Annotated in this window: 56 protein-coding genes and 1 tRNA gene; 28 read left to right on the forward strand and 29 right to left on the reverse strand. The window is 60.4% G+C overall.

Annotated features, from left to right (window positions below; translation table 11 throughout):
• Positions 1–86: 86 nt before the first annotated feature.
• The 3 genes from QDY28_RS08220 to dapD form a co-directional block, all read right to left on the reverse strand.
• A complete protein-coding gene (locus QDY28_RS08220; protein ID WP_331381196.1) occupies positions 87–686 on the reverse strand; it encodes a hypothetical protein in 600 nt (199 codons plus the stop codon).
• Positions 673–1866: a succinyl-diaminopimelate desuccinylase gene (dapE, locus tag QDY28_RS08225; RefSeq protein ID WP_331381197.1), complete on the reverse strand. Its 1194-nt coding sequence runs from the start codon at positions 1864–1866 to the stop codon at positions 673–675. The genes QDY28_RS08220 and dapE overlap by 14 nt, the downstream gene beginning before the upstream one ends.
• 159 nt (positions 1867–2025) lie before the next feature.
• On the reverse strand, positions 2026–2883 hold the full coding sequence (gene dapD / locus QDY28_RS08230) for a 2,3,4,5-tetrahydropyridine-2,6-dicarboxylate N-succinyltransferase (RefSeq protein WP_331381198.1): 858 nt from the start codon (positions 2881–2883) through the stop codon (positions 2026–2028).
• 210 nt (positions 2884–3093) lie between these two features.
• Between dapD and QDY28_RS08235 the strand changes: the two genes are divergently transcribed.
• Positions 3094–3966: an LOG family protein gene (locus QDY28_RS08235; protein WP_331381199.1), complete on the forward strand. Its 873-nt coding sequence runs from the start codon at positions 3094–3096 to the stop codon at positions 3964–3966.
• 118 nt (positions 3967–4084) lie between these two features.
• On the opposite strand, the gene QDY28_RS08240 is transcribed toward QDY28_RS08235, so the two are convergent.
• Positions 4085–4723, reverse strand: a complete 639-nt coding sequence (locus tag QDY28_RS08240; protein WP_331381200.1) for an EF-hand domain-containing protein — start codon at positions 4721–4723, stop codon at positions 4085–4087.
• 113 nt (positions 4724–4836) lie between these two features.
• Complete coding sequence (locus QDY28_RS08245; protein ID WP_331381201.1) at positions 4837–5541, reverse strand: pyrimidine 5'-nucleotidase; 705 nt, start codon at positions 5539–5541, stop codon at positions 4837–4839.
• Between the two features lie 215 nt (positions 5542–5756).
• Here QDY28_RS08245 and QDY28_RS08250 point away from each other — a divergent pair, with 215 nt between their 5' ends.
• Positions 5757–6527: an isocitrate lyase/PEP mutase family protein gene (locus QDY28_RS08250; protein ID WP_331381202.1), complete on the forward strand. Its 771-nt coding sequence runs from the start codon at positions 5757–5759 to the stop codon at positions 6525–6527.
• Here QDY28_RS08250 and QDY28_RS08255 read toward each other — a convergent pair whose 3' ends face one another.
• On the reverse strand, positions 6528–7424 hold the full coding sequence (locus tag QDY28_RS08255; RefSeq protein WP_331381203.1) for a LysR family transcriptional regulator: 897 nt from the start codon (positions 7422–7424) through the stop codon (positions 6528–6530).
• Positions 7425–7574: 150 nt separating this feature from the next.
• Here QDY28_RS08255 and QDY28_RS08260 point away from each other — a divergent pair, with 150 nt between their 5' ends.
• Positions 7575–8417, forward strand: coding sequence for an oxidoreductase (locus QDY28_RS08260; protein ID WP_331381204.1), 843 nt, complete (start codon positions 7575–7577; stop codon positions 8415–8417).
• Between the two features lie 62 nt (positions 8418–8479).
• Here QDY28_RS08260 and argB read toward each other — a convergent pair whose 3' ends face one another.
• The gene (gene argB / locus QDY28_RS08265; protein ID WP_028751062.1) at positions 8480–9367 is read right to left on the reverse strand and encodes an acetylglutamate kinase; all 888 of its coding nucleotides are present in this window, start codon (positions 9365–9367) and stop codon (positions 8480–8482) included.
• Between the two features lie 184 nt (positions 9368–9551).
• Between argB and QDY28_RS08270 the strand changes: the two genes are divergently transcribed.
• The 3 genes from QDY28_RS08270 (at position 9552) to QDY28_RS08280 (ending at position 11464) form a co-directional block, all read left to right on the forward strand.
• Complete coding sequence (locus QDY28_RS08270) at positions 9552–10091, forward strand: sigma-70 family RNA polymerase sigma factor (protein WP_331381205.1); 540 nt, start codon at positions 9552–9554, stop codon at positions 10089–10091.
• Positions 10088–10798 (forward strand): anti-sigma factor, encoded by a 711-nt coding sequence (locus QDY28_RS08275; protein WP_331381206.1) that lies wholly within the window; start codon positions 10088–10090, stop codon positions 10796–10798. Before QDY28_RS08270 ends, QDY28_RS08275 begins: the two co-directional genes overlap by 4 nt.
• A 108-nt stretch (positions 10799–10906) precedes the next feature.
• The gene (locus tag QDY28_RS08280) at positions 10907–11464 is read left to right on the forward strand and encodes a fasciclin domain-containing protein (RefSeq protein ID WP_331381207.1); all 558 of its coding nucleotides are present in this window, start codon (positions 10907–10909) and stop codon (positions 11462–11464) included.
• A gap of 57 nt (positions 11465–11521) precedes the next feature.
• Here QDY28_RS08280 and yihA read toward each other — a convergent pair whose 3' ends face one another.
• Both yihA and QDY28_RS08290 read right to left on the reverse strand, forming a co-directional pair.
• Complete coding sequence (gene yihA / locus QDY28_RS08285) at positions 11522–12181, reverse strand: ribosome biogenesis GTP-binding protein YihA/YsxC (protein WP_331381208.1); 660 nt, start codon at positions 12179–12181, stop codon at positions 11522–11524.
• Positions 12182–12291: 110 nt separating this feature from the next.
• A complete protein-coding gene (locus QDY28_RS08290) occupies positions 12292–13194 on the reverse strand; it encodes a LysR family transcriptional regulator ArgP (RefSeq protein ID WP_331381209.1) in 903 nt (300 codons plus the stop codon).
• Positions 13195–13292: 98 nt separating this feature from the next.
• Between QDY28_RS08290 and QDY28_RS08295 the strand changes: the two genes are divergently transcribed.
• Positions 13293–13901, forward strand: a complete 609-nt coding sequence (locus QDY28_RS08295) for a LysE/ArgO family amino acid transporter (RefSeq protein ID WP_331381210.1) — start codon at positions 13293–13295, stop codon at positions 13899–13901.
• Positions 13902–13981: 80 nt separating this feature from the next.
• The gene (locus QDY28_RS08300; RefSeq protein ID WP_331381211.1) at positions 13982–14884 is read left to right on the forward strand and encodes a dihydrodipicolinate synthase family protein; all 903 of its coding nucleotides are present in this window, start codon (positions 13982–13984) and stop codon (positions 14882–14884) included.
• Between the two features lie 91 nt (positions 14885–14975).
• Here QDY28_RS08300 and yidC read toward each other — a convergent pair whose 3' ends face one another.
• The 3 genes from yidC to rpmH are packed head-to-tail and all read right to left on the reverse strand — an operon-like array spanning position 14976 to position 17346.
• Positions 14976–16790, reverse strand: a complete 1815-nt coding sequence (yidC, locus tag QDY28_RS08305) for a membrane protein insertase YidC (protein WP_331381212.1) — start codon at positions 16788–16790, stop codon at positions 14976–14978.
• Positions 16790–17191, reverse strand: coding sequence for a ribonuclease P protein component (gene rnpA / locus QDY28_RS08310; protein WP_331381283.1), 402 nt, complete (start codon positions 17189–17191; stop codon positions 16790–16792). The genes yidC and rnpA overlap by 1 nt, the downstream gene beginning before the upstream one ends.
• Positions 17192–17211: 20 nt before the next feature.
• On the reverse strand, positions 17212–17346 hold the full coding sequence (gene rpmH / locus QDY28_RS08315) for a 50S ribosomal protein L34 (RefSeq protein ID WP_283056961.1): 135 nt from the start codon (positions 17344–17346) through the stop codon (positions 17212–17214).
• 432 nt (positions 17347–17778) lie between these two features.
• Here rpmH and QDY28_RS08320 point away from each other — a divergent pair, with 432 nt between their 5' ends.
• From QDY28_RS08320 to QDY28_RS08330, 3 genes are all read left to right on the forward strand, one after another.
• Positions 17779–19782 (forward strand): HAMP domain-containing methyl-accepting chemotaxis protein, encoded by a 2004-nt coding sequence (locus QDY28_RS08320; RefSeq protein WP_331381213.1) that lies wholly within the window; start codon positions 17779–17781, stop codon positions 19780–19782.
• Positions 19783–19950: 168 nt separating this feature from the next.
• Positions 19951–21471 (forward strand): HAMP domain-containing sensor histidine kinase, encoded by a 1521-nt coding sequence (locus QDY28_RS08325; RefSeq protein ID WP_331381214.1) that lies wholly within the window; start codon positions 19951–19953, stop codon positions 21469–21471.
• Between the two features lie 125 nt (positions 21472–21596).
• Positions 21597–21673 (forward strand) — tRNA-Arg (locus QDY28_RS08330).
• Between the two features lie 187 nt (positions 21674–21860).
• Here the strand turns inward: QDY28_RS08330 and QDY28_RS08335 are convergent.
• From QDY28_RS08335 to QDY28_RS08355, 5 genes are all read right to left on the reverse strand, one after another.
• A complete protein-coding gene (locus QDY28_RS08335; protein ID WP_331381215.1) occupies positions 21861–22814 on the reverse strand; it encodes a GNAT family N-acetyltransferase in 954 nt (317 codons plus the stop codon).
• A 310-nt stretch (positions 22815–23124) separates the two neighbouring features.
• Positions 23125–24081 carry a hypothetical protein gene (locus QDY28_RS08340; protein ID WP_331381216.1) on the reverse strand — a complete coding sequence of 319 codons (957 nt, stop codon included), beginning with the start codon at positions 24079–24081 and terminating at the stop codon, positions 23125–23127.
• 229 nt (positions 24082–24310) lie between these two features.
• Entirely contained in the window at positions 24311–25063 is a 753-nt protein-coding gene (locus QDY28_RS08345) for a hypothetical protein (protein WP_331381217.1), read from the reverse strand.
• A gap of 55 nt (positions 25064–25118) precedes the next feature.
• Complete coding sequence (locus QDY28_RS08350) at positions 25119–26672, reverse strand: MDR family MFS transporter (RefSeq protein WP_331381218.1); 1554 nt, start codon at positions 26670–26672, stop codon at positions 25119–25121.
• Positions 26669–27118: a MarR family winged helix-turn-helix transcriptional regulator gene (locus QDY28_RS08355; RefSeq protein WP_331381219.1), complete on the reverse strand. Its 450-nt coding sequence runs from the start codon at positions 27116–27118 to the stop codon at positions 26669–26671. Before QDY28_RS08355 ends, QDY28_RS08350 begins: the two co-directional genes overlap by 4 nt.
• A gap of 268 nt (positions 27119–27386) precedes the next feature.
• Between QDY28_RS08355 and QDY28_RS08360 the strand changes: the two genes are divergently transcribed.
• On the forward strand, positions 27387–28085 hold the full coding sequence (locus QDY28_RS08360; protein ID WP_331381220.1) for a class I SAM-dependent methyltransferase: 699 nt from the start codon (positions 27387–27389) through the stop codon (positions 28083–28085).
• Positions 28086–28097: 12 nt separating this feature from the next.
• Complete coding sequence (locus QDY28_RS08365; RefSeq protein ID WP_331381221.1) at positions 28098–28751, forward strand: TetR family transcriptional regulator; 654 nt, start codon at positions 28098–28100, stop codon at positions 28749–28751.
• 7 nt (positions 28752–28758) lie between these two features.
• On the opposite strand, the gene QDY28_RS08370 is transcribed toward QDY28_RS08365, so the two are convergent.
• The gene (locus QDY28_RS08370; RefSeq protein WP_331381222.1) at positions 28759–28905 is read right to left on the reverse strand and encodes a hypothetical protein; all 147 of its coding nucleotides are present in this window, start codon (positions 28903–28905) and stop codon (positions 28759–28761) included.
• 20 nt (positions 28906–28925) lie between these two features.
• On the opposite strand from QDY28_RS08370, the gene QDY28_RS08375 reads away from it, so the two are divergent.
• From QDY28_RS08375 to QDY28_RS08395, 5 genes are all read left to right on the forward strand, one after another.
• Positions 28926–29132 carry a hypothetical protein gene (locus tag QDY28_RS08375; RefSeq protein WP_331381223.1) on the forward strand — a complete coding sequence of 69 codons (207 nt, stop codon included), beginning with the start codon at positions 28926–28928 and terminating at the stop codon, positions 29130–29132.
• 35 nt (positions 29133–29167) lie between these two features.
• On the forward strand, positions 29168–30049 hold the full coding sequence (locus QDY28_RS08380) for an aldo/keto reductase (RefSeq protein ID WP_331381224.1): 882 nt from the start codon (positions 29168–29170) through the stop codon (positions 30047–30049).
• A 634-nt stretch (positions 30050–30683) separates the two neighbouring features.
• Positions 30684–31988 carry an alpha/beta hydrolase gene (locus QDY28_RS08385; protein ID WP_442967493.1) on the forward strand — a complete coding sequence of 435 codons (1305 nt, stop codon included), beginning with the start codon at positions 30684–30686 and terminating at the stop codon, positions 31986–31988.
• A gap of 136 nt (positions 31989–32124) precedes the next feature.
• Positions 32125–33372 carry an NAD(P)/FAD-dependent oxidoreductase gene (locus QDY28_RS08390; RefSeq protein ID WP_331381225.1) on the forward strand — a complete coding sequence of 416 codons (1248 nt, stop codon included), beginning with the start codon at positions 32125–32127 and terminating at the stop codon, positions 33370–33372.
• Between the two features lie 34 nt (positions 33373–33406).
• On the forward strand, positions 33407–34444 hold the full coding sequence (locus tag QDY28_RS08395; protein ID WP_331381226.1) for a 4-hydroxyproline epimerase: 1038 nt from the start codon (positions 33407–33409) through the stop codon (positions 34442–34444).
• Positions 34445–34598: 154 nt separating this feature from the next.
• On the opposite strand, the gene QDY28_RS08400 is transcribed toward QDY28_RS08395, so the two are convergent.
• Together QDY28_RS08400 and QDY28_RS08405 are read right to left on the reverse strand one after the other, a co-directional pair.
• On the reverse strand, positions 34599–35030 hold the full coding sequence (locus tag QDY28_RS08400) for an RbsD/FucU family protein (protein WP_331381227.1): 432 nt from the start codon (positions 35028–35030) through the stop codon (positions 34599–34601).
• Entirely contained in the window at positions 35014–36261 is a 1248-nt protein-coding gene (locus QDY28_RS08405; RefSeq protein ID WP_331381228.1) for an ROK family transcriptional regulator, read from the reverse strand. The genes QDY28_RS08400 and QDY28_RS08405 overlap by 17 nt, the downstream gene beginning before the upstream one ends.
• A gap of 254 nt (positions 36262–36515) precedes the next feature.
• Between QDY28_RS08405 and QDY28_RS08410 the strand changes: the two genes are divergently transcribed.
• The 6 genes from QDY28_RS08410 (at position 36516) to QDY28_RS08435 (ending at position 42697) form a co-directional block, all read left to right on the forward strand.
• Entirely contained in the window at positions 36516–37541 is a 1026-nt protein-coding gene (locus tag QDY28_RS08410) for a sugar ABC transporter substrate-binding protein (protein WP_331381229.1), read from the forward strand.
• 166 nt (positions 37542–37707) lie between these two features.
• Positions 37708–38772: an ABC transporter permease gene (locus tag QDY28_RS08415; protein WP_331381230.1), complete on the forward strand. Its 1065-nt coding sequence runs from the start codon at positions 37708–37710 to the stop codon at positions 38770–38772.
• Positions 38748–39557 (forward strand): ATP-binding cassette domain-containing protein, encoded by an 810-nt coding sequence (locus tag QDY28_RS08420; protein WP_331381231.1) that lies wholly within the window; start codon positions 38748–38750, stop codon positions 39555–39557. The genes QDY28_RS08415 and QDY28_RS08420 overlap by 25 nt, the downstream gene beginning before the upstream one ends.
• Complete coding sequence (locus QDY28_RS08425; protein WP_331381232.1) at positions 39554–40186, forward strand: nucleoside triphosphate hydrolase; 633 nt, start codon at positions 39554–39556, stop codon at positions 40184–40186. The genes QDY28_RS08420 and QDY28_RS08425 overlap by 4 nt, the downstream gene beginning before the upstream one ends.
• A 92-nt stretch (positions 40187–40278) precedes the next feature.
• On the forward strand, positions 40279–41319 hold the full coding sequence (pyrC, locus tag QDY28_RS08430) for a dihydroorotase (RefSeq protein WP_331381233.1): 1041 nt from the start codon (positions 40279–40281) through the stop codon (positions 41317–41319).
• A 184-nt stretch (positions 41320–41503) separates the two neighbouring features.
• Positions 41504–42697, forward strand: coding sequence for a GGDEF domain-containing protein (locus QDY28_RS08435; RefSeq protein WP_331381234.1), 1194 nt, complete (start codon positions 41504–41506; stop codon positions 42695–42697).
• Between the two features lie 4 nt (positions 42698–42701).
• Here the strand turns inward: QDY28_RS08435 and QDY28_RS08440 are convergent, their stop codons facing one another.
• Positions 42702–43181, reverse strand: a complete 480-nt coding sequence (locus QDY28_RS08440) for an anthrone oxygenase family protein (RefSeq protein ID WP_331381235.1) — start codon at positions 43179–43181, stop codon at positions 42702–42704.
• Positions 43178–44008 carry an NmrA family NAD(P)-binding protein gene (locus QDY28_RS08445; RefSeq protein ID WP_331381236.1) on the reverse strand — a complete coding sequence of 277 codons (831 nt, stop codon included), beginning with the start codon at positions 44006–44008 and terminating at the stop codon, positions 43178–43180. Before QDY28_RS08445 ends, QDY28_RS08440 begins: the two co-directional genes overlap by 4 nt.
• A gap of 99 nt (positions 44009–44107) precedes the next feature.
• On the opposite strand from QDY28_RS08445, the gene QDY28_RS08450 reads away from it, so the two are divergent.
• The 3 genes from QDY28_RS08450 (at position 44108) to QDY28_RS08460 (ending at position 46583) form a co-directional block, all read left to right on the forward strand.
• The gene (locus tag QDY28_RS08450; RefSeq protein WP_331381237.1) at positions 44108–44782 is read left to right on the forward strand and encodes a TetR family transcriptional regulator; all 675 of its coding nucleotides are present in this window, start codon (positions 44108–44110) and stop codon (positions 44780–44782) included.
• A gap of 97 nt (positions 44783–44879) precedes the next feature.
• A complete protein-coding gene (locus QDY28_RS08455) occupies positions 44880–45581 on the forward strand; it encodes an orotate phosphoribosyltransferase (RefSeq protein WP_331381238.1) in 702 nt (233 codons plus the stop codon).
• A 75-nt stretch (positions 45582–45656) separates the two neighbouring features.
• Positions 45657–46583: a carbohydrate kinase family protein gene (locus QDY28_RS08460; RefSeq protein WP_331381239.1), complete on the forward strand. Its 927-nt coding sequence runs from the start codon at positions 45657–45659 to the stop codon at positions 46581–46583.
• A 280-nt stretch (positions 46584–46863) separates the two neighbouring features.
• Here QDY28_RS08460 and pgi read toward each other — a convergent pair whose 3' ends face one another.
• Positions 46864–48489, reverse strand: a complete 1626-nt coding sequence (gene pgi / locus QDY28_RS08465) for a glucose-6-phosphate isomerase (protein ID WP_331381240.1) — start codon at positions 48487–48489, stop codon at positions 46864–46866.
• Between the two features lie 186 nt (positions 48490–48675).
• On the reverse strand, positions 48676–50373 hold the full coding sequence (locus QDY28_RS08470; RefSeq protein ID WP_331381241.1) for a long-chain fatty acid--CoA ligase: 1698 nt from the start codon (positions 50371–50373) through the stop codon (positions 48676–48678).
• Between the two features lie 358 nt (positions 50374–50731).
• On the opposite strand from QDY28_RS08470, the gene QDY28_RS08475 reads away from it, so the two are divergent.
• Positions 50732–51127, forward strand: coding sequence for a PRC-barrel domain-containing protein (locus QDY28_RS08475; RefSeq protein WP_331381242.1), 396 nt, complete (start codon positions 50732–50734; stop codon positions 51125–51127).
• 60 nt (positions 51128–51187) lie between these two features.
• Here the strand turns inward: QDY28_RS08475 and QDY28_RS08480 are convergent, their stop codons facing one another.
• From QDY28_RS08480 to osmF, 5 genes are all read right to left on the reverse strand, one after another.
• Positions 51188–51583 carry a VOC family protein gene (locus QDY28_RS08480; RefSeq protein ID WP_331381243.1) on the reverse strand — a complete coding sequence of 132 codons (396 nt, stop codon included), beginning with the start codon at positions 51581–51583 and terminating at the stop codon, positions 51188–51190.
• Positions 51584–51638: 55 nt separating this feature from the next.
• On the reverse strand, positions 51639–52388 hold the full coding sequence (locus tag QDY28_RS08485) for an ABC transporter permease (protein WP_331381244.1): 750 nt from the start codon (positions 52386–52388) through the stop codon (positions 51639–51641).
• Positions 52385–53332, reverse strand: a complete 948-nt coding sequence (locus QDY28_RS08490; protein ID WP_331381245.1) for an ABC transporter ATP-binding protein — start codon at positions 53330–53332, stop codon at positions 52385–52387. The genes QDY28_RS08485 and QDY28_RS08490 overlap by 4 nt, the downstream gene beginning before the upstream one ends.
• A complete protein-coding gene (locus tag QDY28_RS08495; RefSeq protein WP_331381246.1) occupies positions 53329–54495 on the reverse strand; it encodes an ABC transporter permease in 1167 nt (388 codons plus the stop codon). Before QDY28_RS08495 ends, QDY28_RS08490 begins: the two co-directional genes overlap by 4 nt.
• Before the next feature lie 128 nt (positions 54496–54623).
• The gene (gene osmF, locus QDY28_RS08500; RefSeq protein ID WP_331381247.1) at positions 54624–55532 is read right to left on the reverse strand and encodes a glycine betaine ABC transporter substrate-binding protein OsmF; all 909 of its coding nucleotides are present in this window, start codon (positions 55530–55532) and stop codon (positions 54624–54626) included.
• Positions 55533–55570: the final 38 nt, after the last annotated feature.

Raw genomic sequence — 55570 nt, forward strand, 5'->3', positions numbered from 1 at the left:
TAAATGGCGTTCTTCGCCCAGCAGCGACGGCACGCGATGGCACATTACGGCTTTGGCCTATCGCTTTGTCAGAGGTGCCTAATCGTTCAACCCGGCGGATAGATGCCAAGGAAGCGCTGCAGGAAATCCGTCAGCAGCATGGTGGGGATCAGCAGTATGAGCGTCAGCGCGCCGACGAACAGCGGATGCGTGCCGCAGATCATCCTTAGGATGCGTGCCAGCGAGAAGATGATCGCCATCATTAACGCCAGCCAGAGAATGGCCGCCAACCCGCTGGAACCGGGCACGAAGGCGAGGAGCGCAATCAGCAGGGAATTCAGATAGGAGGTCGGCAAGCCGAACCAGTTGACCACCACGACGATGGGGGCGAATTTTTCGCCGAAGCGAAAGATCAACAGCAGCACGCCGGCGAGTATCAACGGCACCAGCCAGCTTGCTGCCTCGACCAGTGCCAGGCGAAAGAAGAAGGCGGCGCCGGTCGAGGTTTCCGGCGGCATGGCGGTGAGATAGGCCTGTTGCCACCAGAGCCATGAAATGCCGATGGACGGCAGGCTCCAGAGGATCGCCCAGAACGACCGCAGCATGCCGCGGTCTGATATATCGAGATATTGGAAGCCGCGCGCATCCATGCGGATCAACAGCCAGAGGCCCGCCAGATAGTATTGGACTTCCCTAAAGGTCGGCATTCGCAAACCAGCGTTGAAGGAAGGTCTCGTAGATCTCGGTCAGCGTTTCGAGATCCGATAGCGCGACGCGCTCATCGACCATGTGCATGGTCTGGCCAACGAGGCCGAACTCCACGACAGGACAATAATCCTTGATGTAGCGTGCATCCGAGGTGCCGCCGGTGGTGGAAAGCTTTGGCGTGCGGCCGGTAACGTTTTCGATCGCCGAAGACAGAGAGGCGATCAGCGCATTGTTGCGCGTCAGGAAAACCTGGCTCGGTCGCTCGGTCCAGGCGATATCGTACTTAGTCGGCTCACGACCTGGCCGCAACGTTTGGTCGGCCGCGGCGGCATTGAGGCGGCCAAGGATTTCGGCCTTCAGCGTTTCGACGGTCCAAGTGTCGTTGAAACGAATGTTGAAGGCAGCCGTCGCCTTGGCGGCAATAACATTGCTGGCTGTGTTGCCGACATCAATCGTCGTCACTTCGAGGTTCGATGGCTGGAAGTTGTCGGTGCCGGTGTCAAAGGGCGGATCGAGCAACGCCTCGGTCAGCTTGACGATGCTGCGCACCGGATTGTCGGCGAGATGCGGATAGGCTGCATGGCCCTGCACGCCATGAACGGTGATCGAGGCGGACAGCGAGCCGCGCCGGCCAATCTTGATCATATCGCCAAGACTGTCCGGATTGGTCGGCTCGCCGACGAGCGATGCATCCCATGCCTCGCCACGCTCTGCCGCCCATTGCAGCAGCTTGACCGTGCCGTTGATCGCCGGGCCTTCTTCGTCGCCGGTGATCAGGAAGGAGATCGAGCCGGCAGGAGCGCCATGTTTCTCGATATGGCGGGCAACGGCGGCCGCAAAACAGGCGATGCCGCCCTTCATGTCGACGGCACCGCGGCCAAAGAGTTCGCCATCGGCGATTTCCGCGGCAAAGGGCGGATGGCTCCAGGAAGCGGCGTCGCCAACCGGAACGACATCCGTATGGCCGGCAAACATTAGATGCGGCCCCTCAGTGCCGAGCCGTGCATAAAGGTTTTCGATGTCGGGCGTACCCGGCGCGCTTGCCGTCATGCGCTCCACCTTGAAGCCGAGCGGCAGCAGCATATCGGTGAGCGCGGTAAGCGCGCCACCTTCGTTGGGCGTCACGGACGCACAGCGGATCAGGGTTTGCAAATTGGCGACAGGATCGGTGACGGTCATCGGAGGCTACTTATCCGGCGGGAAATGGCAAAGCGATGGCAAAGGATCGGCGATGAGTCGAAAATCTTTGCGGCGATTCCAGCAATCGCACAGGCATGCTCACCGGGCAAGCATGAGGGAAGCGCGATATGACAACCGCGCTTCCAAAAATTTACGAAATCAGTCGCGCAGCAGCTCGTTGATGCCGGTCTTCGAGCGGGTCTTTTCATCGACGCGCTTCACGATCACAGCGCAGTAGAGGCTGGGCGCCGGCTGGCCATTCGCCATGGTGTTGCCGCTCGGCAGCGAACCGGCGACAACAACGGAGTAGGGCGGGACTTCGCCATAGGTGATCTCGCCGGTGGCGCGATCGACGATCTTGGTCGACTTGCCGATGAAGACGCCCATGCCGAGCACCGAACCTTCGCGAACGATGCAGCCCTCGACCACTTCCGAGCGGGCGCCGATGAAGCAATTGTCCTCGATGATCGTCGGCCCGGCCTGCATCGGCTCCAGCACGCCGCCGATGCCGACGCCGCCCGAGAGATGCACATGCTTGCCGATCTGTGCGCAGGAACCGACGGTCGCCCAGGTATCGACCATGGTACCCTCGCCGACATAAGCACCGAGATTGACGAAGGAAGGCATCAGGATGGCGTTCGGCGCGATATAGGCAGAGCGGCGGACGACGGCATTCGGCACGGCGCGGAAGCCCGCTTCCCGGAAGCGGTTCTCGCCCCAGCCTTCGAACTTCGAAGGCACCTTGTCCCACCAGGTTGAACCGCCCGGACCGCCGTCGACGATCTGCATGTCATTGAGGCGGAAGGAGAGTAGCACGGCCTTCTTAAGCCACTGATTGACCGTCCAATTTCCGTCCGAGCCACGCTCGGCAACGCGGACCTTGCCGCTGTCGAGAAGAGTTAGCGCCGCTTCGACCGCGTCGCGAACTTCGCCGCGCGTCGCCGTGTTCACATTGTCGCGATTGTCGAAGGCAGTCTCGATGGACTTCTCGAGGGAGGCGAGATCGTTAGCGCTCATGGGAATTCCTTAAAACGTCAGTGCCTATCGTGATTTCCGGAAATGGTCCGGAAGCGGTCGATTGGTCCTATAGCATCGATCTCGAAAATGGAATGTCTTTTCCGCGCCGATTGAGCTTGGATTCAAGGCATTGTAGGGCATATGCAGGAGTTTGGTCATTCCTGTCCGCGGGCGGGAACGGATCGTCATTGATTTGAGAGGCATGAGTAGATGAGCAAGGCGAAGAACGGCAGACTGAGGCGCAAGGATGGGGTTTGGGACCCGCTGAAGTCGAGCTCGGCCGACAAGAAACGCGCTGAATCCGTGCCGAAGACGCCGCAATCCATGTCGCCGTCCTATCGGCTCGCCTATGACGACGAGGATTTCCTCTGCCGCGAGGAACTGCGGCCGATCCGGCTGCAGCTCGAGCTCTTGAAAACCGAAATGTATCTCACCGAGCGCGGCATCAATTCGACGGTGGTCATGTTCGGCGGCGCGCGCATTCCCGCGCCCGGCACCAGCGCCTGGGCGGCACGCAACGACGTGCAGCGCGCCAATCTTGAAGCGGCATCGGTTTACTACGAGGAAGCCCGTAAATTCGCCAGGCTTTGCGCCCGCTACTCCGCCGGCTTCGATTTCCATGAATATGTGGTGGTCACCGGCGGCGGCCCGGGCGTCATGGAGGCCGGCAATCGCGGCGCCTCGGAAGAGGGTGCGCCCTCCATCGGCCTCAACATCGTGCTGCCGCATGAGCAGGCGCCGAATGTCTACGTCACGCCGGAACTCAGCTTCAATTTCCATTATTTCGCGATCCGCAAAATGCATTTCATGGTGCGCGCCAAGGCGATCGCGGTGTTTCCCGGTGGCTTCGGCACGCTGGACGAGCTGTTCGAGTGCTTGACCCTCATTCAGACCGGCCGCATGGAGCGCCTGCCGCTGATTTTGTTCGGTGAAAAGTTCTGGCGCGATATCATCAACTTCGATGCGCTTGCCGAATTCGGCACCATTGCGCCCGACGACGTCAAGCTGATCAGCTTCGTCGACACGGCCGAGGAGGCCTGGAAGATCGTCGCGGATTTCTACGAGCACGATAACGGACACTGAAACGAAAGGCCCGCCGTCGCATCTGCGAGGCGGGCCTTTGTGTCCCGAGAAGATCGTGCGGAGCATAACCCGAAAGCGATAAAGCGGTTATCGGATTAGCTCACGCCCAATCGAATATTTAGAGCAGCGGACGGTTCGGCATGTCGTCCAGCGAGATCACGCCATCATGGTTGCGGTCCATGCGGTCGAAAAGCTTGTTGGCGGCGTCTTCGGCTTCCTGCTTGCTGATCTGACCGTTTTCGTCCGTATCGATGCGTTGGAACAACAGGGTGGTGCGCATCATAGCAGCTTCGTGCATAAAGCGGCCGCGCGGATGATGACCGCGATGCTTGCCGCCGTCCTGTTTGTCGCCGTTCTGGGCTTGATCACCTTGGGTCTGATCGCCCTTACCCTGATCGCTTTGAGCTTGCTCATCGGCGGCCTTGGCATGTTCGGCCTTCCATTGCTTGACCCGCTCCTTGCGATAGGCGCGCAGTTCGCCGGGGGTGATCTGGCCGTCCTTGTTCGTGTCGATCTCATCGAAGATCTTGTCGACGCCGGTCTTCACCTCGTCCTTGGAAATCTTCATGTCGCCGTTCGTGTCGAATTGCTTGAGCATGCGCACATAGGCGACTTCCGGCGAAAAGCCCGGGCGATGCCAGCGGCCGCCAGGACCACCCGTGCCGTCATTGCCCTGCGGAGCGGCAAAACTTGCCTGGGCGGCGCCGACCAGAAGAGTTGCGGAAAGTCCTGCCAGAAGAAGTTTTTTCCCGTTCATCGTTTTTCCTTTCGAACCGAGGAATGGTCAAACGATACGGTGGAGGGCAAAAAACGGCCAATTAAACATCTGTAAGGCGAATGAAACTTTGGTAACCCGATCCTAAAAAACCGTTAAACGAGCGTCTTGAGGAAAGCGGTGAGATCGTCGGTCACATAGTCGATATGATCGTCCTCACCGCTCGTCTTTTCCCACCATTCCACGACGGTTCCCTCGAGATTCTGCGGTACTAGCAGCACGGTCTTCATGCCGAGCGCTTTCGGCACGGTAAGATTGCGGGGCAGGTCCTCGAACATCGCGGCTCGCTTCGTATCCACCCGGTTGAGGCTCATGAATTTGTCGTAGGTGCTGCCGGCCGGCTTGGGCACGTAATCGGCGGCGACGATATCGAAAATATCATCGAAGTTGTCGAGAATGCCGAGTGCGCCGGCGGTCGCCTGCGCATGCTTGACGCTGCCGTTGGTGAAGATGAATTTGCGCCCCGGCAGCGCCTTGATGGCGGCGGCAAGCTCCGGCTGCGGCGTCAGTGCCGAGTAATCGATCGCATGCGCCTTTTCCAGAAAATCATTGGGGTCGATGCGATGATGGATCATCAGCCCCTGCAATGTCGTGCCGTGATCGCGATAATATTCCTTCTGCAGCTTCCGCGCCTCGTCCCGCTCCATCTGCAGAAGCGCCGAAACATAGGCGGTCATGTTCTTATCGATCTGCGCGAAGAGATCGACATGATGCGGATAGAGCGTGTTGTCGAGATCGAATACCCAATCACGGATATCCGAGAAATCGGCGGGTTGCGGCAGGGTTTTCGTTTGGGTCATGCCGGCCTTATGACACGCGCTATTGCCTGAGGAAAAGGAAAATATGCGGCGTATATGAGAAACATTGCAGACATTGCCGGCTATTCCAATGCAGGCTATGGTTTTACCGATTGATTTCTGAGGGGTTGCGCTATTTGCCGGAGTGGAGAGGAGCCTGTGCCTCTTCGGTTACGAAGGACACGATGCGCCCGGTGGGGCTTTGAGGAGGGGACAATATGAGTCAGGTAGAAAAGGCAGCGGAATTCGCCCGGCTGCATCGGAAGGGTGATCCGCTGATCCTCTTCAATATCTGGGATGCCGGCTCGGCCAAGGTGGTCACCGAGGCGGGAGCCAAGGCACTGGCCACGGGGAGCTGGTCGGTCGCCGCCGCCAATGGCTTCAGCGACGGCGAGGCGATACCGCTGTCGTTGCTAGCGGTCATCACCCGGCTGATTTCCGTCACGAGTCCCCTGCCGGTCTCCGTCGATCTCGAAGGCGGCTATGCCATAGAGCCGGATGCCGTCGCCGCCAACGTCGAAAAGATCATGGATCATGGCGCAGTCGGCATCAATTTCGAGGACCAGGTGGTCGGCGGCCGCGGCGTTCACCCGATAGAGATGCAGGCGGCGCGCATCCGCGCCATCCGCGAGATGGCCGATCGGCGGGAAATGCCGCTGTTCATCAACGCCCGCACCGATCTTTTCCTGCAGGAAAGCGACACGGCCCATCATCAGATCCTGTTGGACGAGGCCTACCGGCGCGCCGAAGCTTTCGCGGAGGCCGGCGCCAGCGGCTTTTTCACGCCGGGACTTGTCGACCCGGAGCTGATCGAAGCCGTCTGTGACCGCTCTCCCCTGCCGATCAACATCATGGTGCGCCCGACAACGCCCGATAACATCGCCATGGGAAGGCTCGGTGTCAGCCGCATCAGCTACGGTCCTGCGCCCTATCGAACGGTGATGGGGATGCTGAAGAGCGAGGCCGAGGCGCTCTATCAGCAGACCTGATCACCCTCTATTGTTTCTGTCCGCAAGCACACGCGCGACGAAGTTCTGCACGACGGCCGAACGCTCGCCGCGGCGGGTTGCGAGTGCCAGCCGCGCCACCGGACCGTCGCCGCTGATCGGTACATAGGTGACGCCCGGCACCCGGATTTGCGCGACCGCCGATGGCACGACCGAAACGCCAAGTTCGACAGCGATGAGATTGGCGAGCGAGGTGATCTGTGGTGCGATCTGTCCAAGGATCGGTTCGAAACCCGCATGCCGGCAGGCGGCGATGATTCCATCGAACAGGCTGGGACCGGCCTCGCGCGGAAACAGCACGAAAGGTTCGGCCGAAAGGGCGGACATGGGTAAGGCGGCAGCATCGGCAAGAGGATGGCTCGATGGGAGTGCGATGACCATGGCTTCTTCACCGAGCGAATGCGTCCGGAAACCGGGCGGGTCAGCCCGGCCGGGCCGGATGAAGACCGCATCCAGTTCCCCGGCATCGAGCCGCTCCAGCAGCAGGGTCGTATAAGCTTCGTGCAACGTCAGATCGATTTCCGGGTAGGCGCGGCGGAAGCTGCGCACCGCCGACGGCACGATCGGGCTGAAAGCGGACGAACCGGTAAAGCCCAACCGTAACCGCCCGAGCTCTCCGCGCGCCGCTCGCAATGCCAAGGCTTTCGCATGCTCGGCCTTGGCCATGATCGCGCGCGCTTCCGGCAGGAAAACCTGTCCCGCCTCGGTCAATTCGGCGCCATGCGGCAGACGGCGAAACAATGGCGCGCCGATCTCCTCCTCCAGATCGCGGATCTGATTGCTGAGCGGTGGCTGACCGATGCCGACGCGCCGGGCCGCGCGGGTGAAATTCAGTTCTTCGGCGACAGCGAGGAAATATTTGATATGGCGCAGCTCCATCTCTTCCCCTGAGACTAGTGGGTAGAAATATATTTAAGATATGAACAAAGCCATCGCAATATATTGGAATGTCAGTCCTGCCACATCCACATTGGCAATGCGCGGTCGCTTGGCCGAGCGTCGAGCCCGCTGACAGCAAGGAGCTTCCCCATGAATTCGAAAGACAGCAAACTTTTCTTGATCACCGGCGTCAGTTCCGGATTTGGTCGCGCCTTCGCCGAGGCGGCCCTTGCCGCCGGCCACCGCGTTGCCGGCACAGTCCGCAATGTTTCCGGCCAAGAGCAGTTCGAGCCTATGGCGCCGGGCCGCGCCAAAGCGATCCTTCTGGATGTGACCGATTTTGCCGCCATCGAGCCTGCTGTCGCGCGCATCGAAGCGGATATCGGTCCGATCGACGTGTTAATCAACAATGCCGGCTATGGTCACGAAGGCACACTGGAGGAGTCGCCGCTCGACGAGATGCGCCATCAGTTTGACGTCAACGTCTTCGGTGCCGTGGCGATGACCAAGGCAGTGCTTCCCTTCATGCGCCGCCGCCGCGCCGGCCACATCATCAACATCACGTCGATGGGCGGTTTCATCACCATGCCCGGCATCGCCTATTACTGCGGCAGCAAATTTGCCCTCGAAGGCATCAGCGAGGTATTGGCAAAGGAGGTGAAGGATTTCGGCATCAAGGTCACAGCCGTTGCGCCGGGTTCGTTCCGTACCGATTGGGCCGGTCGCTCCATGGTCCGCACCGGCCGCAGCATTGCCGATTATGACGCGCTGTTCGACCCCATCCGCAAAGCGCGGGAAGAAAAGAGCGGCAATCAGGCCGGTGATCCCAGCAAGGCCGCTGCGGCTATATTGGCGTTGGTGGCCTCAGACGAACCGCCTGTCCATCTCTTGCTTGGAACGGACGCCCTGAATTTGGTGCGCGGAAAAATCGCTGCCCTCAGCGAGGAGATCACCGCATGGGAAAACCTCACGCGCTCGACCGATTTCGGTTGAACGCGCGATGCCGACAATGCGAAAACTGCGCCCTTTCCCGACCTGGAGAGGGCGTGTTTTTCTTAAGGGACGATCAGCGTGCCGGCGCCGTGTTCGGTGAAGATTTCAAGCAGCACGGAATGGGCGGTCTTGCCGTTGAGGATGACGACGCCCTGGACACCCGCCTTGATGGCGTCGATGCAGGTCTCGACCTTCGGGATCATGCCGCCGGAAATCGTGCCGTCGGCAATCAGCGCATGGGCCTGTGCGACGGAGAGTTCCTTGATCAACTGTCCCTGCTTGTCGAGCACGCCCGGAACGTCGGTGAGAAAGAGCAGGCGCGTGGCGCTGAGCGCCCCGGCGATGGCTCCGGCGAAGGTGTCAGCATTGATGTTATAGGTGGCACCGTCACGGCCGGGAGCAACCGGCGCGATGACCGGGATCATTTCCGACTTTGCCAAGAGGTCGAGCAGCGTACGGTCGACCTCCACCACTTCGCCGACGAAGCCGAGATCGAGCACGCGCTCGATGTTGGAATCCGGGTCCTTGATGGTCTTATGCGCCTTCTCGGCGAAGACCATGTTGCCGTCCTTGCCGCAAAGGCCGATCGCCCATTCGCCGGTCTGATTGATCAGCGCGACGATTTCCTTGTTGATCGAGCCGGCCAAGACCATTTCGACGATCTCGACGGTCTTGGCGTCGGTGACGCGCAGGCCGCCTTCGAATTTCGATTCGATGCCCATCTTCGTCAGCATGGAGCCGATCTGCGGGCCGCCGCCATGGACGACGATCGGGTTGACGCCCGACTGTTTCAGAAGCGCGATATCGGCCGCAAAAGCCTTGCCGAGCTCGGCATTGCCCATGGCATGGCCGCCATATTTCACCACAATGGTCTTGTTTTCATAGCGCTGCATGTAGGGCAGGGCTTGTGCCAGCAGGCTGGCTTGGAGTTCGCTTTGGGATTCGGACATGGGGCACCCCGTAGAATTGATCGCGGCCTTTTATCGCAAGTTTTTGACAGAGGGAATAATGATGACAGGATTAGTTTTTCTGGCGTCATATCGCATGTCTGCGTGGTCTCATCCTTTGAGTGAGCTTGTCGCCGGATACTTTTCGCTTAAGTTAATCTGAAGAAGCCGCGATCGGGGGGATCGGATGGCGAGCGAGGAGATAGCGGCGCTCATCGGCCGGGTCGCGATGCGCGACCAGAAAGCTTTTGCCGTGCTCTACAAAAAGACCAGTCCGAAACTCTATGCCGTCTGCCTGCGTATTCTTGGCAACAGGACGGATGCCGAGGAGATTTTGCAGGAAGTCTACGTGAAAATCTGGCAGCGGGCAGAGCGTTTTATGGCCTCCGAAGGGCCGGCGATGCCGTGGCTGACCACGATTGCGCGCAATCAATCGATCGATGCTGTGCGTGCCCGAAAACCTGTCGCAGATGAAATTGATACGGCCTATGATCTTGCCGATACCGAACCTGGCCCTGAAGAGCAGGCAATGGTGAAGGGAGAGGGAAGGCGGATTGACAGGTGCATGGAAGAGTTGGAAGCTGATCGGGCACGGGCTGTTCGTAGCGCCTATGTGGATGGTCTGAGCTACCAGGAACTCGCCGAGCAATATGCGGTGCCTTTGAATACAATGCGTACCTGGCTGCGCCGAAGCCTGATTAGACTGAGAGAGTGCATGGACAGATGAGTACGCCCGATCAAAGCAAGGGAGGCCGCTCCCGAGATGAAGTCCTGGCCGGAGAATATGTGCTTGGCGTGCTGTCATTGGAGGACCGACAGAAGGTAGAGCGGCGCATGCGCAGCGATCGGCAATTTGCCGCCATCGTCAGTCGCTGGGAGCAGAATCTTTCGGGATTCAATGACGATTACGATATGGTCGCGCCGGCAGCCTCGGTGTTCCCCAAGATCGAGAGGCGCATTTTCGGAGATGCCGCTCTCGGCGCTCATCTCTGGAATTCGCTGTTGCTGTGGCGGTCCGTCGCCTTCGGTTCGCTGTTTATCGCAGCCGGCGTCCTGGTTTTCACCATCACCAACAACGTCTCGAAACCGGTGCCGGGCAGGCAGCTCACCGCATCCCTTGCCGGACAGAACAGCGCCATCAATTTGCTGGCTGATTATGACGCCGCAAACGGTCGACTGAGGGTGACGCCGGTCGCCGCCGGGCAACCCCAGGAAAAATCATTGGAACTCTGGCTCATCCGCGGCAGCGAACCGGCCGAGGCGCTCGGCGTCTTGCCGCAGACCGGCGAGGGCGAGATCGTGCTGCCGCAGGAGATCCACGGCAAGCTGACGGAAGGCGCGATCATCGCCGTCAGCGTCGAACCTTTCGGCGGTTCGCCGACGGGCAAGCCCACGGGCGATGTCATTGCCTCCGGCACGATCCATCTGCCCTGAAAACGTCTTCTTTCCGAAAAAAGACCTGCGGCTGAAACTCTTCTTTCGGCGCCTCCGTACCTTGCTCTGACCCCGCCTGATCGGGGCAAGAGAGGAAGAGGACAAGCCATGATCAAGACCGCAATCCGCATTGCCGCGGTGGCCGTAACGCTTTCGGCCGCAACCGGCCTCGCCCATGCGAAGAACCCGACCGTCGGCGGCGCGCCGATGTTCGCCAGCAAGAATATCATCGAAAATGCCGTCAACTCGAAGGACCACACGACGCTGGTCGCCGCCGTCAAGGCCGCCGGCCTTGTGGGTACGCTGGAAGGTAAAGGCCCCTTCACCGTCTTTGCGCCCACCAATGAAGCCTTCAAGAAGCTGCCGCCCGGCACGGTCGAGACACTGCTGAAGCCGGAGAACAAGGCGACGCTGACGAAGATCCTGACCTGCCATGTCGTCGCCGGCGACGACATGGCCGCCGCCATCAAGAAGATGTCGATGGGCAACGGCGGCGAATATGATCTGAAGACGGTCGGCGGCTGCACGATCAAAGCCACCGAAAGCGGCGGCAAGCTGACGCTGACCGACGAGGCCGGCGGCACCGCCCACATCACCATTGCCGACGTCAAGCAGTCGAACGGCGTGATCCACGTGGTCGACAAGGTGCTATTGCCGAAGATGTAACGACGATCGGCAGCACGGCCGCCGCCGTCGGCGTCGAGGGTGGCGGCCTTTTTATTATCAGACGGCAATGCCGACGGTGAGGCCGATCGCCTGGCGCAGCTCCTGCAGCCCTTCGCTCTTTTCCGAGGAGGTGGCGAGAATGCCGGGATAGGCGGCGGGGCGCTTGCGGATCTTTTCGGCCGTATCGGCCATCAGCTTCGGCAGGCCCGCCGGCTTGATCTTGTCGGTTTTGGTCAGCACGATCTGGTAGGACACGGCGGCCTTGTCGAGCAGCGACAAAACCTCTTCGTCGTTTTTCTTGATGCCGTGGCGGCTGTCGATCAGCACATAGACGCGCTTTAGCGTCGCGCGTCCCCGCAGATAATCGAAAACCAGCTTCGTCCAGGCATCCACCTGTTCCTTCGGCGCTTCGGCATAGCCGTAGCCCGGCATATCCACCAAGGCCATCGGCGGCAAGTCGGTGCCTTCGCCGGAAAAGCCGTCGGGGACGAAATAGTTGAGTTCCTGCGTGCGGCCCGGCGTGTTCGAGGTGCGCGCCAAACCTTTATGGCCGACCAGCGCATTGATCAGCGACGACTTGCCGACATTCGAACGTCCGGCAAAAGCCACTTCCAAAGGCCCCTCCGGCGGCAGGAATTTCATCGACGGCACGCCGCGGATGAAGATCCATGGGCGCCCGAAAAGCGGCTTGTCGTCTTTTGTGGTCTGTTCTGCCATGGGCTCGCGGTCTTCCGGTTCGATTGGCTGACTGGCTTCGGGGTTTTGCCCGCGAAAGTCAAGTTTTGATCGCCAGCTCCTCGTTGACCGCCGCCGGCCCAAGGCGGTCGTCAGGACGGAATCAGCGATCTTTTTGCGACGTCGATGACGGTTTGGGTCAGCAGCGCAAGCCGGTCTGCGGCGAGACGGCTAATCTGCCAATAAAGGGTCACATCGAGAGGCGTGTCCGGCACCAGTTCGATGAGCCGTCCGGCCCGAATATGGTCTTGAATAAGATGAACCGGGTTCATTCCCCAGCCCATCCCCAGCATGCTGGCTTCCACGAAGCCTTGTGTGGAGGGCAGCCAATGTGTCGGCACGTTGCTGTCAACTCCGAACACACGTTGGAGCCAGTCGATTTGAAGACGATCCTTCTGACTGAAGATCAATGAAGGCGCGACGGTTATGGCCTCCGGTGTGACGCCGTTCGGAAAATATTGCCGAACGAAGTCGGGGCTTGCTGTGGCATGGTAGCGCATCGCGCCCAAGGAATAGCGCCGGCATCCCGAGATCGGTTGTTCCATGCTGGTGACGGCGGCAATCACCCTGCCGCGCTGAAGCCATTCGGCCGTGTAATCCTGATCGTCCACCGAGATATTGAGAAGATAGTCGGACGTGTTGGCGAACTGCGCCGCTGCTTCCAGAAACCAGGTTCCAAGGCTGTCGGCGTTCGTCGCGATCTGAAGCGTGACCCGCTGCTGCGGTCCTCCACGTTCGCTAAGCGAGGGGAGATGTTCAAGCAATTCGCTTTCCAGAATGCCGACGTTTTCCATATGGCGGCAGAGCCAGTCCCCCTGTTCCGTGGCGGTGCAGGGCGTTCCTCGGATGACAAGCGCGGTGCCGACCCGTTCTTCGAGTTGCTTGATCCGCTGAGAAACGGCCGAAGGCGTAACGTTCAGTACCGCAGCCGCTTTTTCGAAGCTGCCGGTTTGAACAACGGCGAAAAGAACGCGAAGAGCTGGGTAGTCGATCACGGATAAGCTGCGCTTAATCGAGGTTAGAAGGTTTAAGTATCCTAAATCTGCGGGCCGGTCTATGGAGCCGAGGGCTTTTCAGGGTGGGCAGTTTAGGCGTGGACTTTTCGACATATTTTACCGGAATGACGATGGGGCTAAGTCTCATTGTCGCCATTGGCGCACAAAATGCGTTCATTCTGCGCCAGGGTCTGCGGCACGAATACGTCTTTGCGGTCTGCCTTGCCTGTTCCCTGTCGGACGCTGTTCTTATCGTGATCGGGGTCACGAGCTTAAAGCAGGTCGTCGACGTGCTGCCATGGCTTGATCCCGCCATGCGTTACGGCGGGACGGCATTCCTCGTCTGGTATGGGGCGAAAAGCCTGCTATCCGCCATACGATCTACCGGCGCTCTGTCGGTGGCGAACAGCAGTTCGGCGAGCTTCCGCAAGACCATGGCCATGTGCCTCGCCCTGACCTGGCTCAATCCCCACGTTTACCTCGACACCGTCGTTCTTCTCGGAACGATCGCGACGCGCTTTCCAGGGCATCAGGCGGAGTTTGCCGCAGGGGCTATGACGGGGTCGTTTCTGTTCTTCTTTTCACTGGGATACGGCGCTACCCGACTGAAATCTATCTTTTCACGGCCAGCGTCATGGCGCATTCTCGAGGCAATCATCGCCTGCGTCATGTGGCTGATCGCTTTCAAACTTCTCGGCGGAATGTGAATTCGCAGGGGTAAGAAGATCGCCGCCAGCGCGCGGTGGGCATAAAGCCTCTACTTTCGCAGCCTTGGAAGGAACTGAATATGACGCTTTTTCATGGCCTTTCGGCTTTTCCGATCACGCCAACCGACGAACACGGAGTCGTCGATACCGCTGCTTTGACCAAGCTTTTGACGCGCATCGCCGCAGCGAAGGCTGACTCGATCGGCCTGCTCGGAAGCACGGGCGGCTACGCGTTTCTTTCTCGCGACCAGAGACGTCGCGCCGTCGAGGCCGCGGTGTCGGCGGTCGGAGGAAAGATACCTGTCATCGTTGGAGTCGGTGCGCTGCGTACGGATGAGGCTCAAGCTTTGGCACGCGATAGCATGCAGGCAGGAGCGGACGCCCTTCTCCTTGCGCCGGTTTCATATACGCCGCTGACAGATGACGAGGTCTATGAACACTTCGCTGCCGTCGCCGACGTCGGGCGACTTCCCTTGTGCATCTACAATAATCCCGGCACCACGAAGTTCACGTTCAGCAAGGAACTGATCGCCAGGCTGGCAAAGGTCGCGAACATTCAGGCTGTGAAGATGCCACTGCCATCCGGTGCAGATTTCCGCTCAGAACTGGAGCGCCTGAGATCGGAAACGCAACCGGGGTTCGCAATAGGCTACAGTGGCGATTGGGGCGCTGCCGACGCTCTGCTCGCGGGAGCAGACGCCTGGTACAGCGTCGTTGCCGGGCTTTTGCCGTCCGAGGCGCTCGCTTTGGCGAGAGCGGCACAAAATCGCGATACCGAAAAGGTGCGTACCATCAACACCGCATTCGAGCCGCTGTGGTCGTTGTTCAAGGTATTCGGCAGCTTCCGCGTCATGTTCGCGATTGCAGAAGCCCTCGATCTCGGCCGGTTCGAGCCGCCTCGTCCTGTTCTCGGGCTCCAAGCGTCGGCGCGGCAGCGCGTTAAAGAGGCGTTGAATGCGCTGGGTTCGGTCGCGGGCCTGTAGATCTTCACAATCAGTCTCTTCAATGCCGGAATTTCGTTGAGCCGCTTGCCGCCAAACAAAGAAAAGCCCCGCCGAAGCGGGGCTTTGATCGTCATTTCGATGGCGCCGGTTTTCGTTTGAAGAGGCCCTTCAGATTGTCGAAGAGTTCCACCTTCACGCCATGGCGCTTCATGATGATCGACTGCTGGATGACCGACAGCGTGTTGTTCCACGCCCAGTAGATCACGAGCCCCGCCGGGAAGCTGGAAAGCATGAACATGAACACCAGCGGCATCCAGTTGAAGATCATCGCCTGGGTTGGGTCGGGCGGCGTCGGGTTCATGCGCATCTGCAGAAACATCGTGACGCCCATGATCAGTGGCCAGACGCCGAGATGCAGAATGGTCGGCGCGGTGAACGGTAGCAGGCCAAACAGGTTGACGATCGAGGTCGGATCCGGCGCAGAAAGATCCTGGATCCAGCCGAAGAACGGCGCATGGCGCATCTCGATGGTGATGTAGATCACCTTGTAGAGCGAGAAGAAGATCGGAATTTGCAACAGCACCGGCCAGCAGCCCGCGATCGGGTTGATCTTCTCTTCCTTGTAGAGCTGCATCGTCGCCTGCTGCAGGCCCATGCGATCGTCGCCGAACTTCGCCTTCAGCTCTTCCATCTTCGGCTGCATGCGCTTCATGTTCGCCATCGAGGCATATTGCTTGCTGGCGAGTGGGAAGAACAGCGCCTTGACGACAATGGTCGTGCAGAGGATGGCGACGCCGAAATTGCCGAAGAAATGGAAGAAGAAATCCATCAGCTTGAACATCGGCTTGGTGATGAAATAGAACCATCCCCAGTCGATCAGGCGGTCGAAACGCGGGATCGAATAGCTCGTCTCGTAGCGGTCGATGACAGGCACTTCCTTGGCGCCGGCGAAGACCAGGCTCTTCAGTTCCTGCGACTGGCCGGGCGCGATGGTGACGGCGTCCTGCTTATAGTCGGCCTGATAGCGCGGCTGGCCATCGGTAAAATGCGAGAAGTGAGCATCGTAGGCGGTCGACTGCGGCGGCACGATCGTTGCGGCCCAGTACTTGTCGGTGATGCCGAGCCAGCCGCCGGTTGCCTTCGCGGGATTGACGGCTTCCTTTTCGGCGGCGGTATATTTGGTCTCGATCAGACCGTCGTCGCCGATGACGCCGATGAAGCCCTCATGCAGGACGTACGCCGTCGGTGTGGTCGGCTTGTTGTAGCGCGTCACGCGGCCATAGCTCGACAGCGACACCGGCGCCTGACCGCTATTGGCGATCTTGTCGGTGATCGTGAACATATAATGTTCGTCGACGGAAATGGTGCGGGTAAAGGTGATGCCCTTGTCGTTGGTGTAGGAGAGCGTTACCGGCGTCTTCTCGGTCAGCTTGTCGCCGCTCGCAAGGGTCCAGACGGTCGACGGGCCGGGAACGGCGCCGGTCGCGTCGCTGCCGATATAGCCGAGCTCGGTGAAATAGCCGTCCTTGGTGTCGGCCGGGCTGAACAGCGTGATGATCGGGCTGCTCTTGTCGACCGTCTCGTGATAGGTCTTGAGCTGCAGATCGTCGAGGCGGGCACCTTCCAGATTGATGGAGCCGGCAAGCGCGGGCGTGTCGATGGCGACGCGCGAGGACGACGTTTTGGCAACCGATTGAGCACGGTCAAGGGTCGTCGGTGCCGTCTGGCCGTTTGCAGGCAAGGAACCGTTTACGGCAGTGCCTGCGGCCGGGGCCTGCGGCTGCGTCTGCTTCGTCTGAGCCTGCTGCGTCTGCTGCTGCAGCTTGGCGGCCTGTTCGGCCTGGCGCTGCGCTTCGAGGCGCGGGTTCATGTAGAAAAACTGCCAGGCGAGGACAATCAGCACAGACAGGGCAATTGCTATGAAGTAATTGCGGTTATTTTCCATCATACTTTCCTGGAGCGGTCCGTTTCCGGCCGCCGGTGTTTCGGCCTGGTTTCGATGCGGCTGACGAGCTCACCCGTCAATTTCTCGAAAGATGCGGTCAGCACATCGCGCCGCGCGACAACCACATAGTCGTGTCCGGGCTGCATTGCAAATCCTGCATGAAGTCGCACGGCTTCTTTCAGCCTGCGCCGCATGCGGTTGCGTTCCACCGCGTTGCCATGTCTTTTTGTGACGGTAAAGCCAACGCGGGGTTCGGCGTCGGAGAGCTTGCGGTCCAGCACTTCGATGAGGAAGAGGCTTCCCCTACGCTTTTCGCCTTCGCGGACTGCAAGAAACTGCGGCCGGCTTTTCAGCCGCCCGACAGTCTTTTTGGGTCGTTCATTCGTCAATTCGCCCGCCATCTTATCGGGCATTCCGGCCCTTAGGCCGAAAGACGCTTGCGACCGCGGTTACGGCGAGCGGCAAGAACCGCGCGGCCGCCCTTGGTAGCCATGCGCGCACGGAAACCGTGACGACGCTTGCGGACAAGCTTGGATGGTTGATAGGTACGCTTCATTTATTTAAACACCGCGGAGTGCGGCCCTTCTTGAGCTTTGCTTTAAAAGCAAGGAGCGTTGTTGATTATGGCGAACGGGCTTGGCCAGCAAATGCAGGCTCCATAGACCGGACGTGCGCGGGCTTATACGGATCAAGCCCTCGGAAGTCAATTATACAGGCGCAGATTCCTGGAACCCAGCTTCTCCTGTCAAATGGTGTACGCAGCCGAGTCCCAGCGATACAACCGCAGGCAGTCAGTTTAACTAGTAAGCTTCACTTTTTATAATATAAGATGCGGCGATTACCGTGAGTTCGCCAGTTGATTGAAAGTGTTTCGGAAATTTATATTCGAAATATCTGCAAGATAACTTTAATGATTTTAGTCGATATCTAGCGATATGTCGGGAAAACCCTGGCTTTTTGGGGTCTTCCGCTTCGAGGGGGCATATCGTTGAAGATTCGTGGTAAAATCAATCTGCTCGTATCCGTGATGGCCGGTGCCGCCCTTTTGATCGGCGCAACCGCTCTTTACGCAGTCGATCAATATGACGGGCAGCTTCAGGCCTACGAGCTTGCATCGAGCCGTGCCTATATGGGCGAGCGCCTGAACCGCTATGTCACCGCGGTCGTCATGGAATCGCGCGGCATCTACGCGTCCGATACGACCAAGGATGCGAAGAACTTCGCCGATGGATTGATGAAGGACCTCGATGAGATCGACAGGGTGATCGCCGCCTGGTCGCCGCTGGTCCAGGACGAGCAGAAAGCCGAATTCGCCAAATTGCAGGATCGCGCCCGGGAATTCCGCACATTCCGAACCGAGACCGCTCGGCTCGGTGTGTCGGAGAGTCCGGAGGCCGCCAACAAGCAGGGTAACAACGACGCCAACCGGGCCAACCGCAAGGCCTTCCAGGCTGAGATCGATGCAGTCGTTCAGGCTGATAAAGCGGCACTCGATGTGGTCGATGACGAGGTCACGGATTTCCGCCAAACGGTCATGTGGGCCGTGCTCGGCATGATGGTGGCGGGTATCGGCGCCGGCGCTGGCCTAGGCATGTATATCGGCACCGTGCATCTGAGCCGGCCGATCCGCAAGGTGACCGAAACTATCAAGCAAGTGGCTGACGGTAATTTCGATATCGAGGTTCCCTTTGCCGGACGCGCCGACGAAATTGGCGAGATGGCTGCCGCCGTCGACATATTCAAGCAGAACGGCAATGCCGTGCGCCGCATGAATGCCGAGGAGACGGCGATGCGCGCCAAGAGCGACGATCTGCAATCCAGCATGTCGCTTGTCGTTTCCGCTGCCGCTGCCGGCGATTTCAGCCGCCGCATCGACAAGGATTATGGCGATGTCAACCTCAATCGCTTTGCCGGCAACATCAACGAACTTCTGACGAGCGTCGACACCGGCGTCAGCGAGGTCCGTCGGGTCCTTGCAAGTCTTGCCGAAGGCGATCTGACCCAGACAATGCGGGGCGAATTCCACGGCGCTTTCGCCGAGCTGCAGCAGAACGTCAACAGCACCTTTGCCACCCTCAAGAGCACCATGCGCGAAGTGCGCGAGACGACGGGCTCCATCAATACCAACACCAACGAACTGCGCCACGCCAGCGACGACCTGTCGAAGCGTACGGAACAGCAGGCCGCCGCCCTGGAAGAGACCTCGGCGGCGCTCGATGAGATCACCGCCGTCGTGCAAAGCTCCACCGAGCGGGCGCAGGAGGCAAGCGTCATGGTGACGGAAGCCAAGGAAAACGCCGCTCATTCCGGCAAGGTGGTTCGCAACGCCGTCGATGCCATGGGCCGCATCGAACAGGCATCCGGCGAGATCAGCCAGATCATCGGCGTCATCGACGAAATCGCCTTCCAGACCAATCTGCTGGCGTTGAATGCCGGCGTCGAGGCAGCGCGTGCCGGCGAGGCGGGCAAGGGCTTTGCCGTCGTCGCCCAGGAAGTGCGCGAACTGGCGCAGCGCTCAGCCACCGCCGCCAAGGACATCAAGGCGCTGATCAGCAAGTCCGGCGACGAGGTGCAGGTCGGCGTCAAGCTGGTGCAGGCAACCGGCGAGGCGCTGGCGGCGATCGAGGCCCGGGTCTTGAAGATCAACGACCATATCCATTCGATCGCAACCGCCGCCCGCGAACAGTCGACCGGCCTGACCGAGGTCAACAAGGCCGTCAACCAGATGGACGAGGTGACCCAGCGCAACGCCGCCATGGTCGAGGAAACCTCCGCCGCTACACATCGCCTCTCAGCCGAGGCCGATGGTCTTGTCCGCCTCGTCGCCCGCTTTAAGGTCGACACCGGCCCTGCTTCCGCTCCGGTATCTGCGCGCACCGAAAGCCATCGCCCCGTCGCTTCGCCTGCGCGGCGCATGATGGGCAAGGTCGCGAGTGCCTTTACGGGCGGCGGTGCGGCGGCTCCGGCAGCGCAGGGCTGGGAAGAATTCTGATCCCACCTGGGCCCTGACGGAAAGGCGCGCCGACGCGCCTTTCCCGCCTTTGACGTGAGCTAACCGCCGCACTGTCACAGAGGCGATTGGAAAAACTGTCACAATCTCCTATTATCTGCTTCGATATGTCGTCATCAGATCGCTTTGAAACAAAGCGGGACAGCCGAAATGGATCGTGAGCAGGACAGGAACGTCGGCGAAGGCGGCAAGGCCGAGGCCCGGAGTCACTCGCGTTTCTACCGTCCTACCGGCATTTTCGGCGGCCTTTCCGGCAAGCTTCTGATGCTCACCGTCGTTTTCATCCTGCTTGCCGAAGTGCTGATCTTCGTTCCCTCCGTCGCCAATATGCGTTTGCGCTGGTTGGAGGATAGGCTGAACACGGCCGCCGCGGCCGCCATCGTCATCGATGGTCTGCAGCCGGTCGAACTGCCCCGCGCGCTTCAGAAGGAAACGCTGATGGCAACGGGCACACGCGCCATCGTGCTGCGCAAGGATGGAACCTCGCGGCTGTTGGCAACCGCCGAGATGCCGGCTTCCGTCGACGAGCAATATGATTTGAGCGACGTTTCCCTGCCGACCGCGATCCGGGATGCGCTGGACACACTGCTGTTCGGCGGCAACCGCGTCATCCGCGTCTTCGGCCCGGTCGGCGGAGACGCCAGCACGGGCATCGAAGTGGTGTTGAAGGACACCAGGCTACGCAGCGCCATGCTCGCCTATTCCGGCAGCGTCCTTTTCGTTTCGATCCTGATCTCTCTGTTCACCGCGACCCTGATCTTCTTCGCCATCAATCGCATGATGATCCGCCCGATCCGCCGGCTGACCGACAGCATGCAGACCTTTTCGCATGATCCGGAAGACCCCAGCCGCGTGCTGGTGTCGGACGGGGGACGCGACGAACTGGCCGTGGCCGGCCGCCATCTCGCCTCCATGCAGTCGCAGTTGCAGAAGACGCTGAAGCAGCAGAAGAACCTCGCCGCTCTTGGCCTCGCCGTGTCGAAGATCAATCACGACATGCGCAACATCCTGTCGGCCGCGCAACTGATGTCCGACCGCCTGGTCGACGTCGATGACCCGATGGTCAAGCGCTTCGCGCCGAAGCTGCTGCGCACCATCGATCGCGCCGTCGGCTATACGACCGAGGTGCTGTCCTTCGGCCAGACGTCCGAATCGGCCCCGCGCCGCCGCCGGGTGCACCTGCTCGAGCTCATCGACGAAGTTCGCGATATCCTGGCGATCGATCCCGATAGCGGCATCGAATTCGCCGTGCAGATGAGCCCGGATCTCGAAGTCGATGCCGACAGCGAGCAACTGTTCCGAATCATCCATAATCTCTGCCGCAATGCCCACCAGGCCCTGGTCGCCTTCGCCGAGACCGCGCCCGACAGCATCCGCCGCATCACCGTGTCTGCGCGTCGCATCGGCAGCGTCGTCAGCATCACGGTCGACGATACCGGCCCCGGCATGCCGCAGAAGGCCCGTGAAAACCTCTTTACCGCCTTTCGCGGCTCCGCCCGCTCCGGCGGCACCGGCTTGGGGCTGGCGATCGCCCGCGAACTGGTGCTTGCCCATGGCGGCACCATCGCGCTGGTGGAAAAACCCGCCGCCGGCACCCAATTCCGCATCGAAATCCCCGACCGTCCGGTCTCGCTCGACGACTACCGCAGCCGCAGCTTCCACGAAAACTGAGGATTTTCAGCCTCTTCGTGATAAGCTTTGCGAAAATCGCGATCTTTTTCACAAATCCACTTGCATTCCCCGGAAGGACGCTTTAGAGAACCGCCCACGCCAACGGTTCCTTCCGTTTCGGCCACGCACCCGTAGCTCAGCTGGATAGAGCACCAGACTACGAATCTGGGGGTCAGGAGTTCGAATCTCTTCGGGTGCGCCATTTCTTCTCAAAGCAATAGAGAAAATTGGAGACGAGGTCTCGTGAAGCCGTTCCCTGCGGGAACGACTATGCGATTTCCTTGCGTTTCACGGCGGCCCGCTTCACCATCCGCGTGTCGTCCGAGGCGGGCGCAAAAGGCCAGAATGCGAAATCGCGGCTTCGGATCGCCCCACCGACAGATCACCGATCACATAAAACCGGGATTTCGAGGCAGATATTGTGTCCAATCGCCATAGCCGGGTGATGCCATCAACAGCATTGGAAAGGTGATCCGCATGCATTGCTTGATTGCAAGGCTGAGGACGCTGTCGCAGGTGCCTGGCAGGAACGCCGAGACGTTCTCAGCAGAGCGATCTGCCGCCAGTTTCAGTGCAGTCGTAAAGGCCTCTCGGAGAATGTCAGGCCGCGTGGCTGCGACGGGGCCGATGTGCCCGTTGGAGCCGATATAGCTATAACCGACGCAGTCGTTGCCGGTGAAAAGCAGCACTCCTGTGGTCGCCGGGTCATCGAGCAGATAGCGGTGATGTTTTTCGCGCGAGGCGCCTATGGCGCGGGAGTCGATTTCGGTGAGCATTTCCATGGTCGCGGCGCTGCCGTCGATCGTAAGAGTGCGGAGTGGCGGCGCTGGCAACTCCCCCATCACCCGTGCGCGCGTGGCATTGAAAAAGTAAATCGGCATCTTGGGAAAGAGGCCGTGCCGCATATAAAGGCCCTGCGAAACGCGATTGAAGGTGAAGGTAATAAGTGCCCTGTGAGCTGCCCCTGATTTCCGGGCATGCTCCACGGTTCGCCCCAATAGTTCATTCCCGATGCCCTGGCCTTGCCGGGCGGGATCGACGAACAACTGCGCGAGAAACCAAACATTCCCGCAAACCCAACTCCAGGCAAAGCCGAGAATCTCGCCACCGTCCTCAGCGACCCACAGGCCATCCGGGTCGTCCCTGAGCGAAAATAGCTGAAAGCTGGGAGGGCTTGCCATCGCCATCGGGCCGAAGCCATGCCGAACGGTAAGATCGTTGATGGCGGAAACCACCAGTGCGTCCGTCGCAGCCAAATCGTCTGCCCGAGCAGGTCTGTAAACAAGCGACATTGGGTAACTCCGGCAAAGTTTTTCCAAACCGCGCGCGAGCCGCAACGCCAATCATACCAGTTCACATGATTGCGATCTCGGACATCGTCGCTTCGCAAGGCACCTCGCGATGCCGCGGGAGAGCGGAGATATGGCTCATGATGCAACTGCCGCGCCTGCTTGGCTGCGCGATCTTGAGGCGGATTATGATGTCCTCATTCCCTCTATTTTAAGGCGCGTGCCGCCAAAACAGCCCGCGCCCCAGGTTCGACCCGCTTACCCATTATATGCGCAAAAGCAATCCGCCGCCTTGGCCCATGGCTCGCCGGAAACAGCACTATTTCCCGCTGTCGAAGGGCCGGGCACGCCGGCCCCTTCGCCTCTATTTCAGAACGAGGCGCAACGGCCCAATCAGCCTTTTGAAGCCGGAGCGCAGCATGTCGTGCTTGGTCTTCGGATTTTTGTCGGCGAACAGTCCGATGATCGACGTCTTCAGTTTGTCGCGCCATTGGGATTTCCCAGGCGCCGTCGGTTTCAGCCCGCAGCGGCGCAGGAGATAGTTCATCTGATAGACGGCCGCCTCCCGGTCGCAATCGCGCACGCAGAAATGAATGCCAAGGGCGATGGAATAGATATCGCCGTTTTTGAAAGCATGCGGCGCTTTCGATGGATGGTGGACGCCTGTCCCCTGGTCCAGGGCATAGACCGTCGCCTTGCTCTGTTTTTCGATCGTATATTTGGCGGCGTTGAGATCGCCCGTGTAGTATTTTTCGATTTCCTTGTCGGGCAAGACGGAGCGATCGTTTGCGTCCCAAATATTGGCTGTGCGATTGCCGTGAATCTGGAACAGAAATGTAGCTTCGTGATCGATGTGATAGGGTGTTACGGCCTCCGGCGAGGCGAGGAATATGTAGGCGTCTTCCCAGGTGACCTCGTCTCGCGAGCAACCGGTGTCGGCAAGGATTTCGCTCATGAGCTGATCGAGCAATGCTCGATATTCGGGATCGCGCTGAACGCTGTAGAGCAGAACCCAGGATCCTGATTCCGCCAGGTTCGAGATCGCTTCATTGACGCTTTCCACCTTGTCGTTCAGCGGCACGGCCCAGCCGGCGTCAACGGGCGCTCCACCTGCCTGCCAGCGCACGCTTCTCGTGCTTGTGTCCGCAAGCAGCGATTTCGCAAGTTCGGCAAGGCGCGGAAGCGAGAACAACCGATGTCCGACCAAGTTGTGGCTGAACTGGAATGACCGTTTATTGAAGTCATTTCTGAAAGCATTCGGTCCCACCGCGATACTCTGCGTATCCAGGGAAGCTGGTTTCGTCACGGTGGCTGTAAGCATGATCGGCATCCTTCAGGTTGGCGGAGACTAGGAAGTCTCACGAAACTGTGATTGCCGTTCACATTTTTGTCATCTTGTCCAATGGTGGAGGAGCATCCTACGATTGGATCATCTTACGCCTGAATCGGGTATCGCCTCGCGCAGATGCAACCGCGCAAGTTTATGACATGTTTTCAACTAGTTGATCTGCGTTGGAGCTGCTTCTGCCGATTTCCGAGAATGAAGAAGCTTAGGCGCTCGTCTTCTCAGACGCAGCCGCCTCCGAGCTGGCCGCATTTGCGTTGGAAGCGGCCGATGGCCAGGTGATGTAGTAGTACTGCGATCCGACCTGGCCGAAATAGGCCTCGTTGCCGGTGATCTTGTCGACGAAACTACCGTCGGAATTCTTGACGAAAGTTCCATCGGAACCGCGGGTGAGATGAGCCTTCAGGAAGTCGTTCCAATCGCTGGTGGGGATCGTGTCGCCCGTCTTGATGGTCGTACTCTGTTCGCTGTCGGCATCGACATCCCATGCCTGGATCGAAATGCCCCTGGTCGGGTCGGAGACCGTCAGTGTACCATTGTCGAGCGCATCGAGCATGGCCTGAGCCTGGCCGCCCTTGCCCTCGCTTTTGACCGCGTCCTGCAGGTTCTGTTTCAGGAGATCCATGAATGAGCTGCTGGTCATGTCGGGATCGGATTCCGATGCCGTGGAATCCTCGGTTTGATTTGCCGAGAGGCCGTTGAGCATGCTCGTGAGCGATGCCTGCGATTGCGACGGCAGGCTGGAGAGATCGCTGCTGCTGGCATCGTCCAGCAGCGGGTCGCTGTTCGAATCCTGCGAAGCGTCTGGTGTCTGCAGCAACTGCAGCGCCATTTGCGATGCGAGCAATCGGGTCGTGGTCAATGCCGAGACCATAGGTCGTTCCTTCCCAATATGGCAGCCATCATGCCGGAAGCCGCCTTGACGGTCGATCAACACGCGCCCGTTCGGGCGGCGCATCGGAGATGTCCTCGACTGTAGGAAGATGGACTTACCCGGGGCTTGTGCGGTGGTTTCAGCGCGGCGGCTGCGCACCTTCACCGTGATGCGCCTTCAGCGGCAATTCCGGCAGGAAGAGCAGCGCGATCAGGGCCAGCCCTATAATTACGGTTCCGGTGGCGAAGGTCATGGCGATGGCGTGGCGGTAAAGCGCGATCGCAGCCGCATGAGCTTCCGGCGAAGCGGCGGCAAGTTGCTTCAAGCCGCCTTCGGTCAGCGACGGCAGGTCGAGACCGTGGGACGAGCCAATCGCCTTTTGCACGCGATAGGCCAGGATCGCGCCGGAACCGGTGACGCCGATCAGGCCGCCGAGCGAACGGAAGAAGGCAAGCGTTGCGGTGCCGACGCCGCGATGCGCAAGCGGCAGGGCATTCTGCACCGCGACCGTCATGGTCGGCATCACCAGTCCGAGCCCCAGGCCGAGCGCGAAGATCGGGGGCTCGATGATGGCGAAGCCCTTGCTGGTCGCAATGGCCCAGGCGAGTGTGGCAAAGGCGGCCGTCGCGAGGCCGAGCCCGCAAAGCTGGGCCGGCTTGTAGCGGCCCGAACGCTGCAGCAGCACGCGGCCGTTGAGCATGGAGGAGATAACGAAGCCGATCATCAGCGGGCCCGTCAGGAAGCCGGAATGCGAAGGAGTGACGCCCATCACCATCTGGAAGAACAATGGGAAGAACAGGGTGGCGCCGAGCATGCCCATGAAGGTGAGGGCGAGCACCAGGCAGGCGATGACGAACAGCCGGTTGCGGAAGAGATCAGGCGGCAGCACCGGCTCTGGTTCATGTCTGATATGAAAGACGAAGAGAATTCCGAGGACAAGCGCTGCGGCGGAAAGACCGAGAATCTGCGCCGAATCCCAGGCCCATTCGTTGCCGCCAAGCGCGAGCGCCAGCAGGAAGCTGGTGGTGCAGGCAGTCAGCAGCACGGCGCCGAGATAATCGATACGGCGGCTGCGCGCCTGATGGCGGCGCTTCAAGGCGCGGCCGATCATGACGAGTGCTACTGCGCCGATCGGCAGGTTGACGTAAAAGATCCAGTGCCAGGAGAGCAGGTCGGTGATGACGCCGCCGAGAATCGGGCCGATCACGCTGCAGACGGCGAAGACGGCGGCGATCGAACCTTGATTGCGCCCGCGCTTGGCCGGGGGCACGAGATCGCCGATGATGATCTGCGCGAGCGGCAGCAGTCCGCCGGCGCCAAAGCCCTGAATGGCACGGAAGATGATGAGCTGCAGCAGCGTCTGCGCCATGCCGCTCAACACGGAGCCGAGAAGGAAGATGAGGATTGCCGCGTAGATCATCGGCTTGCGGCCATACTGATCGCTGAGCTTGCCGTAGAGCGGCATGGTGCTGGTCGAGGCCAGGACATAGGCGCTCACCACCCAGGAAAGATGCGTAACGCCGCCGAGATCGCTGACGATGCGCGGCAGGGCGGTCGCGACGATGCTCTGGTCGATGGCGCCGAGGCCCAGCACGATCATCAGGCCAAGGATGACGGCACGGATTTCGCCGCGGTCGGCCGCATCTCCGTCGCTCGCCCGCTGCGGAGCGGCCTGTTGAACCTGTGGTGTCATTGTCCGATCTCTCCGAGCGGGCCGATGGCGGCGCGGATGGCGGCGCGCGCCTCGGGTGACAATTTGGCGAGTTCGAAGGCGAGCCAGTCGGTTCGCCTCTGCTTTATGCCTTGAATGAGAACTCGCCCCTTCTCCGTGGCGATCAATCCGCTGCGCCGCCGGTCTTCCGGGTCGGGAGCGGAGCGGGTGACGAGGCCTTCGCGTTCCATCGCCTTGATATGTCCCGATATCGTCGGGCCGCGCAGCTTCTCCAGCCGCGCCAGCTCTGCGACGCCTATGCCCGGTTGCTGCAGAATGGCGACCAGAAGAAGCGCCTGCAGCGGCGAAATGCCGGGCTCCTCGGTTTCACGCCGCAACTGCCGATAAAGACGATGCAGAGCGGGACGCAGCGCTTCGGCGAGTACCATGGCCTCTTCAAGGTCGCGAAGATGTCCGGTTTTGCGCATGGCCATCCAGAAAGATAGGTAGGCTTCCTATCTATCTACATAACCGACACTTGCCACTTGCACAAGCGATCGGGTTCTCGAAGCTTTTTATTTGCACTTAACGCAAAAATACAACAGTTTAAAAAATGCATTGCATAAAGATCGCTATTGTGGTTTGCGTATCAGCAATATTGGCCGCGCAATTGCCTGCTGCGCCTTCGAATTGCCACGCTGCTCGGACCTTGATCGCGTCATATTCGATATGTTTGCTATGGGCGGGATTCCTGGGATGACGACAAAAACGACATGCGCCGAATTCGTTCTGTTCTTCCGCTCCTGGGTGAGCGACCCCATGCGTGTGGCCGCGATTGCGCCGTCCGGCGAGCGATTGGCCCGTCTGATGACACAGGAGATCGAGGCGCTCGACGGTCCGATCCTTGAACTCGGCCCCGGCACCGGCGTCTTCACGCGTGCGCTACTGGCCCGCGGCCTTCCTGAGAAAGACTTGACGTTGATCGAGTTCGGTGAAGAATTTACCGGTCAATTGCGCGGGCGCTTTCCTGAGGCGCGCGTAGTGCAAATGGATGCGGCGCAGCTCGTACAATGCGGGTTGTTTGCCGACGCGCCCTTCGGCGCCGTCGTCAGCGGCCTGCCATTGCTCTCCATGTCTCCCGAAAAGATCATTGCGATCGTCGGCGGCGCCTTTGCGACGATGAGGCCTGGCGGCGCACTCTATCAGTTCACCTACGGTCCGCGCTGCCCGGTGTCGCGGTCGATCCTCGATCGTCTCGGCCTGAAGGCGGTGCGCATCGGCGGCACGGTGCGCAATATTCCCCCGGCTGGCGTCTATCGGATTTCGCGCAGAAAACCGTTGGAGATCTCGATCGATCGCTGCAGGTATCATGGCAGGGAAGTGGATGCCGGGTTAGCAGCCTATGCTGCCGAAACGGGCGCGGCCGATATGGGACGGCCAGAAGCGGGTGCATAGCGGGGGTGGCCCATGGCTGATGCGAAAGAGATCGACGGCGGGGTGAGGGAAGGCCGGCGCGAACGCAAACGCCGCCAGACGCGAGAGCGCATCGAGTCGGTGGCACTCTCGCTGTTCCTCGAACGCGGCTTCGACGGCACGACGATCGAGGATATCACCGAGGCCGCCGATGTCTCCAAGCGCAGTTTCTTCGATTATTTTCCGAGTAAGGAAGAGGTGGTCTTCGCCTGGCAGGACAGCTTTTCCGACGAACTCGCCGATGCGATCGCAGCGCAGCCCAAGGATGCGTCCATTGCCGAGGTCATCGAAGGCGCTCTGACGTCCGCATTGCTTGCCGCGTCCTCGGATCCGCAGCACCTTGCCATAGCCGTCCTGATCCGCGACACGCCGGCGTTATGCGCCCGCAACCAATTGAAATATGCCAAACTCGAAGAAAAATTGACGGAAGCACTTTACGCCCGCTCCGGCGGCGCTGAAGAGGAGCGGTTTCGCCTGCGCCTGCTGTCGGCGATCGTCGTCAGCACGCTGCGCATCGGTGGCGAGCGCTGGAATGAAGGCCTGCAAGAGGCGTCATTGCAGGATTTCGCCCACCACGTGTTCGAAGAACTCTGGACGGCACTCTCTGAACTCGGAACCCTGTTGCGGCAACGCAATCCCAATCGCTAATTTCAGATCAAGGCGCCTGCCGTTTGCGGCGGCTCGACTGCCGCCGATGGCGCAGGAAATCGATCAACGCCCGCAGCTTTGCCGGCACGCGGCGGCGGTCGGCATAGTAGAGCGTCAGCCGAGCGAATGTCGGCGTCGAACTCTTGCCCGACAATATCGACCAATAAGCCCTCGATGCGCCGCCTCGAACGCAACGGCAAACAGCCTGGCGACCCGAAGAAGGCTGCACAAGTTATGCTGCAGCTCATTGCATCGGAAAACCCACCGACCCATCTTCTGTTAGGTCGCGACGCCATCAGTCTCGTTCGCGAAAAGCTCGGCCTGCTCAAGACCGAGTTCGACGCCTGGGAACAGGTCTCGGCTTCCACGGATTTCGAATAACGTCAACCAGACCATAGGGACGAAAACCGAAAACCATGTCAGATCTAAACGCAGCCAAGTCCGGTCAATTCAAGATCGGCGGCGACCTTACTGTCAATCGCCTCGGTTTCGGCGCCATGCGCATCACCGGGTCAGGCATCTGGGGAGAGCCGGCGGATCACGCCGAATCCATCCGCACCCTGAAGCGCCTGCCGGAACTCGGCATCGACTTCATCGACACGGCCGATTCCTATGGCCCTGATGTGTCCGAACGGTTGATCAAGGAGGCGCTGCACCCCTATGGCGACAAACTTGTCGTTGCCACCAAGGGAGGTCTGACCCGCACCGGGCCCGATGCATGGATTCCTCTGGGCCGCCCGGAATATCTGATCCAGCAGGCGCATAAAAGCCTGCGCAATCTCGGTGTCGAGCGGATCGATCTCTGGCAACTTCACCGCATTGACCCCAAGGTGCCGGCCTCCGAACAGTTCGGCGCCGTCAAGTCGCTGCTCGACGTCGGGATCATCCGCCACGCGGGCCTCAGCGAAGTGTCGGTGGCCGACATCGAGGCTGCTTCGAAGCATTTCAAGGTGGCGACCGTTCAAAACCGCTACAATCTGGTCGACCGCACCAGTGAAGACGTTCTCGATTATTGCGCAAAGCACAATATCGGCTTCATCCCCTGGTTCCCGCTCGCAGCCGGCGATCTCGCGAAGGAGGGCTCGCTGCTCGATACCATCGCCAAGAAGCACGGCGCAGCCCCGAGCCAGATCGCCCTTGCCTGGGTTCTGAAGCGCAGCCCTGTCATGCTGCCGATTCCGGGCACCGGCAAGGTCAAGCATCTCGAAGAGAATACCGCGGCGGTAAACATCACGCTGTCCGATGACGAGTTCTCGGCGCTGGATGCCGAAGGCAGGAAGGCGTTTGCCGCTGCCTGAGCCTTCCTCGGATTGATAAACAACTGAACGGGTGGCCGCTGATGGAGCGGCCGCCTTTATGATTCGCACGTCCTTCCGATAGCCGCGACACAGTGTAAATCCAGCCTGTCGGTTCACCGGCGCATGCCGTGAAAAGCGTGATCACGACGATGTGTATCGCACATCGCCGCATTTGGCGGCTTTAAAATAGGCGCCGAAATGCAGCGGTTGTGGGTGCTATGCGGTTTTTCAAGGAAATGTGAATAAAAGCTTTGCGTCTGATGCATTGCTGCATTGCGAAAGCCGATCTGTTAATGCCTGCCCGGCAATTATATCTACCCCCTCGAAGGCAGCGCACTCCTCCTCCCAGCGCTCCTTCATAGATTGGCAACACTCCTCCTCCTCCCAGTTGCCAATCCGGATCAAGAGCCCGATGCATCCTCCTCCCGCATCGGGCTCTTTTTATTTGCCCTTTTCCCAAGCTTGCTGTCGGGCTGATCGTGCTCATTGCTTCCAACCCACCGTTGCGCCTTTGCCTCGGTCAGATGAATTAGCGCTACATTACATTGCGAAGACAGTGCACGCCGCTTGCACCGTCCCCTTCCATCGGTATGTTGACGGCGACATTGGAATTGCGATGAAGAGGGCTGGCGCGATGCGGCGCATGGAAGATACTGGCCGATGGGGGAAGGCCTTCTTCCGGGCTGTCGCCGTCACCGCGGCGTTGTTGCTGACGGCCTGCGGCGGCCGCCCGATCGGCGTCATGCAGCCGGTCGCCGACAATATTCCCGGCACCTCCAACGTCGACCTGCTCGTCGCTACCACCCGTCTGCCGGACAAGGATCCGGCCATCCTGTTTTCGGGAGAGCGCGGTCCAGGTTTGAAGGTCGACGCCGTTAGTGTCTCGATCCCACCGGAAGCCAATCGCAAGGTCGGCCAGGTGCAGTGGCCGAACCGGCTGCCCGGCGATCCCTTAAAAAATTTCGTCACCACCTCGGTCAAGCCGCTGATGGGTGCGGCCGACATTCAAGCGTGGCTGCACACGCATCTGCCGAAGAACAAGCGCGTCCTGATCTTCGTGCATGGCTTCAACAATCGCTATGAGGATTCGGTCTATCGCTTCGCCCAGATCGTCCATGATTCCCATGCCGATGTCACGCCGGTCGTTTTCACCTGGCCGTCGCGGGCCAGCGTTTTCGACTATGCCTACGACAAGGAAAGCGCCAACTATTCCCGCGATGCGCTGGAAGAAATGCTGCGTCGCGCCGCCTCCAACCCCTCAGTCGGCGATATCACCGTCATGGCCCATTCCATGGGCACTTGGCTCGCTGTCGAGGCCTTGAGGCAGATGGCAATCCGAGACGGCCGTGTCGCGCCGAAGATCAAGAACGTCATTCTCGCTTCTCCCGACCTCGACGTTGATGTCTTCGGCCAGCAATTTGCGGCACTCGGTAAGGACAAGCCGCATTTCACCCTGTTCGTTTCGCGCGACGACCGGGCGCTGTCGCTGTCGCGCCGCATCTCCGGCAATATCGACCGCCTCGGTCAGATCGATCCGAGCGCCGAGCCCTATCGCAGCGAGTTGGAAAAGCAGGGCATCACCGTGCTCGATCTTACCAAGCTCAAGACCGGCGACCGGCTGAATCACGGCAAATTTGCCGAAAGCCCGGAAGTGGTCAAGCTGATCGGCGACCGGCTGATCGAAGGACAGACGATCACCGATTCCGATGTCGGCATCGGCGACGCAGTCGGCGCAGTCGCCATCGGCGCAGCGCAGACGGTCGGCAGCGCGGCCAGCGTCGCCGTCAGTGCGCCCATCGCCATCTTCGATCCGCGCACCCGCCGGAATTACGGCGAGCAGGTCCGCCGCCTTGGTGCATCCGCCGGCAATACCGTCGGCTCCGTTGGCGACAGCGTCGAGACGACCGGCAGCAACGTTGGCGCGACGATCAGTCGATAGTTATCTTCGCTCCGCGGAGGCGAGAGATGTGCTCGGCATTCGCTCTCCCGCAAAAACTTCATAGCCACACCTCATGATCTGATATATCACATGGTGCATCAAATCGAGCTTACGCTCTGCGGGTGGAACTTCAGGAATGGACGAAAATAAGCGGACGGTCATCGTCGTCGGCGCCGGCGTTATCGGTGTGGCGATCGCCTTCGAATTGCAGCGACGCGGACGGCAGGTGACGCTCGTGGACAAGGGCGAGCCGGGTGAGGGCGCCTCCTTCGGCAATATGGCCAGTATCGCGCTCGATTTCGCCGCCAGTTCAGGCCCGTCCACCTGGCGCAAGATTCCCGGTTGGCTGCTGGATCCGGAAGGTCCGGTTTGGCTCAGGCCTTCCTACGCGCCGAAAATGCTGCCATGGTTCCTGCGCTTCGTCGCCGCCGGTCGGCCCTCTCGGCTGAGGGAGATCGAAGATGCCGGCATGAGCCTGTCCCGCCACGCACTCGGCGATTTCAGAACGATGCTCGATGCCATCGGTGCGCCGGATCTGATGACGGCTGAGGGCTGTCTGGCCATCTATGAGACCGAATCGGAGTTTGTCGGCGACCGCAGTCAACTTGAGCTGATGCGGCGCTATGGCTTCGAACACAAGGTTCTCTCCGGCGCCGAAATCCGCGATTGCGAGCCGGCACTGTCGCCAAAAATTGCCAAGGCGGTATTGCTGCCGGACAACAAGTCGATCCGCGATCCCCACCAGCTTGTCCTTAAGCTGCTGGACACCGCCAAGGCTCTCGGCGCCACCTTCACCTCCGGCGCGGTCCGAACCGTCGAGCGCCAGGCAAATGGCGGCATGGTGGTGCTTCTCGACGGCGGAAGACGACTGGAGGCCAATGATGTCGTACTCGCCGCCGGCGTCCGTACGCGCTTCATCGCCTCCGCGCTTGGCGAACCGATCCCGCTGGAGACCGAACGCGGCTATCACACGCAGATCATGAAGCCCGGCATTGCCATGCGCTATTCGATCATCTGGCCGCATCGCGCCTTCATGGTAACCCCGACGGCCGGCGGCATTCGCGTCGGCGGCAATGTCGAATTGGCCGGTCTCGATGCGCCGCCGGATTTCCGCCGTCCGCGCATCCTTGTCCGCCACGCCCAGCGGGCGCTGCCGGGCCTGCAGGTGGAAGACGCCAAGGACTGGATGGGCCATCGCCCGGCGCTGCCCGATACGATCCCGATCATCTCGCCGTCCTCGCGCATTTCCGGCGTCTGGTACGCCACCGGCCATGGTCACCTGGGCCTGACCTTTTCGGCGACGACAGCAAGGTTGATGGCCGATATGATGAGCGGCGTCACGCCCGACGTCGACATGAACCCGTTCCGCATTAATCGCTATTAGGCATCACCCGTCACGTCTGATTTGGAGTTTCGACATGAGATGGAAGCGCACGATCCAGTTGTTGGACGTTCATTGCGAAGGTGAGATCGGCAAGGTCGCGATCGGCGGCGTGCCCAAAATTCCCGGCAATACGATCGCCGAGCAACTGCAATGGCTGAACACTGATCCGAAAGGCGAGGAACTGCGCCGCTTCCTGGTGCTTGAGCCGCGTGGCGCGCCGATCGGCTCCGTCAACCTGCTGCTGCCGGCCAAGCACCCCGAAGCCGATGCAGGCTTCGTCGTCTTGCAGCCGGATCAGGCGCATGCGAGCTCCGGTTCGAACTCCATCTGCGTGACGACGGCGCTGCTCGAATCCGGCATCGTCGAGATGAAGGAGCCGGAAACAGTAGTTACGCTCGATACCGCTGCCGGCTTGGTGCGGGCGACCGCCACCTGCCGCGATGGCCGCTGCGAGAAGGTGCGGCTCACCATGGTTCCGTCCTTCGTGCATGAGCTGGATGTGCAGATCGATACGCCGCATTGGGGCAGGATCAAGCTTGATCTCTGCTATGGCGGTATATTCTACGCGCTGGTCGATGTCGGCGAGGTCAATCTGACCATCGAGAAGGCCAACGCCGCATCGCTTGTGCAGGCCGGCATGATACTCAAGGAGCTGATCAACCGGACGATCCCGGTCGTGCATCCGGAAATTCCGGCAATCTCCGGCGTTGCCTACGTCATGTTCCGGGATATCGATGCCGATGGCGCGGTCCGCACCTGCACGACCATGTGGCCCGGCCGCGCCGACCGTTCGCCCTGCGGCACCGGCAGTTCCGCCAATCTCGCCACGCTGCATGCCCGCGGCAAGGCCAAGGTCGGCGATGTCTTCAAGTCCCGTTCGATCATCGGCTCGGAATTCGAGGTCGGCCTTCAGGCGGTCACGGAAGTTGCCGGCAAACCCGCCATCATCCCCACCATCACCGGCCGCGGCTTCACCTTCGGTCTGAGCCAGGTGGCGCTCGATCCCTTCGATCCCTTGGTGAATGGTTTTGCCGTGACGGACGTCTGGGGGCCATCGGCGGGGGATATTTAAAGCCCTCGCCCCAGCGGGGAGAGGGCAGCGCGTAGCGCGGGTGAGGGGCGTTGCCGGGTAACATTCAAACGGCAACTGCAGGAAAATCCTTACGGTGCATTGCCCCCTCAACCTGCCCTTCGGGCATCCTTCTCCCCGCTGGGGAGAAGGTGAGTTATTTCGGATAAATCACACCCTTGCGCAAAATGATGTTCCCATAAAGCCGTGGCTCGCTCGTTTGCACCAGCGCGTGCGCCTGCTTCACCCGCTCGTAGAATTCCGCCGGCAGGAGCGGCACGACCTTAATGTCGGGGACATGCTGCCGGCAAACGTCGATCATTTCCGCATGCACGGGATCGAGGGCATCGCGATCCTGCTTGACCGTCGCGCGGAAAATGGCCTGCGGCACGAAATCGTCGATCGGCAACACGCTTAGTATGGCGTCGAGCACTCTGACGACGCCGTGGCCGTCGAGGCGGATGAGGCGGCGGGCATGTTCGAGACCCGGATAATTGCCGTCGACGAGGGCGATTTCATCGCCGTGTCCCATGGCGCGCAGCGTCGCCAAAAGGTCGGGGCTCAACAACGGGTCAATGCCCTTCAGCATGGTCTATCTCCTTGAAAAGTATGTTCTGGTCGATGAGGTAGCGCGCGAAGATCGGCAAGCTGGCGCCGCCGATGGCGCGTGCCTGCGGGCCCACCGCACCTTCGATGATCTCGGGCATGACGACGCCTTGCAGGTCGAGCTCCGAAGCCGCTTTGATGGTGGCGCGCACGACCCGTTCACGCACCCAGTCGGGAAACCCACCGTCGATGATGGCGGCGCTGAAATCGATGATGGAGGCGGCGGCGACGATCGCCTGCGCCAGTGCCTTGGCCGTATCCTGAATCCAGGTTTCCAGCGGCTCGCCGAAGTCGATCCAGTTATCTGCCGAATACCAGAGCGGCCGCGGATCAAAGCCGCGATCCCTCAGCAGATTTTCGAGCACGAAGATCGAAGCGATGTCGAGCAACTGCCGGGTTTCACCGTTGCGTCCGCGCACGGGTAGCGGGCCGAGTGCCCCTGCCGTTCCGGTACGTCCCACGAAGATCGAGGAGTTCAGGACGATGCCGCCGCCAAGGAAGGAGCCGATGAAGAGGTAGACGAAATCCGGATAGCGCGGACCGACGCCGAAGACGAGTTCGGCCCCGCAGGCGCTGGTGGCGTCGTTCTGCAGATAGACGAGGTAGGGCACACGGGCAGCAACCTCCGCCTGCAGGTCGAAACCACGCCAGGCCTCCATCGCCCCATCGGGTGCGCCGACTTCTTCCGCCCAGTTCCAGAGTTCGAAAGGTGCGGCGATGCCGACCCCGGCAAGCCGCCGGCGCTCTTCGCTGCTGAGGCGTGCTTCAAGTTCCTGAATGCCTGATGTGACGAAGGACATGATGTCTTGCGGCAGCGGGTAGGGGTAGATCTGATGGAGCTGCATTCGTATGCGCCCTACGAAATCCATCAGCACGAGATCGGCGCTTCGCCGGCCGATTTTGACGCCGAAGGAAAGCACCGCATCCGGATTGAGCCGCATCGGAATGGAAGGCTGCCCCACGCGCCCGCGCACGGGCTCGCCGCGCGACAGCAGCCGCTCTTTCTCCAGCGCACGCATGATGACGGAGACCGTCTGCGCCGACAGTCCGCTGCGCCGTGCAATCTCCGCCTTCGACAGGGCGCCGTGACGACGCACGAGCGACAGCACCAGCCGTTCGTTATGCGCGCGCACGCGCACCTGATTCGCGCCCCCGCTGGGGTCGAGAATCATGGGTGATGATGGCGTATCTGCCGGGTCTTGTAAGGGAGACATTGGCCCGCTCCTTCCATCATGGCCATGCCGTATTGTTCAGCAACATGCCACATCCGATTAATAATTCAATCCGATTTATTTATTGACAGGAGGAAATCTTTAGGATCAGATATGCGCGTTGGAGGATGTGAGCATGGCCTTGGAGGCAGCCGATCTGGAAGAAATCCAAGCAGACATGACACGTCTTAGATCCGGTCTCACTGCGAGCCGAGACCGCCGGAAGTTCCGGTCTATTCAAATTTTGGGAGGATTGAATGAAGAAATCTGTTGTTTCCGCAGCACTCGCCGCTCTGGCGATCGGCGTCGCCTTTGCCGCTCCGGCCAAGGCTGCCGACGTTTCCGCCTGCCTGATCACTAAAACGGACACGAACCCCTTCTTCGTCAAGATGAAGGAAGGTGCTACCGCTAAGGCCAAGGAACTCGGCGTAACGCTGAAGTCCTATGCCGGCAAGATCGATGGTGATAGCGAAAGCCAGGTTGCTGCCGTCGAGAGCTGCATCGCCGAAGGCGCCAAGGGCATTCTGATCGCCGCTTCCGATACCAAGGGCATCGTTCCGACGGTCAAAAAGGCGCGTGACGCGGGCCTCCTGGTCATCGCGCTCGACACGCCGCTGGATCCGGCCGATGCCGCCGATGCGACCTTCGCAACCGACAATCTTCTCGCCGGCAAGCTGATCGGCGAATGGGCCAACAAGACGCTCGGCGACAAGGCCAAGGACGCCAAGATCGGCTTCCTCGACCTGACCCCGTCGCAGCCGACCGTCGACGTCCTGCGTGACCAGGGCTTCATGATCGGCTTCGGCATCGACCCGAAGGACCCGAACAAGATCGGCGACGAGAACGATCCGCGCATCGTCGGCCATGACGTCACCAACGGCAACGAGGAAGGTGGCCGCAAGGCCATGGAAAACCTCCTGCAGAAGGACTCCAGCATCAACGTCATCCACACGATCAATGAGCCGGCCGCTATCGGTGCCTATCAGGCGCTGAAGGCCGTCGGACTGGAAAAGCAGGTCCTGATCGTTTCGGTTGACGGCGGCTGCCCCGGCGTCAAGTCGGTCAAGGATGGCGTAATCGGCGCGACCTCGCAGCAATATCCGCTGATGATGGCTGCGCTCGGCGTCGAAGCGATCAAGAAGTTCGCCGACACCGGCGAGAAGCCGAAGCCGACCGAAGGCAAGTCCTTCTTCGACACCGGCGTTTCGCTGGTGACGGACAAGCCGGTTCCCGGCCTGAAGTCGATCGACACCAAGGAAGGCACCGCGAAGTGCTGGGGCTGAGCCCCATCCTCGGTCTGGCGTGATCTTAGTCGAAGAACTGCTTGCTGATGCGGTTCTTCGGCTCGGGATTATGCCGTCGTAATACCAACGCCGGCCGGGTTTGAGCCCCGGCCGGTTTCAACCCCGGCGGTTTCCGCGTAGTTCGGCGCGGTTGCGGAGGAAAACAATGACCGGCGCACAGGAATTCGAGCGTGTTCTCGATGGCAGCGACAAGAACGTCGCCTCGTTCGAGCACCAGGATGTCACTCTTCTTAAACGCACACAGCATTTCTTGCATTCGACGCCGGCCGCGGTGCCGTTGATCGTCTTGGTGATGGCAATCATCATCTTCGGCATTGCCATCGGCAGCCGCTTCTTTTCCGCCTATACGCTGACGCTTGTTCTGCAGCAGATCGCCATCGTCGGCATTCTCGGCGCGGCGCAGACGCTGGTCATTCTAACTGCCGGCATCGATCTTTCGATCGGCGTGATCATGGTCATTTCCGCCGTCATCATGGGCAATTGCGCCATAACCTACGGCATGCCGACGCCGATCGCCGTTCTTGCCGGCATGTTAGCGGGCGGAGTCTGCGGATTGCTCAACGGTTTCCTCGTCGCCACCATGAAGCTGCCGCCGTTCATCGTGACGCTCGGCACCTGGAACATCGTCATGGCGACGAATTTCATCTATTCGGCCAACGAGACCATTCGCGACACCGATGTCGACGAACAGGCGCCGCTCCTGCATTTCTTCGCAATCAGCTTCCGGCTTGGCGGCGCGGTGCTGACGCTTGGCGTCATTGCCATGGTGCTGCTGGTCGTCGGCCTTTGGTACGTCCTCAATCACACGGCCTGGGGCCGGCATGTCTACGCTGTCGGCGATGATCCGGAAGCGGCAAAATTGTCGGGCATCCAGACCAAGAAAGTGCTGCTCGCCGTCTATGGTGTTTCGGGACTGATCGCGGCCTTTGCCGCTTGGGTCTCGATCGGCCGCAACGGCTCGATCTCGCCATCCTCGGCCGTGACGGACTTCAATCTTCAGGCGATTACCGCGACCGTGATCGGCGGCATCTCGCTCTTCGGTGGCCGCGGTTCGATCCTCGGCACGTTGTTCGGCGCGATGATCGTCGGCGTGGTTTCCATGGGCCTCAACATGCTCGGAGCCGACCCGCAGTGGAAGGTTCTTTTGACAGGCGTGCTCATCATCGGCGCCGTCGCGATCGATCAATGGATCAGAAAGGTGTCGGCATGACCACGACTGGCGAACCTCTTCTCACGGCACGCGGCCTCGTCAAGCGCTACGGACGCGTGACCGCCCTCGACAATGCCGATTTCGACCTCTATCCCGGCGAAATCCTGGCCGTCATCGGCGATAACGGCGCCGGCAAATCCTCGCTGATCAAGGCGATTTCCGGCGCGACCACGCCCGATGAAGGCGAGATCAAGCTAGAGGGGAAACCCGTCCACTTCAGATCGCCGATGGAAGCGCGCGAGGCCGGCATTGAGACGGTCTATCAGAACCTGGCATTGTCGCCGGCGCTCTCGATCGCGGACAATATGTTCCTCGGCCGCGAGATCCGGAAGCCCGGCATTCTCGGCTCCTGGTTCCGCATGCTCGACCGGCCGGCGATGGAAAAGCGCGCCCGCGACAAGCTCACCGAACTTGGCTTGATGACGATCCAGAACATCAACCAGGCGGTGGAAACACTGTCGGGCGGCCAGCGCCAGGGTGTGGCGGTGGCACGCGCCGCCGCCTTCGGTTCCAAGGTCGTCATCATGGACGAGCCAACGGCCGCCCTTGGCGTCAAGGAAAGCCGCAAGGTGCTGGAGCTTATCCTGGACGTCCGCGCCCGCGGCTTGCCGATCGTGTTGATCTCCCACAATATGCCACATGTCTTCGAGGTGGCGGACCGCATCCACATCCACCGCCTCGGGCGTCGTCTGACCGTGATCAACCCGAAGGAATATTCGATGTCGGATGCCGTTGCCTTCATGACTGGCGCCAAGACTCCTCCGACGGAGACTGTCGCCGCATGAGTTCGGTGCTTGAGGGAATCGCCGACGAGATTATCGGGCGCGCCGACGGCGCAAAACGGTTTCTCGTTGCGATTGCCGGCCCGCCCGGCGCCGGCAAATCGACGCTGGCGGACAATATAGCCGAAGCGCTTAAGGCCAAGGGCGAGAGCGCCGAGGTCCTGCCGATGGACGGCTTCCACATGGACAATGCCGTGCTGATCGAAAAGGGCCTGCTGAAACGCAAGGGCGTTCCCGAAAGCTTCGACGTCCGCGCCTTTCTCGATATCGTGAAGGCGGTGCGCGCGGCCGATCAGGAAGTGCTGGTGCCGGTCTTCGATCGCTCGCGCGAGATCGCCATCGCATCGGCCCGCGTCGTCTCCCCCGATCACCATTTCATTATCATAGAGGGCAACTACCTGCTCTTCAATCAGGGCAAGTGGGCGGATCTGGAAGGCATGTTCGACTATTCGATCATGCTGGCACCACCGATGGAGGTTCTGGAGCAGCGCCTCTGGGAGCGTTGGAGGGGCTATAAGCTCGACGACGAGGCGGCTGGCGCCAAGGTCTACGGCAACGACCTGCCGAACGGCCGGCTGATCCTCGAGAACCGCCGCCCGGCCGACTTCACCATCGATATCGTGCAGGGCTGAGCCTCCACCGTCATTTACACGTCGCCATCGATTGTTTTGCGGTGGCGTATGGTGCTATTCGAAGCGCGACAACCATTCAGAGGTTCGCGCCCATGCAAAAGCTCACCATCCGCCGCCCCGACGATTGGCATCTGCATCTGCGTGATGGCGCCGTGCTGCAAGGCGTGATCGCCGACACCTCGAGGCATTTCGCCCGGGCCATCATTATGCCGAACCTGGTGCCGCCGGTCGTCACCACGGCGGATGCGGCGGCCTATCGCGAGCGCATTTTGAAGGCATTGCCGGCAGGCGACCGCTTTCAGCCGCTGATGACGCTCTATCTCACCGAGCACACCGATCCCGACGATGTCGAGGAAGGCAAGAAAAGCGGGCTCATCACCGCCGTCAAACTCTATCCCGCCGGGGCGACGACCAATTCCCATGGCGGTGTGCGGAATATGGACAAGGCGATGCCGGTGCTGGAGCGCATGGCCAAGATCGGCCTGCCGCTCTGCGTGCACGGCGAGGTGACGGCGCCGGAGGTGGATATTTTCGACCGCGAGGCCGTTTTCATCGAAACCGTGCTCGATCCGCTGCGTCAGCGTTTGCCGGAACTGAGAGTCACCATGGAGCATGTGACGACATCGGACGGCATCGGCTACATCAAGTCGGCAAAGGCCAATCTCGCCGGCTCGATCACCACGCACCATCTGATCATCAACCGCAATGCCATCCTCGTCGGCGGCATCAGGCCGCATTATTATTGCCTGCCGGTTGCCAAGCGCGAAAGCCACCGCCTGGCGCTGCGTGCGGCCGCCACGAGCGGTGACGCCAGGTTCTTCCTCGGCACCGATTCCGCCCCGCATGTCGATCCGCTCAAGGAATGCGCCTGCGGCTGCGCCGGCATCTACACATCGGTCAACACAATGAGCTGCCTGGCGCATGTTTTCGAGCAGGAAGGCGCGCTCGACAAACTCGAGGCTTTCGTTTCGCTGAACGGCCCCGCCTGGTATGGGCTAGCAGCAAATGAGGATCGCATTACCTTGATCCGCCGCGCGGAATCGGTGGGCTTTCCCGACAAGATCGAAACCGAGGCAGGCCCCATTACCGTGTTCGATCCGATGTTCCCCCTGCACTGGGATGTCGAGAGCTGACAAAAATAGTTCTGGAATGTGCGATCGATAATATTTTTGTTCAGAAACGCTTTTCGTAATATGAAAAGCATATTTCCTTGAAATACATGATCTTTATCGGATCGCGTAGCCAATTTGATAACCCTTGAAGGTTAGGGTTATGCCGATCCCCAACGGTGCGAAATGAAACCGTCGAAGGAAGAGCATGGAGCTTGATTATAATTCTCTTCTGCTGGCCCTTGGCGTTTCCGCGTCCTGTCTGGCGGTGACGCTGGTTGGAAGCTGGTTTTCCCGCCGGCCGGAGACATTCCTGCTGACCTGTTCTGCTGGCCTTGTCCCGATTGTCGCCGGGATTTTCACCTATGGTGCCTATGTAGACAAGCCGCGACTGGTGCTTGCCATTCTCACCTTCGTGCTGTTTTTCATCGGCTTTTCGACGATCTGGGCGGCGGGATATCAGTTCCGCATGCGCCGGTTCTCCAAGGCCCGCGTTTTGCTGGGAAGCTTGGCCGGCATTGCCGCTTCCGTGCCGGCCATGCTCGCGGGTTACGATGGCCTTGCCTTCATGGGCGACAATATTGTTGTTACAGTGCTCCTCCTGCTGACGGCGCGCGAATATTGGTTGAGCCGTCAGGAGGCGCCGACGCCGCTCTACGGCATCACCGCGCTTTATGCACTGACGGCTATTTCCTTTGCGCTGTGTGCAGGTGTCCTCATCTGGGACGGCAAACTCGTGCTCGGCCATGCGCCGGACAATTGGGCCGAAGATGTCAGCCTTGCCATCTGCATCGCCGGCATGACCGGCATCGGCGCCCTGTCGCTCGCCCTGCATCAATGGCGTTTGGCGGCCCATCATCGTCTGCAGGCCATCACCGATCCGCTGACTGGCCTGCTCAATCGCCGTGCGCTGTTCGATCTCTATGGCCACCGCTCTTTCGGCCCGTCCATGGCCGTGATCGTCTTCGATATCGATCGCTTCAAGTCCGTCAACGATCAGTACGGCCATGCCACCGGCGATATCGTGCTCAAGCTTTTTGCGAAGGAACTGGCGGTCGGACTGCGGGCCTCCGACACGGTAGCCCGTCTCGGCGGCGAGGAATTCGCGCTGGTCCTCGACAATGCCTTGCCGGGCCGGGCAGAGCAGATCGCCGAGCGGGTGCGCGACGCCTTTGCTGCCCGCGAGATCACCGCGGATGGCAGATCGTTCGCCTGCACGGTCAGCGCCGGTGTCGCGCTCGGCACCGCCGACGGCATCGCTTTCGACAGCGTCCTCAGTACCGCCGACAAGGCGCTTTATGCCGCCAAGCGCAATGGCCGCAACCGTGTCGAGGTTGCGACCTATCTGCACGCCGTCTCGCCGGACGTTTCCCGCACGGCATCCTGCTCGCGCCCCGGTTGATCGGTCAAAACAGAGCACGGACAAAGGCGCAGGCGGCAAGCAGCGACGCCAAGGTGCGTACATGGTTCCACCTTGTCCAATCGGTGAGATAAGTACTCCAAAACTGGGCTGCTTCCGCCGCACGGCCATCGACCTTATCGAGAGCGTCGTTCAAGGGCACGTTGAATATCATGGTCGAAAGAAGGCTGGCGACGAGGTAGAGCGCCGCGCCCGCCAGCATCAGCATGCTGGTGCCGCCCCGCCAGTAGAGGATTGCCATCACGGCGATGAATAGCGAGAGCGCAGCCGTCAACAGGAACAGCACGATAAAGGGTGAACGCACGATCGTCGTATTGATCGATTGCATGGCGGCGATCCCCTGATCGACGGTGAGACGACCGAAGGCCTGCATGATGAAGGTCGAGAAGGCAAAGTAGACGCCGGCGAGAAGGCCGCTGCCGAGTGCGGCGACAATAAGAGCGATATTCGTGATCGGATAGGTCATGACTGGACACTCCAGATGCCGGCTACGGCGGTTTCACGGGCATAGTCGGAAAAATCTTTGGGCATCCTGCCGAGGATACGGCTGATGCCGTCCATGACAGGCGAGTTGCGGCCGTCGAGCACCTCCGTGAAAAGCTCACGCAGGAGATCGGTCGTCTCTTGCGGCAGGCCGTAGGCGGTCATCTCGGCGATGAAAGCATCGATCGGAACTGTTTCATACCCGATAGTCCTGCCGGAGGCAGCCGCGATTTCGGAAACCGCCTGGCGAAAGGTCAGGGCGCGGGGGCCAGTCAGTTCGTAGGTCTGGTTCCGGTGACGGGGATCGGTGAGACATACGACAGCCGCATCGGCGATGTCGTCGGCATCGACGAAAGGCTCCGGCACATCGCCGGCCGGCAAAGTGAGCTTTCCCTGGAGAAGCCCGTCGACGAAAGCGCCCTCGCTGAAATTCTGGTTGAACCAACTGGCGCGCAGCACGGTGTAATCAACGCCGGCTGCCTTGAGTTTCTCCTCGCTGCGAACCGCGCCATCCTCGCCGCGTCCGGAGAGCAGCACGATGTGCCCGACGCCCGCTTCGATCGCCGCTTTCGCAAGAGCCGCTATGGCGTCCGCTGCCCAGTCGACCGAAAGATCCGGCTGGAATGTGACATAGGCGGCGGAAGCGCCTTCCAGCGCCTGATGCCACGGAGTGCGGTCCTGCCAATCGAAGCGCGGTGTCGTCGAGCGAGAGGCGGCACGAACCGTGATGCCGCGCTCCTTCAGGCGCTCGGCGACGCGACCGCCGGTTTTTCCCAATCCGCCGATGATGGCTATTGTCGAGATCTGCATTTCAAGCTCCTCCAGCGTCAAATGTGATAAATTCTCTCATTTGCGAAATGTGATAAACTCTCTTATATCATCTGTCAAGAACGACGAGCGAGTGGTGGCATGACGCAGGAACCGATTGTGAAACGCAGGCGCAGCAAGGAAGAGGCGGGGACACCACGCCGAATCCCGAGCCAGCAGCGCGGCCGCGAGCGCGTCGAGCGCATATTGTCGGTTGCGATGGAACTGATAAAAAAGAACGGCAGTGACGCGTTGCGCATGGGCGAAATCGTCGAAAAGGCCGGCGTATCCTTCGGTTCGCTCTATCAATATTTCCCCGACAAGACCGCCATCATCCGCGTGCTGGCCGAACGCTTCAACGAACAAGGGCGGCAATGTGTGGAGATCGAACTGGCCCGTGTGCAAAGCACTGAGGATCTTCAGGGCGCGCTTGGCAGCATCGTCGACGGTTACTACGCGATGTTCCGCGATGAACCGGTCATGCGGGATATTTGGCATGCGACACAGGCGGACAAGCTTCTACAGGAGATCGATGCCGAGGATATGGAATGGCATTCCCAGGCTTTTCTGGCCGTCCTTCATCGTCTCTGGCCGGCGCGCGATTCCGAGGAGCTGGCTCGGATTGCGCGACTAACCATGCAATTGGTCGCCGCCGCCGTTCGCTATGCGATTTCGATCGAGAAGGAGGAGGGCGACAGGTCGATCGCCTTGTTCAAGGCAATGCTGCCCGCCAATATCGGCGCTGTTTCGGCGAAGCCGCCGCAATCGATGCAATAGCCTCGGGAAGAGGAGCGCACAAAACCGATCCGTCTGGAAACCTTGGCCACTTGCTGCTATTGCCGCAGGAATGTCTTAAATGGCGAAGGAGGCCCGCATGACCACCCAGATGACATTTTCCGATCGCGCCGTCATGGCCGAGCTGGTGGCGAAGATGCTTTGGGAGATCAAGGCGGTGCATTTCAGCGCCGAGAAGCCTTATAAGCTAGCCTCCGGCATGGCGAGCCCGGTCTACATCGATTGCCGCAAGCTGATTTCCTATCCGCGCATCCGCGCGACGGTGATGGATTTCGCCGCCAGCATCGTCATGCGGGACGCCGGCTTCGAGCAGTTCGATTGCGTCGCGGGCGGCGAGACGGCGGGTATCCCCTTCGCCGCCTTCCTCGCCGAGCGCCTTGATCTGCCGATGATCTATGTCCGCAAGCAGCCGAAGGGCCATGGCCGCAATGCGCAGATCGAGGGCCATATGCCGGAAGGCGCCCGTGTCCTGGTCATCGAGGATCTGACGACGGCGGGCGGCAGCATGTTCACCTTCATCGACGCCATCCGCGCCGCCGGCGGCATCGTTGATCACGGTATGGCGCTGTTTTACTACGGAATTTTTCCGGAAGCCGAGGAGCGGTTTGCCAACGCGAAGGTTCGGCTCCACCACATCGCCACCTGGCGTGACGCGCTTGCCGTCGCCAAGGCGCAAAAACTGTTCGACGACAAAACGCTCGAGGAAGTCGAAGCGTTTCTCAATGCGCCGCTCGCCTGGTCCGGCCGGAATGGCGGCGTATCGGAACTGGCAACAAAGTGACGCTTTGCTTTTGCCGCAAATTTATCTAATCGATTTATGGATTAGACTGACAGACGTGTTCTCGAGGAGGCCGGAATGATATTGTGCTGTGGCGAAGCTTTGATCGACATGCTGCCGCGGGATACGACGCTGGGTGAAAAGGCCTTTGCGCCCTATGCCGGCGGCGCGATCTTCAACACCGCAATTGCGCTTGGCCGTCTCGGCGTTCCGACCGCTTTCTTCACCGGCATCGCAGACGACATGATGGGCGATATCCTGCGCGAGACGCTCTCGGCCGCCAAGGTGGACTACAGCTATTGCGCCATTGCTCCGCGTCCGAGCACGATCGCTTTCGTCAAGCTCGTCAACGGCCAGGCGACCTACGCCTTCTATGACGAAGGTTCCGCCGGCCGTATGATTACCGAGGCCGATCTCCCCACCTTGGGGGACGACTGCGAAGCCCTGCATTTCGGCGCCATCAGCCTGATCCCGAATCCCTGTGGCGCGACCTACGAGGCGCTGATGAAGCGCGAATATCAAAGCCGCGTCATCTCGCTCGATCCGAACATCCGCCCCGGCTTCATCAAGGACAAGGCCGCCCATATGGGTCGCATCAGCCGCATGGCCGCCATGTCCGATATCCTGAAATTCTCGGATGAAGACCTCGAATGGTTCGGCATTGCCGGAAACCACGACGAACTCGCGGCTCACTGGCTGAACCAGGGCGCCAAGCTGGTCGTCGTCACCAAGGGCGCCGAGGGTGCAACGGGTTATACGAAATCGTTGAAAGTCACGGTCCCGAGCGAGCGCGTCACCGTGGTCGATACGGTAGGGGCGGGCGACACGTTCGATGCCGGCATCCTGGCATCGCTGAAGATGAATGGCCTGCTGACCAAGGCGCAGGTTGCTTCTCTCGATGAGAAGGGGCTTCGCGATGCCCTGGCTTTAGGCGCCAAGGCAGCCGCTGTTACGGTGTCCCGGGCAGGCGCCAACCCGCCCTGGGCACATGAGATTGGGCTTTAAGAGGTCCTATCCCGCCCTTGGCGGGCGGGAAAGCAATTTCTTAGGATTAGGCTTTCCCGCAGATCAGTGCAAGAAGCGGACCCCCGCTCTTGCAATTTCAATGGCTTAGAAATTGCGAGAAACTTTTGAAGACGCAGAGCTTCCGGTATCGCAATTCCTAAAGCAATGAAATTGCTTTCTCGCCCGCCAAGGGCGAGATAACCTCGCGTTTGCCGCACTTTCGCGTAAAAAAAGCCCCGCCTGAAGCAACAGACGGGGCTATCTTGTGTGTTCGAAGGACTTACTTCGCCCGGCTCGCCAGCGCAGCCACCAGGCCCTGCGTCGACGAATCGTGGCCGGCAGCGCTTTCCTTGCCTTCGATGACCGGCAGCAGGCCGGTTGCCAGTTCCTTGCCGAGCTCGACGCCCCACTGATCGAAGGAGTTGATGCGGAAGAGCACGCCTTCGACGAAGACCCGGTGTTCATAAAGAGCGATCAGACGGCCGAGCGCGTAGGGCGTCAGCTTGTCGTAGACGAAGGTGATCGACGGGCGATTGCCGGTGAAGACGCGATGCGGCGCGATGAAATCGGCCTTTTTGTCGTCCATGCCCTTGGCGGTGAGCTGGGCCTTGGCTTCCGCGAAGGTGCGGCCCTTCATCAGGGCTTCCGACTGTGCCACGCAATTTGCCATCAGCAACTGGTGCTGGTGACGCAGGTCCGGCTCGAAGGCGTTGGCGGCGATCATGAACTCGGCCGGGATGATGCTCGTGCCCTGGTGGATCAACTGATAGAAGGCATGCTGGCCGTTGGTGCCGGGCTCACCCCAGACAACGGGGCCGGAATTGCCTTCGACCGGCGTGCCGTCGATGGTGACGCCCTTGCCGTTCGACTCCATGTCGAGCTGCTGCAGATAGGCCGGGAAGCGCGACAGGCGCTGGTCATAGGGCAGGATGGCGCGGGTGGTGTAACCCAGCACGTTGCGATGGTAGAAGCCGATGAGGCCGAGCAGCATCGGCAGGTTTTCCTTGAATGGCACCTTGCGGAAATGGTTGTCCATCGCATGCGCGCCGTCGAGGAACTTGCCGAAATTCTCCGGACCGATGGCGATCATCAGCGGCAGACCGATGGCCGACCAGATCGAGTAGCGGCCGCCGACCCAATCCCAGAAGCCGAAGACGCGCTCGCTGTCGATGCCGAAGGCCGCGACCTTGTCGAGCGCCGTCGAGACCGCAGCGAAATGATGCTGAACGGCAGCTTCGCCGAGCGCCTTGGCGATGAAGTTGCGCGCCGTCTGGGCGTTGGTCATCGTCTCGATGGTGGTGAAGGTCTTGGAGGCGACGATGAACAGCGTCGTTTCCGGCGAGACGAGTTTCAGGATGTCGGCGATATGCGCGCCGTCAATGTTGGAGACGAAATGCGAACGCGGGCCATCATGGAAGGGCGCAAGCGCCAGCGTCGCCATCACTGGACCGAGGTCGGAGCCGCCGATCCCGATATTGATGACGTCGGTGATTGCCTTGCCGGTTGCGCCCTTCAGCGTACCCGAGCGGATAGCGTCGGCAAATTTGCCCATGGCAGCCAGCACGCCATTGACGTCTGGCATCACATCCTTGCCATCGACGAGGACAGGCGTGTTGGAGCGGTTGCGCAGGGCGGTGTGCAGAACGGCGCGATTTTCGGTGAAGTTGATGGCAGCGCCCGAGAACATCTCGTCGCGCTTGGCGGCAACACCGCCTTCGGTCGCAAGCTTCTCGAGAAGCGCGAAGATCTCGTCGTTCACCGCCGTCTTGGAATAGTCCATCAGCAGGTCATCGAACGAGGTACTGAAGCGGGAGAAACGTTGGGAATCGGCGGCGAATGCGGCGCGGATATCAGTGGCCTTGGTGGCGGCTGCGGTGCTCTTCAGTTGTTCGACGAGGGCGTTCATGGGAGGCTCCTTGCGGTTCGCGCCGCTGGCCGTATGGCGAGGGCGGGGCAATCTGAGTTAGTCGCGGAAACTATTCGCTTTGTAAGGGGTAAATCAAGTTGGCGCACCGGTAAAAGCGAAAAAAGCCCCCCGCGGACAAAGGCGAGCGGCTTTCCGAACGGCAGGGAATAATGACACCAAATTATGTCAGCTACGCAATTCCTTGCGTAGGATTTTGCCGACATTCGATTTCGGCAGTTCGCCGCGGAATTCGATGAAGCGTGGCCGTTTGTAATTGGTGAGGTTTGCGATGCAATGCGTCTTGAGCTCCGCCTCGGTCAGCGCCTGATCCTTCTTGACGATGAAAAGCTTGACGGCTTCGCCCGAATGTTCGTCCGGCACGCCGATCGCCGCCGCTTCGAGAACGCCCGGATGCATGACCGCAACCTCCTCGATCTCGTTGGGGTAGACGTTGAAGCCCGAAACCAGGATCATGTCCTTCTTGCGGTCGACAATCTTGGTGTAGCCGCGCTCGTCCATGAAGCCCATGTCGCCGCTGCGGAAAAAGCCGTCCGGTGTCATCACGCGTGCTGTTTCGGCCGGCTGTTTCCAATAGCCCGCCATGACCTGCGGCCCGCGGATGCAGATTTCGCCGACTTCGCCGAGCGGCAGCGATTTGCCGTTCTCGTCGCGAATGTCGAAATCCGTGCCCGTGATCGGCAGGCCGATCGTGCCGGTGAATTCCGGGCTGTCGAAACGGTTGGCGCTTGCGACCGGCGAGGTCTCGGAAAGGCCGTAGCCTTCGGTGATCCAGGCTCCGGTCATCTTCCGCCAGCGCTCGGCGACCGGCCGCTGCACCGCCATGCCGCCGGCAAGCGTTGCGGTGTGGGAGAGATCAAGTTTGGCAAATTCGGGATTGTTCATCAGCGCATTGAACAGCGTGTTCAGGCCAGGGAACATGTCGAACTTGTATTTGCCCAGCTCCTTGATGAAGGCCGGTATGTCGCGCGGGTTGGCAATCAGCACGTTATGGCCGCCGAGCGACATGCCCATCAGCGAATTCACCGTCAGCGCGAAGATGTGATAGAGCGGCAATGCGCAGACGAAGGTTAGCTGCTCGGGGCGCGGCTTGTTGATGTAGGCGGATTGGAGCCAAAGCAGCAATTGCTGCTGGTTGGCGAGCAGATTGGAATGGGTGAGGATCGCGCCCTTGGCAATGCCGGTCGTTCCGCCGGTATATTGCAAAAAGGCGATGTCGTTGCCGCCGAGTTGGGATGGTTTCAATGGCAGACGCGCGCCTTCGGAGATCACACCCTTGAAGCTGCGATGGCCGGGAATGGACCATGCCGGTACGAGCTTCTTCACCTTGCGGACAATGAAGTTGACGATATGGCCCTTAATGCCGAGCATGTCGCCAAGTGCGGTGACCACGACATGGCGCACATCCGTATGCGCCAGCACTTGCTCGACAGTATGTGCAAAGTTTTCCAGGACGAAAATCGCCCTGGCGCCGCAATCGCGAAGCTGATGTTCGAGTTCACGCGGCGTATAGAGCGGGTTGACGTTGACGACGACAAGCCCGGCGCGAAGGATGCCGTAAACCGTAATGGGGTTCTGCAGCACGTTCGGCATCATGACGGCGACGCGATCGCCCTTCTGAAGGCCGAGGCTCTGCAGCCAGGCGGCGATCTTACGCGTCTGCCTATCGAGATCGCGATAGGTGATTGATTTGCCCATGCTGGTGAAGGCGAGCTTGTCGGCGTAGCGTGCGCAGCTTTCCTCCAGCAGTTCGACGAGTGATGCGTGCTCCAGCGGCGGCAGTTCGGCCGGTACGATGTCCGGATAGGAAGCAAGCCATATTTTGTTGACCTGCGGTCTATCCGACGGAGCAGAGACTGAATTCATGCGCACTTCCTCCCTTACGCATCATCACGCCCCGCCTTGGCGAGCCGGGGCTTTGTAGCGTGGCACTGCTTTGCTGAAAAGTCTCCCGCTTTTCACAGCACCGCCGCCTTTGCCCTCACCTAAAGACGTAGAGCAACAATGAAAGCTATACTAACTTTGACGTAAACGTCAATAATCCCTGCGCGTTAACCAATTTTTAATAACTTTGAAAAAAGTACTGGAACTTTTGCCAAGACAGCGCGTTAATAGCGCCGTGGGCGAGGACCCACCGGAGCATCGTGCTGCCCCCGTAAACGCTTAAGGCGGATCGGACGCTCCAAAAATTTTATGTGAAGCGTATCCAAGAGGAGGTGCGCACATGCATAAAGAGAGTGCCGATACGATGAGCCGCGATCTTTATATCAAGGATATGTCGATGCTGGTTGCCTGCGATCGGGTGGAAGGATCGAAGGTCTTTGGATCCGACGGCAAGCAGATCGGTCATATAGAGCGCCTGATGATGGAGAAAAGCGACGGACGTATCGCTTTCATCATCCTGAGCTTCGGCGGCTTCTTCGGCATCGGTCAGGATCACTACCGGCTGCCGTGGGAAAAGCTGCGCTATGACGCCCGCATCGATGGCTATCGTATCAATATGACCAAGAACGACGTCGAAAAGGCTTGTCGTTTTGCCAGCAAGGACGAGACCTTCGCCCACAAGGACCATGGCCATAAGAGCCATGACTATTTCGGCGTGCCGCCCTACTGGATGTAGGCATGCAGATAGTCAAGCCAGACCGGCCCCGTTTTCACGGGGCCTTGGTTTGCGTAGCTTTTACTCATATCGCCCATTCCTTTGTATCACCTCGATCTTGTAGCCATCGGGATCGGTGACGAAGAAGAAGAGCGCGAAAAGTTTTCCATCGCGATTGAGCTCAACGATCTTGCCGGGCGTCAGGCCAAGCTTGGTGAAGCGCGCGTGCTCGTCGCGAAGTTCATCCACCGAAACCGCAAGGTGGCCATAGCCTTCACCGAGCGCATAGGGTTCGATCCGGCCCTGATTGACAGTCAATTCCAATTCGAAACCGGTTTCGGCATTGCCCAGATAAATCAGCGTAAAGGTCGGAAAGACGACGCGATCGACGACTGCGAGTCCGAAAGCCTTGTCGTAGAAATCGACCGAGCGTGCTTCATCGAGGATGCGGATCATCGAATGGATCATTTTCGCCATAGGTAGCCTCCCAAATCCTTAAACATGACCTTTGCGGGCGCGAAGCGGCTTTTGATCAATGCGACTGCAAGCCGATTTTGCGAGTGACGGCGGTTTCGATCAGCTCCATGCCGTCATAGATCAGCACCGCCATCAGGCCGACGATCAGGCCGCCCTGCAGGATGAAGGCCGTGTTGTCGTTGATCAGCCCGGCGATAATGACTTCGCCGAGCCCCTTTGCCGCAACTGTCGAGCCAATGGTGGCTGTGCCGATATTGATGACGGTGGCGATCTTAAGGCCCTCGATGATCAGCGGCAGCGCGAGCGGCAGCTCCACCCGAAACAGCCGCTGCCAGCCATTCATGCCCATGCCGTCGGCAGCGTCGAGCACGGAAGCGGGCACCTGCTGCAACCCGGCAACCGTGTTTTCGAAAATCGGCAGCAGGGCATAGAGGAAAAGCGCGATCAGCGTCGGCACTGCGCCGAAACCAGTCGTGGAAATGGCAAGCGCCAGCACTGCGACCGGCGGAAAGGTCTGCCCGGCATTGGCGATCGCCCGCGACAGCGGCAGGAAATCGGCACCGCTCTTGCGGGTGACGAAGATGCCGCCGAGGACGGCGAGAACGCCGCTGGCAGCGATCGAGACGATGATCAGCTCCATATGGCTGATCGTCAGACCGACAAGGCTGTTCTGCGTATAGATTGGCGATGCTCCGAACTTGGTGAGCGGTGCCAGGATCGGCATCAGCCATTCCGGCCGGAATAGCAGCACCAGAAGCAGCGCCAATGCCAGGAACCGGAAGATATTGGCGGTCAGGAATTTCATGCTTTGCGACCCAGCTCGATCAAATGCCGCATTGAAATCGAGCCGACCGGCATCTTGCTGTCGTCTTCTACGGCTGCCTCGTCCGCACCCTGCCAGATCATCGCCGCCAGGGCGTCGCGCAGATTGAGCGTCTGCGGCAGGCTATAGCCGAGCCCCGGTCGCGGCGGCTGCATGCTTTCCTTGAGCGGCAGCAGCGACATCAGCTTCAGCGCCCGGTCTGACGTGCCGGTCAGTTGCTGCACGAAGGGATCGGCCGGTTCGGTCAGGATCTTCCCCGGTTCCGAACATTGCAGCAGCTTGCCTTCGCTCATGACTGCGATCTGGTCGCCGAGATGAAAGGCTTCGTCCATGTCGTGGGTGACGAGAACGATGGTCGTGCCGAACTGCTTCTGGATCGCCAGAAGATCGTCCTGCGCCTTGCCGCGGATGACCGGATCGAGCGCACCGAAGGGTTCGTCCATCAGTAGCACTTCCGGTTCGGCTGCGAGCGCGCGGGCGACGCCAACGCGCTGTTGCTGGCCGCCGGAAAGCTGGCTCGGATATTTCGCCGCGAAGGTGCCGGGGTCGAGATGGAAGAGATTGAGCAGTTCCTCGACGCGCCGGTCGCTGCGCGCCTTGTCCCAGCCGAGCAGTTGCGGCACGGTGGCGATGTTCTGCGCCACCGTGCGATGCGGAAACAGGCCATGGCCCTGGATGGCATAGCCGATGCGGCGGCGAAGCTCGGTCGCCGGCACACTCATGACATCCCGGCCGTCGACCGAAATCTGGCCGAGGGTGATCGGCACCAGCCGGTTGATCATGCGCACCAGCGTCGACTTGCCGGAGCCGGAGGTGCCGACGATGACGGTGATCGTGCCCTTTTCCATGCTCATGCTGACATTGTCGACCACGGTGGCACTGCCGTAGCGCTTGGTCACGCTCTTCAGCTCGATCATGGTGGTCATACGTGTTGTCCCCGGATGCTGTCGATGACCGCATCGAGGATGACGGCCGATGAGAATGCGAGAAAGACCGTCGGCACGGCGCCGAGCAGCACAAGGTCATTGGCGGTCTGGCCGATGCCCTGGAAGATGAAGAGACCGAAGCCGCCGCCGCCGATCAGCGCCGCGACGGTGACGAGGCCGATCGCCTGCACCAGCACGATGCGGATGCCCGTCAGGATAACCGGGAAGGCGAGCGGCAGATCGATGCCGGTCAGGATCTGCCGGCGCGTCAGTCCCATGCCGGCGGCGGCATCGCGGACGGAGGGATCTACGCCGGTCAGCCCGACGACGGTGTTGGCAACGATCGGCAGCAGCGAATAGATCACCAGCGCCACCAGCGCCGGCGCCACACCGATGCCCCTGATGCCGATCGCAGCGGCGAAAGGCACATGCGCCGCGATATAGCCGAGCGGCAGCATCAGGATGCCGAACAGCGCCAGGCTCGGGATGGTCTGCACCAGGCTCAGCGCCCGCAGCACGATGGCGCGGAGTCGCGGCTGCCAATAACAGAAGATGCCGAGTGGCAGCGCAAGCACGATGGCGATGGCGACCGAGCCGAGCGACAGGAACACATGGCCGAGCGCCTCGTTCCAGAACTTGTCGGCATTGTTGGCATATTCCTTCATGATCGACAGATTGTCGAGCAGACCGGATCTGAGAATGATGCCGAGGATCGCGGCATAGAGGGCGAGCGCGGCGACGCGAAGCCATGGCGTGAGCTGCAGCTTCACTAGAGCATCGGAAATCACCAGCCCGATGACGGCGAGCAACACCCAGAAGGAGCCGCCCGGCGTAATGCGCGCGACGGTGCTGCCGGCAGGCGTAGCCGCGGTCGAGACGAAGCCGAGCGTGACGATCAGAAGGGCAATGGCAAGCGTGGCGATGCCGAGGCGGACGAGCGGGTTGCGCAGAAAAAGCGCGGCAAAGGCGGTGGCGATAAGCAGGGCAAGAAGCACCAGAGCAACGGGCTGGGCGAGGAGTTGCGTCAGCAATTGCGGCTTGCCGGCAGCGATGCGGTTTGCCTTGACGATGATGAACGGCATCGACGCGGCCGCGAGGCAGCCACTGGCCACCAGCACCACTCCGAGACGGTCCACCCTGCGGACCGCGAGCGCATCTTCCATCAAGCAAGCTCCGTCAGCGAGTGATCCCAAAACCAAAAAAGCGGTCTTTAGAGAGGATCATGCTTCATCAAAAATCATGCGGCCCCACTCTATCAAAGCGGAGCCGCGGGCGTGACAGGTAAAAGTTCTTACTTCAGGAAACCATTTTCCTTGAGGTAGGATTCGGCAACCGACTTCGCCGGCTCGCCGTCCACCTGGATGCGGCCGTTCAGCTTGCGGAGCACGTCGGCGGTGAGGCCCTTGAAGATCGGGGCGAGAATTTCCTCGATCTTCGGATTGGCCTTCAGCACGGCTTCGCGGATGATCGGCGTCGGCGCATAGACTGGCTGCACGCTCTTGTCGTCTTCGAGAACCGTCAGTTCGGCCGCTTCGATGGCACCGTCTGTGCCATACACCATGGCGGTATTGACGCCGTTGGTCTGATCGGCAGCAGCCTTGATCGTCGCTGCCGTGTCGCCGCCGGAGAGCACGACTTCCTGCTCAGGCTTGATCTGGAAGTTGTAGGTCGTCTGGAAGGCCGGCAGAGCCGCCGGCGAGTTGACGAACTCGGAGGAACCCGCGAGCTTGACGGGACCGCCGCCGGAAACCCATTTGCCGAAATCGGACATGGTCTTGAGCTTGGCCGGACCGGCGACGTCGTTGCGAACGGCAATCGCCCAGGTATTGTTGGCGGGAGATGGCGTCAGCCAGACGATCTTGTTGGCGTCGTAATCGAGCTTTTTGGCCAGATCGTAACCCTGCTGCAGGTTCTTCCAGGCCGGATCGTCTGATTTGTTGAAGAAGAAGCCTGCATTGCCGGTATATTCGGCGTAGATGTCGATTTCGCCTGATGTGATCGCCTTGCGCAAAACGGGCGTCGTGCCGAGCGCAATGCGGTCCTGCGCCTTGATGCCGTTGGCATTGAGCGCGGCGAAAATGATGTTGCCGAGCAGCGTGCCTTCGGTGTCGATCTTCGATGAAACCACGACGTCGGCCGCGCTGGCACCACTGGCGGCGAAAGCCGTTAGCGCGGCGGCGAGTGCGAACTTCTTGAACATGATCTTTCCCTTCCCGTTGAACCGTTTGTCTGGCGCAT

Origin of the sequence: Rhizobium sp. BR 362 (genome assembly GCF_036528765.1) — a bacterium.
Taxonomy (GTDB): domain Bacteria; phylum Pseudomonadota; class Alphaproteobacteria; order Rhizobiales; family Rhizobiaceae; genus Rhizobium.

Coding starts and splice junctions, on each gene's coding strand:
- QDY28_RS08390 (WP_331381225.1), top strand. CDS start 32,125: ATGGACGAAAATAAGCGGACGGTCATCGTCGTCGGCGCCGGCGTTATC.
- rpmH (WP_283056961.1), bottom strand. CDS start 17,346: ATGAAGCGTACCTATCAACCATCCAAGCTTGTCCGCAAGCGTCGTCAC.
- osmF (WP_331381247.1), bottom strand. CDS start 55,532: ATGTTCAAGAAGTTCGCACTCGCCGCCGCGCTAACGGCTTTCGCCGCC.
- QDY28_RS08490 (WP_331381245.1), bottom strand. CDS start 53,332: ATGACCACCATGATCGAGCTGAAGAGCGTGACCAAGCGCTACGGCAGT.
- QDY28_RS08400 (WP_331381227.1), bottom strand. CDS start 35,030: ATGCTGAAGGGCATTGACCCGTTGTTGAGCCCCGACCTTTTGGCGACG.
- QDY28_RS08325 (WP_331381214.1), top strand. CDS start 19,951: ATGGATCGTGAGCAGGACAGGAACGTCGGCGAAGGCGGCAAGGCCGAG.
- QDY28_RS08450 (WP_331381237.1), top strand. CDS start 44,108: ATGACGCAGGAACCGATTGTGAAACGCAGGCGCAGCAAGGAAGAGGCG.
- yihA (WP_331381208.1), bottom strand. CDS start 12,181: ATGGCAGAACAGACCACAAAAGACGACAAGCCGCTTTTCGGGCGCCCA.
- QDY28_RS08415 (WP_331381230.1), top strand. CDS start 37,708: ATGACCGGCGCACAGGAATTCGAGCGTGTTCTCGATGGCAGCGACAAG.
- pgi (WP_331381240.1), bottom strand. CDS start 48,489: ATGAACGCCCTCGTCGAACAACTGAAGAGCACCGCAGCCGCCACCAAG.
- QDY28_RS08420 (WP_331381231.1), top strand. CDS start 38,748: ATGGATCAGAAAGGTGTCGGCATGACCACGACTGGCGAACCTCTTCTC.
- QDY28_RS08300 (WP_331381211.1), top strand. CDS start 13,982: ATGACGCTTTTTCATGGCCTTTCGGCTTTTCCGATCACGCCAACCGAC.
- QDY28_RS08340 (WP_331381216.1), bottom strand. CDS start 24,081: ATGCTTACAGCCACCGTGACGAAACCAGCTTCCCTGGATACGCAGAGT.
- QDY28_RS08405 (WP_331381228.1), bottom strand. CDS start 36,261: ATGTCTCCCTTACAAGACCCGGCAGATACGCCATCATCACCCATGATT.
- QDY28_RS08260 (WP_331381204.1), top strand. CDS start 7,575: ATGAATTCGAAAGACAGCAAACTTTTCTTGATCACCGGCGTCAGTTCC.
- QDY28_RS08385 (WP_442967493.1), top strand. CDS start 30,684: ATGCGGCGCATGGAAGATACTGGCCGATGGGGGAAGGCCTTCTTCCGG.
- QDY28_RS08350 (WP_331381218.1), bottom strand. CDS start 26,672: ATGACACCACAGGTTCAACAGGCCGCTCCGCAGCGGGCGAGCGACGGA.
- QDY28_RS08380 (WP_331381224.1), top strand. CDS start 29,168: ATGTCAGATCTAAACGCAGCCAAGTCCGGTCAATTCAAGATCGGCGGC.
- QDY28_RS08345 (WP_331381217.1), bottom strand. CDS start 25,063: ATGCGCCGCCCGAACGGGCGCGTGTTGATCGACCGTCAAGGCGGCTTC.
- QDY28_RS08280 (WP_331381207.1), top strand. CDS start 10,907: ATGATCAAGACCGCAATCCGCATTGCCGCGGTGGCCGTAACGCTTTCG.
- QDY28_RS08445 (WP_331381236.1), bottom strand. CDS start 44,008: ATGCAGATCTCGACAATAGCCATCATCGGCGGATTGGGAAAAACCGGC.
- yidC (WP_331381212.1), bottom strand. CDS start 16,790: ATGGAAAATAACCGCAATTACTTCATAGCAATTGCCCTGTCTGTGCTG.
- QDY28_RS08240 (WP_331381200.1), bottom strand. CDS start 4,723: ATGAACGGGAAAAAACTTCTTCTGGCAGGACTTTCCGCAACTCTTCTG.
- QDY28_RS08270 (WP_331381205.1), top strand. CDS start 9,552: ATGGCGAGCGAGGAGATAGCGGCGCTCATCGGCCGGGTCGCGATGCGC.
- QDY28_RS08410 (WP_331381229.1), top strand. CDS start 36,516: ATGAAGAAATCTGTTGTTTCCGCAGCACTCGCCGCTCTGGCGATCGGC.
- QDY28_RS08475 (WP_331381242.1), top strand. CDS start 50,732: ATGCATAAAGAGAGTGCCGATACGATGAGCCGCGATCTTTATATCAAG.
- pyrC (WP_331381233.1), top strand. CDS start 40,279: ATGCAAAAGCTCACCATCCGCCGCCCCGACGATTGGCATCTGCATCTG.
- QDY28_RS08470 (WP_331381241.1), bottom strand. CDS start 50,373: ATGAATTCAGTCTCTGCTCCGTCGGATAGACCGCAGGTCAACAAAATA.
- QDY28_RS08395 (WP_331381226.1), top strand. CDS start 33,407: ATGAGATGGAAGCGCACGATCCAGTTGTTGGACGTTCATTGCGAAGGT.
- QDY28_RS08485 (WP_331381244.1), bottom strand. CDS start 52,388: ATGAAATTCCTGACCGCCAATATCTTCCGGTTCCTGGCATTGGCGCTG.
- rnpA (WP_331381283.1), bottom strand. CDS start 17,191: ATGGCGGGCGAATTGACGAATGAACGACCCAAAAAGACTGTCGGGCGG.
- QDY28_RS08460 (WP_331381239.1), top strand. CDS start 45,657: ATGATATTGTGCTGTGGCGAAGCTTTGATCGACATGCTGCCGCGGGAT.
- QDY28_RS08355 (WP_331381219.1), bottom strand. CDS start 27,118: ATGCGCAAAACCGGACATCTTCGCGACCTTGAAGAGGCCATGGTACTC.
- QDY28_RS08220 (WP_331381196.1), bottom strand. CDS start 686: ATGCCGACCTTTAGGGAAGTCCAATACTATCTGGCGGGCCTCTGGCTG.
- dapD (WP_331381198.1), bottom strand. CDS start 2,883: ATGAGCGCTAACGATCTCGCCTCCCTCGAGAAGTCCATCGAGACTGCC.
- argB (WP_028751062.1), bottom strand. CDS start 9,367: ATGTCCGAATCCCAAAGCGAACTCCAAGCCAGCCTGCTGGCACAAGCC.
- QDY28_RS08495 (WP_331381246.1), bottom strand. CDS start 54,495: ATGGAAGATGCGCTCGCGGTCCGCAGGGTGGACCGTCTCGGAGTGGTG.
- QDY28_RS08275 (WP_331381206.1), top strand. CDS start 10,088: ATGAGTACGCCCGATCAAAGCAAGGGAGGCCGCTCCCGAGATGAAGTC.
- QDY28_RS08375 (WP_331381223.1), top strand. CDS start 28,926: ATGCGCCGCCTCGAACGCAACGGCAAACAGCCTGGCGACCCGAAGAAG.
- QDY28_RS08480 (WP_331381243.1), bottom strand. CDS start 51,583: ATGGCGAAAATGATCCATTCGATGATCCGCATCCTCGATGAAGCACGC.
- QDY28_RS08440 (WP_331381235.1), bottom strand. CDS start 43,181: ATGACCTATCCGATCACGAATATCGCTCTTATTGTCGCCGCACTCGGC.
- QDY28_RS08255 (WP_331381203.1), bottom strand. CDS start 7,424: ATGGAGCTGCGCCATATCAAATATTTCCTCGCTGTCGCCGAAGAACTG.
- dapE (WP_331381197.1), bottom strand. CDS start 1,866: ATGACCGTCACCGATCCTGTCGCCAATTTGCAAACCCTGATCCGCTGT.
- QDY28_RS08360 (WP_331381220.1), top strand. CDS start 27,387: ATGACGACAAAAACGACATGCGCCGAATTCGTTCTGTTCTTCCGCTCC.
- QDY28_RS08425 (WP_331381232.1), top strand. CDS start 39,554: ATGAGTTCGGTGCTTGAGGGAATCGCCGACGAGATTATCGGGCGCGCC.
- QDY28_RS08365 (WP_331381221.1), top strand. CDS start 28,098: ATGGCTGATGCGAAAGAGATCGACGGCGGGGTGAGGGAAGGCCGGCGC.
- QDY28_RS08455 (WP_331381238.1), top strand. CDS start 44,880: ATGACCACCCAGATGACATTTTCCGATCGCGCCGTCATGGCCGAGCTG.
- QDY28_RS08235 (WP_331381199.1), top strand. CDS start 3,094: ATGAGCAAGGCGAAGAACGGCAGACTGAGGCGCAAGGATGGGGTTTGG.
- QDY28_RS08435 (WP_331381234.1), top strand. CDS start 41,504: ATGGAGCTTGATTATAATTCTCTTCTGCTGGCCCTTGGCGTTTCCGCG.
- QDY28_RS08250 (WP_331381202.1), top strand. CDS start 5,757: ATGAGTCAGGTAGAAAAGGCAGCGGAATTCGCCCGGCTGCATCGGAAG.
- QDY28_RS08245 (WP_331381201.1), bottom strand. CDS start 5,541: ATGACCCAAACGAAAACCCTGCCGCAACCCGCCGATTTCTCGGATATC.